The organism is Bartonella sp. WD16.2, assembly GCF_002022505.1.
In the GTDB taxonomy this organism is placed as follows: domain Bacteria; phylum Pseudomonadota; class Alphaproteobacteria; order Rhizobiales; family Rhizobiaceae; genus Bartonella.
This window is the reverse complement of sequence record NZ_CP019781.1, coordinates 865,070-922,740: the sequence shown is the minus strand read 5'-3', so window position 1 is coordinate 922,740 and position 57,671 is coordinate 865,070. Positions and strand designations below refer to the sequence as shown.

Below are 57,671 nucleotides of genomic sequence, written 5' to 3'. Positions count from 1 at the left end.
GGTTCTCCTATAACTCTGAACGTTTAGGACAGGGACGTGAAAATGCAAAGCAATTTTTACACGAACATGCAGAAATAGCGGCAGAGATTGAAGCAACTTTACGTCAAAATGCTGGTTTGCTTGCAATTGAGTTATTAGAAAATGCAAGTTTAGAGAATACAGAAAGCGATGAATCAATTTAATAAAACGCTTATTTAAGTGCAGTTTAGTTTTTTCTGTTTTTATTTGTTAGATTTTTTAAGTGTAAAATCTTTTATTTTCAAATTTCTCTGAAAAAATATTTCTATTTTAATTAAGTTACTCTAAAAGTGACAAAGAGAATGTTTTATTAAAAATGAGTTTTATCTTTGCAGTTTTGTACTGTATTGTGCGAGTGTAAATATGAATAGCGTTAACAAGATCCGGTCAACATTTCTGGATTATTTTCATCGTAATGGACATAAAGTTCTTTCTTCTAGCCCACTTGTTCCGCGCAATGATCCTACATTAATGTTTACAAATGCAGGAATGGTGCAGTTTAAAAATGTTTTTACCGGACTTGAACAGCTCTCTTGTAGTCGTGCAACAACTGCACAAAAGTGTGTACGTGCGGGTGGCAAGCATAATGATCTTGATAATGTTGGTTATACTGCACGCCACCATACTTTTTTTGAAATGCTTGGTAATTTTTCTTTTAGCGATTATTTCAAAGAAGAAGCAATTTTTTTTGCATGGAACCTTCTAACAAAAGAATTTTGTCTTTCAAAAGATAAGTTGTTGGTTACAGTTTATCATAGTGATGATGTAGCGGCTCAGTTATGGCATAAAATTTCAGGTCTCCCAGATGAAAAAATTATCCGCATTGCAACAAATGATAATTTTTGGATGATGGGAGATACGGGGCCTTGTGGTCCATGTTCAGAGATTTTTTATGATCACGGTGATAAAATTTTTGGAGGACCTCCTGGAAGTACTGATGAAGATGGCGATCGCTTTGTTGAAATTTGGAATCTAGTCTTCATGCAGTATGAGCAAGTGAGCAAAGACGAACGGATTGAATTACCTCATCCTTCCATTGATACTGGGATGGGATTAGAACGTATTGCTGCTGTCTTGCAAGGTGTGCACGATAATTATGATATTGATCTTTTTGCTACATTAATTCGTGAGTCACAAAGGATAACGGGAATTGAGGCAACTGGTGACTTTGTTGTTAGTCATCGTGTTATTGCTGATCATTTGCGTTCCTCTGCATTTTTGATTGCGGATGGTGTTCTGCCTTCTAATGAAGGTCGGGGATATGTTCTACGTCGTATTATGCGTCGTGCTATGCGTTATGCTTATTTTCTTGACTCAGAAGAGTTATTAATGTGGCGTCTTGTACCTGCTTTGATACGCGAAATGGGGCAGGCTTATCCTGAATTAGTGCGTGCTGAATCTTTAATTTCAGAAATTTTAAAGTTGGAAGAAACGCGTTTTCGTAAAACTCTTGAACGGGGTCTTCGTTTGTTAAATGAAGAAAGTATTCATCTTAAAGAAGGTGATTGTTTGAATGGTGAAATTGCTTTTAAACTTTACGATACATATGGTTTTCCACTTGATTTGACGCAAGATGCTCTTCGAAACCGTGGAATATCTGTTGATGTTAATGCTTTTAACAAAGCGATGGAACACCAAAAAGTGGAAGCTCGCGCTAATTGGTCTGGTTCTGGTGAGTCTGTAACGGAAGCGGTTTGGTTTTCTGTTCGTGATCAAGTAGGTACTACAGAATTTTTAGGCTATGAAATAGAAAAAGCAGAAGGTGTTATTACTACCCTTATCTGTGACGGTCAGATTGTTGATAAAGTTTTTTCAGGGCAAAAAGCTATGCTTGTTGTTAATCAGACACCTTTTTATGGCGAATCTGGTGGGCAAATGGGGGATAGCGGTATAATTTCTGGTGAGCATTTTGTTTTTGAAGTACATGATACTCAGAAAAAGGCTAAAGGTGTTTTTGTTCATATTGGTGAAGTTAAAAGTGGCCAAGTAAAAACATGTGATTGTGTGGAATTAACAGTTGATTCTGTTCGTCGTAGAAAAATTCGTGCAAATCATTCTGCTACTCATTTATTACACGAGGCTTTGCGTCGAACATTGGGGGATCATGTTGTACAGAAGGGTTCTTTTGTATCACCTGACCGGTTACGTTTTGATTTTTCTCATCCACGATCAATTTCACTAGAAGAATTAAAAAAAGTAGAAGATTTAGCCAATGAAATTGTGTTGCAAAATAGCAAAGTGACAACGCGCCTTATGACAGTGGATGATGCAATTTCTGAAGGAGCAATAGCATTATTTGGTGAAAAATATGGTGATGAAGTTCGTGTTGTTTCTATGGGGAAAAGGCATGATCAGATAGGAGAAAAGGGCTGTTGGTCAATTGAGCTTTGTGGGGGTACACATGTGTACAGAACAGGTGAAATTGGTTTGATTCATATTGTTTCTGAAAGTTCTGTGGCTGCTGGAGTTCGCCGTATTGAAGCATTAACGAGCACTGCTGCGCGCCTTTACCTCCGTAGTCAAAATGAACGACTTTATGAAATTGCTGCTCTTTTAAAAACTTCCCCTGTTAATGTACAAGAACGTATTCAAACTTTACTAGATGATCGTCGTAAGCTTGAAAAAGAATTAAGTGATACACGCGGGAAAATTGCTCTTAATGGTGGCGCTACAAAGAACAATAAAACAGATATAAAAGTTATTAATGGCATTTCTTTTATAGGACATGTTATTCAAAATATTTTACCAAGAGATCTTAAGACATTAGTGGATTCTGGAAAAAAGAAGATTGGATCTGGTGTTGTAGCTTTTATCGGTATTTCAGAAGATGGCAAAGGAAGTGTTGTTGTTGGCGTAACTAATGATTTGATTGATAGACTGAATGCCGTTGATTTAGTGCGTATTGTATCTGTTACTCTTGGTGGTAAAGGTGGTGGTGGGCGCTCTGATATGGCGCAAGCTGGTGGTCCGGAAGGGGATAAAGCTTGTGACGCTCTTGCAGCATTAGAAGTTTTTCTTGAAAACTTGTGATTTATCTTCGTGTTATTTAAATTTAGGTCTTGTAAGAAGCTAGAAAACTGTAATTTAGATTAAGTTTGCGTTTGAATATATGAAAAAGAAATACTTATTTTACGATGCAATAGACTCACGCAATGGAATCACATTTCCATCTTCTACTTGTATTATTGGTTGATCGTTTGTTAATCCACCGGCTTTTAATAGTTTATAGAAACGGCCACCTTTTTTAGTCAATTCTTGAAAACTACCTTTTTCGATTAAACGACCATGATCTAGAAAAAGTATAAGATCAGCATTACGGATTGTTGAAAGACGATGCGCTATAATAAAAGTTGTACGATTTTGGCTTACACAATCGATAGCGTCTTTAACACGTGCTTCTGTTTCAATATCAAGAGCGCTGGTTGCTTCATCTAGAATGAGAATAGGTGCATTTTTTAAAACAGCACGCGCAATTGCTAATCGCTGTCTTTCTCCACCTGATAATTGAGAGCCTCGTTCACCAACCAATGTATCGTACCGATCGTTTTTATTCAAAATAAAGTCATGAGCAGCAGCTGTTTTTGCAGCCTCATAAAGTTCTTTATCTGTTGCGGTCGTTCTACCTATTGCAATATTATCACGAATGCTACGGTTGAAAAGACCAGCATCTTGAAATACTGTTGCTAGAGCTTTGCGTAAGGATTCACGGTTAACGGAGCGTATATCTATTCCATCAATTTTGATATGTCCAACTGTGGGATCGTATACACGCTGTAACAAATTGATTAATGTTGTTTTTCCAGCACCTGTTGGTCCTACAATGGCGACAGTTTGTCCTGTTTTGACGTCGAATGAAATGTCAAAGACACCTTGAGAAGAATTTGGAAATGCATAGGTTACGTGATGAAATTGAATCGCACCTTTAACATTTTGAAGAGAAGGAAGGTTGTCGGGTTCTTTCATATTAAAAGTTGAGTCTTCCATTTCAAAAAATTCTTGTAATTTTGCTTGTGAGGATACAGCTAAATTAATAAAGCCGCTAATTTGATCAAGACGGCTAATCATTAATTGGGCAAATCCAACGAAAGAGACAACTTCACCTACACTTAGTTGACCTTTTGCAACAAAAAAAGCGCCAAGAAGGAATACACATACTATTGAAATGGTTGAAGCCATTCGATTTAAACCACTAGCAAGTGCCCACCAGTTTAGAACAGGGTTTTGTGCTTTAAGAAGATCACTTGTATACTGATGAAGCTCTGATGTTTCTTCTGCTATTCGGTTATAGCTTTGTACAATGGAAACATTAGAAATTGAATCACTGATATGTTTAAAAACACTATGATGATAACGTTCTACAGCGGCTTGTCCGTCTTTTGTTTTTTGCATCACTAAGCGTGCAATCAGTACATAGATGATGGCAAGAACCATTAAGACTATTGAAAGACGCCAGTTCATATTAAAAGCTATGGGCACTAGAACGAATAATGCGACAAAAGTAGAAAGATGTTGGCGCATAAAATCAAGCCATATAGCTGACATGGAATCTGTAGCGCGCAATAGCGTATGAAGGGCATTGGAAGTTCCACGTTGTTGGTGCCAAATTAATGGCATAGTAATGATACGCTCAAAAGATTCTGTTAAAACGCTTAAACGCCGTCTGTGAACTAAGCGATCCGCGCCACGAGCTACAAGGATGTAAGCAATAATATTGAAAACACCAAAACACACCCAAAGTGTGAGGTTAAAAACGATACCTGATTTGTCTGCAATTGCATCAATGACGTGACCAAACAAGATAGGCTCTGCTATTGTGATAATAGCCAGTATAATATTAGCGGCACAGATTAAAAAAAATGCGCTTTTTTCTCTATCTAAATAAGAAAGAACACGCGCGTATGTTTTTAATAAAAGCACGGGATGGTTATCTCCAATAGCTATTGCAATCACAAAATTAGTATTACAATTCTTTATGTAATGATTTTCTTTGAAGTAATAAAATTTGTACAGCAAAGAAATGCAATTTTGGATACTGATTGTAATGCAATGTGATAAAGTCTAATTCTAAAGGATATAGTTTTTACGTTTATAAAGACGAGAAAAATACGATTGATAAACAAAGAAATTGTATTGCAAGAGGGCCTATTACAGTGGGTGTAGAAATCAAAAAGGTTGAAGAAGATGAAAACGGAATGCGCTTAGATCGTTGGTTTAAGGTGCATTATCCAGGACTTGCGTTTGGGTATCTACAAAAACTGTTACGTTCTGGCCAGATACGCGTTGATGGCAGGCGTGTTAAAACTGATATACGTCTTATTATAGGGCAGTCTATTCGTGTACCGTTTTTGTCTAGTGATAATAAAAGAGACCTTTCTGCAACGGGTAAGACCATTCATGATCAGGACAAATTGAACATTTTGGAAAAAATGCTTCTTTATAAAGATCCAAAATCTTTGTATTAAACAAACCTGCAGGTTTGGCTGTACAAGGTGGCTCTGGTTTGACGTGCCATATTGATGGTATGCTTGAAGTATGGCGTAATAAAAAAGGGGAAAAACCACGGTTAGTTCATCGTCTTGATCGTGAGACATCAGGTGTGCTTATTATTGCTCGATCAAGGGGAGCTGCACAGGCTTTGATTGCTGCTTTTCGAGCACGAGAAACGAGAAAGACTTATTGGGCATTGGTGCGGGGAGTGCCTAAAAAAAAGCAAGATAAAATTTCAACATGGATGGTAAAAGAAATAACTGCACAGGGCGATAAAATGCGTGTTTGTGAACATGGAGAATCAGATTCTAATCACGCAGTTTCTTACTATCGTGTTTTAGATACGCGAGGACGGGTTCTATCTTGGTTAGAAATGGAGCCTTATACCGGTAGAACACATCAGCTACGTGTTCACGCAGCTTATATGAATCATCCAATTATTGGCGATTCAAAATATTTTTTTTCTGACAATAATTGGGAATTACCTGGCGGTATTCAAAATCGCCTTCATCTTCATGCACGCCGTATTCGTATTCCTCATCCCTCAGGAGGCATATTAGATATTATAGCTCCTTTACCGCCTCATATGGTACAAAGTTTTAATCTTTTGGCTTTTAATGAAGACGATGGTGATACAGAGTAATAAGAAAAATTCAGCTTAATTTTATTAATTGTAGTAACGCAAGTTTATTAGAAGTGTTTAATTACTTGCCATTACAAAAAGGAATTTGTGAGGAATTTAATTATCAATTACCAAGTTATGAGAAAAATATCACTGGAGTTTTATTTAGTAAAAGACGATAACAATTTTATATTATAAACTGTCGATAGTGAAATATAAGAAATGATTTGAACTTATAAGCGGGTATTGTTTTTAATCTGTAATAAAATAATATTTAAAGTTTTACTTCATTTAAGAATGAAGATTTAGCAATTTTAATTCAATAGCTGGATATCCTATTTTTTGATGTGATGGTCGGAAAATTATGCTGTATTTTCAATTAGGTATATCAGTTTCATTATTTAATTATTTTGTTTGTAATGCAAACGGTTAATAGTTATCTTCTTAATCATCCCTTTATAATTCTTTTGAGTCTCGTGTAGAGATTGCTATGCAAGTAAAGGAATTACTACGTTAAGAGTTTAATCTTAGATATCGATAGCGAAATCAATTAAAATGAGTACAATTAGTTTTTCTTAAGCTTATCAAATGATATCTAATGTACGAAAAGTGTATGGATTCTATTCTAGAAAATTCAGAAGATTAATTAAGATATTAGAAGTAGAATAATATGCGTAAAATTTTAGATGATTTTAATATACCGTTAAATGAGGATAATCCTGTCTACACAGTACAAAAGCTTTCGTGTCAACCATTGACTAAACGATTTTATAAAGAAGTAAGTATTGCACATAGAGAGGAAGGTTTTTCCATATTATTAGATGGGGCTTCCGTAAAAACACCTGCAAAGCGCTGTCTTCTCATACCAACAGAAGCACTCGCTTCATTAGTAGCACAAGAATTCACTGTGCAGGAAAAGAACATTGATCCAGGAAAAATGCCAATTACACGTCTTGTTAACACTGTTGTTGATGGTATAGCCGACAATATGCAAATTATTTTTGAAGATTTATTGCGTTTTGTTGCATGTGATATGATTTTTTATCGTGCACAAACACCAAAAGAACTTGTAGAACAACAATGTAAACAATGGGATTTTTTACTTGATTGGGCAGAAGAAAAACTTGGTGCACGTTTTAATATAGCAGCAGGACTTATGCATATTGAACAACCATGGGAAGCTATTCAAGCGGTGAGTAATTATTTACGCAAAATAGAATCCCCTTATATACTTGCTGCACTTCATGCAATGACTACTTTAACGGGCTCTGCCCTTATTGCTTTTGCTGTAGCTGAAAAGAGAATTAATTTGGATAATGCTTGGGATATTGCTCATTTAGATGAGAACTGGACGAAGAAACAATGGGGTATTGATGAGGAAGCGGTGATGCGGCGAACTTACAAAAAGGCCGAATTTAATGCAGCGGCTACAATCATTACTGCCTGTGCATAAGTGGAATTTTCTTCTGTTCATACATAAACATGAAATTTTCAATTACGATATTTTTATAATTTTTGTTGAATTGATTTTTATTTTTTCAAGTCCGGGGAAAGCTTCATTAGTTATATTTAAAGCTGTGTTGTCATTGCCGCGAATAAAATACCACTGATTATTTTCGAGAAGGGCAATAATTTCACTTTTAATATAAAATTTTTTTCCATTATTTATTATAATTGCAATTTCTAAAGGCATAATAAAATAAGGAATGCCATTATCGAGTTTTCCTTCACGTTTTTGCGTTTGGTCGATTTTTATATTCTCAATTTTATAATTTTTCGCTAGCTGTTCTATTTGATTTTTTATTATTTGTTGAAATTGTGCTTTATTGATATTCTTTTTAGTCGTTAAACTCTCGATAATTTGGGGAGGAATAGCATTTAAGATAGCATTTGAATCAATTTCTTTAAGTGCTTTATTATAAATAGAAATTTCCTTTTGTAGATTTATCAATTCTTCATTGGTTACTCCATTAGCTTGCACTGTTGATATAATAGAAACAAAGCATAAAAGAATAAAAAAAGATCGATAAATCTGCAACATTAGAAACCTTGATTATTGATTCGAAAGGATTCAATCTCTTTTATAAAGGAAAAATATCTTAGTAAAAGGGTGGTTCATGCTCTTTAGAAAAAACATCACAAAAAATGGAGGCTTCAACCTCCATTTTTAGATTAAGCAGTATGATTTATTCTTTAAACAGAATAATACATATCAAATTCAATAGGATGTGGAGTCATTTCATAACGCAAAACTTCTTGCATTTTCAATTCAATGAAAGAATTGATTTGGTCGTCATCAAAGACATCTCCTGCTTTAAGAAAGCTGCGATCTTTATCAAGAGCTTCAAGTGCTTCACGTAAGCTACCTGAGACTGTAGGAATGTCTTTAAGTTCTTTAGGGGGCAGGTCATAAAGATCTTTATCCATAGCTTGTCCAGGATGAATTTTGTTTTTAATACCGTCAAGACCAGCCATTAAGAGTGCTGCAAACGCTAGATATGGATTTGCTGTTAGATCTGGGAAACGGATTTCCACGCGTTTTGAATTTGGTGAAGAGCTGAATGGAATACGACAAGACGCCGAACGATTGCGTGCAGAATAGGCAAGAAGAACAGGTGCTTCAAACCCAGGAACTAAACGCTTATAGGAATTAGTAGATGGGTTTGTGAAAGCGTTGATTGCTTTTGCATGTTTAATGATACCACCGATAAAAAATAAGCAGGTTTCTGATAATCCGGCATATTCATTTCCTGCAAAGGTTGGTTTTCCATCTTTCCAAATTGATATATGAACATGCATGCCTGAACCATTATCACCAAAAATTGGCTTTGGCATGAAAGTCGCTGTTTTACCATAACTGTTTGCAATTTGATGCACAGCATATTTAAAAATTTGCACTTTATCAGCTTGTCGAACTAATGTATCGTATCGAATACCCAATTCGTGTTGAGCTGCAGCTACTTCATGATGATGTTTTTCAACACTTACACCCATGTCTTTTAGTGCAGTAAGCATTTCAGAACGCATGTCTTGACAAGAGTCGATAGGAGGAACTGGAAAATAACCACATTTCATACGTGGTCGATGCCCAAGATTGCCCATTTCATATTCAGTATCATCATTTGATGGAAGTTCACTTGAATCAAGCTTAAAGCCTGTATTATATGGATCATTTTTATAACGTACGTCGTCAAAAATAAAAAATTCTGCTTCTGGACCTATATTAACTGTATCACCTATACCTAAAGATTTCATATAAGCTTCTGCTCTTTTTGCAATAGAACGCGGATCTCTACTATACAATTCTCCGGAAACAGGATCGAGTACGTCACAAAGTATGACTAAAGTAGACTGAGCAAAAAAGGGATCCATATGAGTTGTTTCTGGATCTGGCATCAATACCATATCGGATTCATTAATTGTTTTCCATCCAGCAATTGAAGAACCATCAAACATAACACCATCGGTGAATGTATCTTCAGTGATTGCGGTAACATCTATTGTGACGTGATGTAATTTACTCCACGGGTCGGTGAAACGTAAATCGACAAAGCGTATGTCATTATCTGCAATCTGTTTAAGTATGTTTGATACGGTTGTCATATGCAATTTCCTTATTGGACTGAGGTAGATAGAAAAAGTAAAATTTTGTAAATATTAAAGAGCATCAATGCCAGATTCACCAGTACGAATACGAATAGCATTATCAATGGATGAAACAAATATTTTTCCATCGCCGCTATGTTTTGTTTGAGCTGCTTTACGTATTGCTTCAATAGTTTGTTCTAGAATTTCGTCTGCAATAACAACTTCAATTTTTACTTTAGGTAGAAAATCAACAACATATTGAGCACCACGGTAAAGTTCTGTATACTCCTCTTGATTGCTAAAACCTTTTGCTTCTGTTACAGTAATTTCCTGTAAACCAACTTTTTGAAGTGCTTCTTTCACTTCATCCAGTTTAAAAGGTTTTATAATAGCTTCAATCTTTTTCATGCTGAAATGATCTCCAACGTTATTTTGTCTTTTTAGGCTACTATACATTATATTGATAAGCACGAGATGTGCCAACAAATAGTTTCTGTACGAAGAAATCAAAAATAATATAATTGTGTGTTTTTTTGGCAAATAATTCCAACAGGACATATGAAGTAAAATGTTATTATATTATAACATAAAAAGGCTTGTGAAGAATAAAAATGATACAATTATAAGTTATAAACCTTATTTATACATCATTACATTATTAGGTGCGTAAATTATTTTACGACTTGTTTTAAGAGTCTAAATTATGCAAAGGTCTGCGTAACAAAAGCTCTTTTAGAAATTTTCCAGTATAGGATTCAGGGATATTTATAATATCTTCAGGGCGGCCAATTGCAACAATTTGACCACCGCCATCTCCACCTTCTGGTCCTAAATCAATAATCCAATCAGCCGTTTTAATGACTTCAAGATTATGCTCAATAACTACAACTGTATTGCCTTGCTCAACGAGTTCATGCAAAACTTCAAGAAGTTTTGCAACATCGTGAAAATGTAAACCCGTTGTTGGTTCGTCTAAAATATAGAGTGTGCGGCCTGTTGTTTTTCGTGAAAGTTCTTTGGCAAGTTTTACGCGCTGGGCTTCACCACCAGAAAGCGTTGTAGCCTGTTGTCCAACTTTGATATAGCCAAGGCCAGTTTTAACAAGAGTCTTCATTGTGTTATGAATGGCAGGGACAGCTTGAAAAAATTTTTCAGCTTTTTCAACTGTCATATCAAGTACGTCAGCAATAGATTTTCCTTTAAATTTTACTTCTAGCGTTTCTCTATTATAGCGTTTTCCTTGGCATATGTCACATGTAACGTAGATGTCAGGTAAAAAGTGCATTTCAATTTTGATAACACCATCGCCTTGGCATGCTTCACAACGTCCCCCTTTGACATTAAATGAAAAACGTCCTGCTTGATAACCACGAGCCTTTGATTCAGGAAGCTCAGCAAACCAATCGCGGATTGCGGTAAAAGCACCTGTATAAGTTGCTGGATTGGAGCGTGGAGTACGCCCAATAGGTGATTGATTAATATCAATGACCTTATCAAGCAATTCTAGTCCTTCGATTTTGGTATAGGTTGCTGGGTTTTGATGACTTCCCATAATGTGGCGTGACGCAGCTTTAAAGAGAGTTTCAATAAGAAATGTTGATTTTCCTCCACCTGAAACACCAGTTACGCAAGTAAAAGTCCCAAGAGGGATATCGACATTAATATTTTTAAGGTTATTACCTTGGGCACCAATTACTTTGAGTACTTTTGACTTTGATATTTTACGTCGCTTAGCGGGCATAGTAACTGCCATTTTTCCTGAAAGATATTGGCCTGTAAGCGAGGATGGATTATTCATAATTTCCTGCGGTGTACCTTGAGCAATAACTTCTCCACCATGAACGCCTGCAGCAGGGCCAATATCCACTACATAATCTGCTGTAAAAATGGCATCTTCATCATGTTCAACAACGATAACTGTATTGCCAAGATCACGTAAATGGCACAACGTTTTTAAAAGGAGTCCATTATCGCGTTGGTGTAGACCAATAGACGGTTCATCTAAAACATAAAGAACACCTGTGAGGCCAGAACCAATTTGAGACGCTAGCCGAATGCGTTGACTTTCTCCGCCTGAAAGTGTTCCTGAATTTCGAGATAAGGTAAGATATTCAAGTCCCACATGATTTAAAAATTCTAAACGTTTACGGATTTCTTTTAAAATACGTGCTGCAATACTACGTTGTTTTTTATTAAGATACTGATCAATATTAGCAAACCAATCATTTGCTTTTAGGATAGAGAGTTCTGATACTTGCCCAATGTGCATTTCGTTAATTTTAACACAGAGTGCTTCTGGTTTTAACCGATGACCATTACAAGCTCGACAAGGTGAAGAAGACATGTAATATTCGATTTCTTTATATGAGCCAGCAGAATCGGTTTCTTTCCATCGCCGTTCCATATTTGGAATAACGCCTTCAAAATATTGGGTTGTTGTGTTAGAGCAGCCTTCATCTTCGTGAATAAGGGGAATTTCTTTTGTTTTTGTACCGTATAAAATAACATGCTGGGCTTCATCTGAAAGTTCACACCATTTATCTGTAAGTTTAAATTCATAGGCTTTGCCTAACGCTTTTAGTATTTGGTTATGGTAAGGTGAGGGTGATTTAAACCAAGGGGCAATGGCTCCAGATTTTAAAGTAAGATTTTCATTGGGTACAATTTTTGCTGGGTCAATTGCTTTTTGAATGCCAAGCCCATCACAAGTGGGACAAGCACCAAAAGGGTTGTTGAATGAAAAAAGGCGTGGCTCGATTTCAGGAATAGAGAATCCGGATATAGGGCAGGCGAATTTTTCTGAAAAAATGAGTCGTTTATGTGTTTCATTTTTTGATTTGTTGGTAGATTCCTTTGAGGTTTCCTTTATTGTCAAAGGTTGATCTGCCATTTCAGCAATCGCAAGTCCGTTTGCAATCTGCAGACAGGTTTCTATACTATCAGCTAAACGAGAAGTAATGTCATGACACACAACAAGGCGATCTACCACTACGTCTATATCATGTTTATATTTTTTATTAAGAGGAGGGATGTCAGGAATTTCGTAGAAATTGCCATCAACTTTGGCACGTTGAAATCCTTTTCTTAAAAGTTCTGCTAGCTCTTTTTTATATTCACCTTTTCTTCCTCGCACTAAAGGTGCCATAATAAAAATCCGCGTACCCTCTGGTAAGGCCATAATTTGGTCAACCATTTGGCTGATTGTCTGATTTTCAATAGGGAGGCCTGTGGCAGGTGAATAAGGGATACCGATACGAGCAAAGAGAAGGCGCATATAATCATAAATTTCAGTTACAGTACCAACTGTTGAACGAGGATTACGGCTAGTGGTTTTTTGTTCGATAGAGATAGCAGGGGACAGACCATCTATTTGATCAACGTTTGGTTTTTGCATCATTTCCAAAAATTGGCGTGCATAGGCAGAAAGGCTTTCAACATAACGACGTTGACCTTCGGCGTAAATTGTATCAAAAGCTAAGGATGATTTACCTGAGCCGGAAAGTCCTGTTATAATAATTAATTTATTGCGAGGAAGGTCAAGATCGATATTTTTAAGGTTATGTTCACGTGCGCCGCGAATAGATATATATTTCTGGTGAGACATGTTGATCCTTGGCGTATGAACAAAAAATTTACACTATTATATGAAATAAGACCTTTCCTTTGAAATTACAATGTGTTCCATTATTATAAGAGAAAGAAGAGTGTAAATTCTTTTGGAAAGAGAAGTAAAAGTACAGCTTTTTTCCTTTATGATGGATATAAGCTAGATGTTTTTATTGTCTTTTACTATAAGAAGGTAGTTTAAATTTTGGAGTTTGTATAATGGCTGGTAGCCTTAATAAAGTTATTTTGATTGGTAATCTTGGTGCTGATCCTGAAATCCGTCGTTTGAATTCTGGTGATCAAGTGGCAAATCTACGTATTGCCACTTCGGAAAGCTGGCGTGACCGTAATACGAATGAACGTAAAGAACGCACCGAGTGGCATAGCATTGTTATTTTTAATGAAAATCTTGTAAAAATTGCGGAGCAATATCTAAAAAAAGGCAGTAAAATTTATATTGAAGGTCAATTGCAAACACGCAAATGGCAAGATCAAAATGGTAATGATCGTTATACGACAGAAATTGTTTTACAAAAATATCGCGGTGAATTACAAATGCTTGAAGGTCGTGGCGCTATGGATGGTGGGGAGAGAATGCACGAAAATCCATTAGGTAGTGATGACTTTGGGGATAGTAGTTTGGATCGAAAAGAAAATTTTAGCCAAAACAATAATTATTTGGAAGGAAATTTTTCACACCAATTGGATGATGACGTTCCATTTTGATAATCTATAAAAGATGTTATTATTGCTTTTTATTTTCAAACAAGAAGGGTAAATTTCTAATTTAAAGTTTATTGTCTTATAAGAAAAGTAAAAAGAAACTTATTTTGTATCATGCAGTTAAACTGATTAGTAAATGTATTAGAAGGTATGTGGCAGGTTATAACATAAGGAGCGCTAAGTTGTGCTCATGTCAAAAAGCATGGTAAGTAGATTGAAGATGAAAGATTATTGTAAAGGCAATGATCTATTTCTTAAAGTCTTTATTTTAGTATTTTTGTTGAGAAGATTGCCTAAGATACGCGGGGAATTTGAAAAGATTGCATTGGGCATTGTTTATTTCATTTTTTAACTCAGGGGAGCGGATTATGTTCATTTCATTTCTGATTCTTCATATAAACAAGTAATATATTAGAAATTATTGTTCAATTCTTACTCTCTTATGGGGAGGGGAGTTAGCATTTTAAAGTATTTTTCGATATAAAAGATCAAAATGATTCTTTTTTGAAAGTATTAGAACTGTGACCGATCTTACTCCACTGACAGAACGTGATGTGCTGACCGGTATTGAGCCAGTTAGTATTATTGAAGAAATGCAACGCTCCTATCTCGATTATGCGATGAGCGTGATTGTATCACGTGCATTACCTGATGTGCGTGATGGATTGAAACCTGTTCATCGTCGTATTCTTCATGCAATGAATGAAATGGGTCTTTCTTTCAACAAATCTTATCGTAAGTCAGCGGGTGTTGTTGGTGAAGTAATGGGGAAATTTCATCCTCACGGTGATGCTTCGATTTATGATGCATTAGTGCGCATGGCGCAGGATTTTTCTTTGCGAAATCCGTTGATTAACGGGCAAGGGAATTTTGGTTCTATTGATGGTGATCCACCTGCAGCGATGCGTTATACAGAGTGTCGTTTAGAGAAAATCTCAGAAGAACTTTTAGCTGATATCGATAAGGATACTGTTGATTTTCAAGATAATTATGATGGACGTGAACGTGAGCCTATGGTTTTACCAGCACGTTTTCCTAACCTTTTGGTAAATGGATCGGGTGGTATTGCTGTAGGAATGGCGACTAATATTCCTCCACATAATCTTGGTGAAGTTGTTGATGGATGTATCGCTTTAATTGATGATCCCAGTATAACGCTAGATGAGATGATTAAAATCATTCCTGGTCCTGATTTTCCTACGGGTGGTATTATTCTTGGCTGTTCGGGTATTCGTTCGGCGTATGAAACGGGGCGGGGTTCAATTATTATGCGTGCTAAAGTCGATATCGAAGAAATTCGTAATAATCGGCAGGCAATTATCGTAAGCGAAATACCTTACCAGATTAATAAAGCTACAATGATTGAAAAGATAGCTGAATTAGTTCGTGATAAACGTATTGATGGAGTTTCTGATTTACGTGATGAATCTGATCGTGATGGGTATCGGGTTGTTATTGAGCTTAAGAGAGAAGCTGTTGCGGATGTTGTTTTAAATCAACTATATCGTTATACGCCACTGCAGGCCTCTTTTGGTTGTAATATGGTTGCGTTGAATGGCGGAAAACCTGAGCAGATGACGTTGCTTGATATACTTCGTGCATTTGTTTCTTTCCGTGAAGAAGTGGTAAGTCGGAGAACAAAATATCTTTTACGTAGAGCGCGTGAGCGTGCACATGTTTTAGTTGGGCTTGCTATTGCTGTTGCTAATATTGATGAAATTATAGCATTAATTCGCAAGGCATCTGATCCACAAATAGCGCGCGCACAATTAATGGAGCGGCGTTGGTTGGCTATTAATATAGCACCTTTAATTAAGCTTATTGATGATCCTCGTCATATTATCCATGAGGATAATACATATCATTTATCAGAAGAACAAGCGCGTGCTATTTTGGAGTTGCGTTTGCAGAGGTTAACAGCACTTGGTCGCGATGAGATTGCTGACGAATTAAATAAAATTGGTGTAGATATTACCGATTATCTTGATATTTTGGCATCGCGTTCACGAATTATGGGTATTGTTAAAGATGAACTAAACGCTCTTCGTGAAGTATTTGCAACTCCTCGGCGCACTGTTTTTGGTTTCGGTAGTGCGGATATGGATAATGAAGATCTGATCGCACCAGAAGAAATGGTGGTGACAGTTAGTCATAGTGGTTATATTAAACGTGTGCCTTTAAATACGTACCGTGCCCAACGTCGTGGGGGTAAGGGGCGTTCTGGTATGGCTACAAAAGATGAGGATTTTGTAACCCGTTTATTTGTAGCTAATACACATACACCGGTTCTTTTCTTTTCGTCACGTGGAATTGTCTATAAAGAGAAAGTTTGGCGTTTACCTATTGGTACGCCGCAATCGCGTGGGCGAGCTTTAATTAATATGCTGCCCTTGCAACAAGGTGAGCGTATAACAACAATTATGCCTTTACCAGATGATGAGGAAGATTGGAGCAAACTTGATGTTATGTTTGCAACAATGCGTGGGACTGTACGTCGCAATAAATTATCAGATTTTGTTCAAGTTAATCGTAATGGTAAAATTGCAATGAAATTTGGTGAAGAAGGAGATGAGATTCTTTCCGTAGAGACCTGTACAGAGTATGATGATGTTGTTCTTACAACAGCGAATGGACAATGTATTCGTTTTCCTGTGAGTGATGTTCGTGTGTTTGTTGGGCGTCATTCAATGGGGGTACGTGGTATCAACATGGGTGATAGTGATAAAGTCATTTCTATGACTGTTTTAAAGCATGTTGAAGCTACGTCGACTGAGCGTTCTGCCTATATTAAACGCGTGATCAGTGAACGGCGTGCAGCTGGTGCAGATGATGAAGATATTGTCATTGGTGATGAAGAGTCAGAAACAACCGTAACAGAATTAACAGATGAACGTTATATGGAGCTTAGTGCCCATGAACAAATGCTCTTAACAGTTAGTGAGTTTGGTTATGGAAAACGGTCTTCCTCTTATGATTTTCGTATTTCAGGACGTGGAGGAAAGGGGATTCGTGCAACCGATCCATCCAAAACAGCTGAAATTGGTAAGTTAGTGGCAGCCTTTCCGGTGGAAGCGCAAGATCAAATTATGCTTGTCTCAGATAAAGGGCAGCTTATTCGTGTTCCTGTTAATGGTATTCGCATAGCTGGTCGTTCGACCAAGGGGGTAACGATCTTTAATACAGCAAAAGGTGAGAAGGTTGTATCAGTTGAGCGTATTTCTGAGCCTGAAGTTAATGCTAGCGAACCAGATATGGAAGAAAGTGAGCAGCATTGCAATGTGGTTGATGCGGACGACGAAGTGTAATTGTGAAAACATTGGAGTAAATGATGACCATTGCTCTTTATGCAGGTTCTTTTGATCCTATTACAAATGGTCACCTTGATGTTTTGCAAGGCAGTTTATTATTGGCCGATGAAGTGGTGGTAGCTATTGGTATACAAAGTGGAAAACAATCACTTTTTAGTTTTGAAGAGCGTGTTGATTTAATTACACAAGTCGGGAAAGACTTATTAAATACAGGTCCTGATCGATTGCGAGTTATTGCATTTGATAATCTTTTAATTAATAAAGCGCGTGAAATTCAAGCTTCGTTTCTTATTCGTGGTTTGCGTGATGGTACTGATCTCGATTACGAAATGCAAATGGCAGGGATGAACAAGATTATGGCTCCTGAATTACAAACTGTTTTTTTACCGGCAAGCGTTTCTAGTCGTCCAATAACTTCTACATTAGTGCGCCAGATTGCTGCTATGGGGGGGACGTTATGCCTTTTGTTCCTCAAAATGTTGCACAAGCTTTGTGTTTGAAATTTAAATCCTTGAAGGAAAAATGATTGTGTATATTAGAATTTTTGCCATTTTAACATGTATTGTTTATCTTTTTTCATTTAATGCTTTAGCAAATGAGCATAATACCCTTGTTTTATCCCTTAAAAATGGTGATGTTGTTATTCGTTTACGTCCTGATCTTGCGCCAAAACATGTCGACAGAATCAAAAAATTAACAGAAGAGGGTGCTTATAATAATGTTGTATTTCATCGTGTTATCCCTGGTTTTATGGCGCAGACAGGCGATGTAAAATTTGGAAAAAAAGATAGTACTGATTTTGATCTTAAGCGCGTTGGTATGGGTGGTTCAAATTATCCTGATTTAGTAGCAGAATTTTCAAAACAGCCATTTAGGCGTGGTACTGTTGGTATGGCACGTTCACAAGATCCTCATTCAGCAAATTCTCAATTCTTCATTTGTTTTGATGATGCTACTTTTTTAAATGAACAGTATACTGTTGTTGGGGAAGTTGTAAAAGGAATGGATGTTGTCGATGAAATTAAGAAGGGCGCTGTCAGTAATAATGGATCTGTAACAAATCCTGATGTTATCAATGCTGCTCATTTGCAACGTGATCAATAAATCAAAGGATAATTATATGGCTGAGATTAAAGACCCAGAAAATACTTTAATTCTTGAAACAACAAAAGGCAATATAGTGATTGAATTGTTTGCTGATTTAGCTCCTGGCCATGTGGTGCGTATTAAAGAGTTAGTGCGTGAAGGTGCTTATGATAATGTTGTTTTTCATCGTGTTATTGATGGTTTTATGGCTCAAACTGGTGATGTGAAGTTTGGGAAAAAAGACGGTCAGAAATTCGATTTATCGCGTGTGGGTATGGGAGGATCGGATAAGCCTGATTTGAAAGCAGAGTTTTCGAATATTTCTCATAAACGTGGTACAGTTTCTATGGCACGCAGCCAAAATCCAAATTCTGCTAATTCGCAGTTTTTTATCTGCTTTGAAGACGCTCCTTGGCTTGATCGTCAATATTCTATATGGGGACAGGTTGTGGAAGGTATGGAAAATGTTGATAAGATCAAGCGTGGTGAACCTGTTGTAGAGCCTGATATGATTATCAAAGCCAAAATTGCTGTGGATACAAAGTAGTATTAGAATATTGTGCAGATAATTTCTGTTTACGGTTTAATTTGGAATTTTATTGAGATTAATGTGAACTGTGTGTTTTTGTGTAAATAAAACTTTTCAATTTTGAATTTTCGAAATAACGGGCCCTATTATTAAAATTGGCTTCTTTACATCAAAATGCACGTTTTCTTTATATATATTCTTCAAAAGCAAATCTTACAAGATTTTTTATGTTTGTAATTTTCTAAGCTTTTTAGTGAAAAGAATACACTTAGTTTTTGTGAAGCAAAATATTATTCCGGTATAGTTGAAGTATTTGTTTTGGTTCTGTTACTCTAATTTATTTGGGTAGATGCTATTTCTATCTTATTTGTTGTGTTTAAAATTGCGTTTAGAGTGTTGAAAAAATATTAAAAAAAGCAGAAATACTAAATTATTTTTATTTATAAAATAAAGTAACAGTTCCGATTATCAGTTTACATTTTAGCGAAAAATTTCAAAATGGGCTTCAAAAATATAAAATGGAGCAGCACTATTTTGTTTTCAATGTAAGAAGATGTGTATTTTATTCTGAATGTGACAGTATGCATAATCATAAAATGGATTCAGAGAAATTGATTATATTCATACCTAAAATTATTTAAGTATTTATGACACTAAAAACATACAAAAATAAAGTTATTGCTATCTAAGTACAACACTTAAGGTTATTTAGAACTGTAGTGGATAAATGTTAATATTTTAAGATATTTAACCCGAACACTACAGATATTTTTTTCGTCAAGCTGTTTTTATTGTGTTGATTGGTAGATAATAAATTCTCATTTATTTCGTTGAATTTTCTTAATGCTGGTTTCGGTGTTTAGTAAAGTAAATTCATTTTATAACACTTATAATAATGCGATCAAAAAAGGAGTTGTGTTTTTTTGTTGCTATAACGATATGAATTTGTTTAATCGAAAAGACGAAAATAATGGTTAAGACGTTTCACTATAGACAAAATTGCTCAAGATGAACAGGCACGTTTGGGTGAAATTATAACAGGACGTGGACGTATTCGCACACCCGCATTCATGCCAGTTGGAACGGTAGGGACCGTTAAGGCTATGTATATGGATCAGCTACGTGATCTTGGGGCAGATGTTATTTTGGGTAATACTTATCATTTAATGTTGCGTCCTGGGGCTGAACGGATTGCACGTTTAGGAGGCTTACATGAATTTGCTCGTTGGCCTGAACCTATTTTAACGGACTCTGGTGGTTTTCAAGTTATGTCGCTTTCAGGGATTTGTAAAATCACAGAGAAATGTGTGATTTTCCGCTCTCATATTAATGGAGCGTATTATGAAATGAGTCCAGAACGTTCTATTGAAATCCAAGGACTGCTTGATTCTGACATTCAAATGCAGCTTGATCAATGTATTGCATTACCTGCAAGTGAGAAAGAAATAGAAGCTGCTATGGAACTTTCATTACGTTGGGCGCAGCGTTGTAAAACAGCTTTTGGTAATCAATCAGATAAAGCTATGTTTGGTATTGTTCAAGGTGGTGATAATATGAAGTTGCGTGAGCGTTCTGTTCAAACCTTGAAAGAGATGGATTTGAAAGGTTATGCTATTGGAGGGCTTGCAGTTGGTGAAACTCAAGATGTTATGATGGCGGTATTAGATGCTACTTGTTCTATTTTGCCAGAGAATAAACACGCTATCTCATAGGAGTGGGCACTCCAGATGATATTTTAAAAAGTGTCGCTCGAGGTATTGATATGTTTGATTGTGTTTTACCAACACGTGCTGGGCGCCATGGCTTAGCTTTTACCCGCTTTGGTAGAATAAATTTGCGCAATGCACGTTATGCAGAAGATTCTCGCCCTCTTGATCCACAGTCGCCTTGTCCCGCTGCACGTGATTATAGTCGTGCCTATTTGCACCATTTAGTCAAATCTAATGAAGCTCTTGGTGGTATGTTGTTAACTTGGAATAATCTTTCTTATTATCAACAGCGTATGCAAGATATTCGTACTTCTATTAAAGCAGGATGTTATGCTGATTTTTGTGCAGAAGCGAATGCTTTATGGGAGCAAAGCAATAAGGCATTAGCACATTAATGTGTGTTTATTTTTGATAGTATTTGACTTATTTTTTATTGTATTAAGTTTATTTTCTCATAAAAAGAGTGTTTCTTAACAATTTTGATTCACTAGAGTAACTTTTTTGAAAAATATAAAACTGCGCTATCATAAAAAAATGAATTGCGCAGTTTTATTGACAACATTTTCTCTGCACTGTCAATTTAACAGAGATTATTGCTCCGATACGCACTACCTGATCCGGAGAAAAACAGTTTGTTTTCTGTTTCTAGATAACTGTTTAAATTAACAATGTTAATTACAGGTTAGTGATTTCTTAAAGAAGTATGAAAATTACATTTTTTATATAAGATGACTTTAGATACGCAACATATATTAGCATGGTGCTGTTGATTATGTTTCAACCAATATTATTAACACTCGTTTTTTGTTTTACTTAATTTGGTGTTACAGTTTGTAAGCAGTTGCTTGTATAATGTTTATTTCAAAATTATGATTATGGTTGATTTAAATGCTGAAAAATAGTGTTTGAAAGCTGTTAATAGTGTACACTTGTTTTAAGATTACGATTATTATTCAAGCTAATACAACTTAGCTTGGATAAGCTTGCGAGGAGGGGTAGGTTGCTTTTATTTTTGTGATTGTCGTTGTTTTATGGGTTTGATACTAAAAGCTATTGAAAATAGATTTGATAGATACTTCAAAGTATCTCTCTTTTGCAATATTCACATTAGAAAATGTGTGTATACTAATACTAAAGTGTCAATATTTTATTCTTATGAAACAGTATCGCTGTTTTGCTATGTTTTGCATTGAAAAGAAGCTACCTGTTTTATTAGAATACAGTTATTTAATTTTGCAAAAACCCTCAAGCTCTCTTTTCACAGAGCTTGAGGACTTTAATTATATTAATTGGCCATTTCTTTTTTTAAATTTGCATCAATTTTATCGAGAAATCCTGTTGTAGAAAGCCATTTTTGTTCTGGTCCGATCAAAAGCGCAAGATCTTTTGTCATAAAACCTTCCTCAACAGTGTGGACACAAACTTTTTCTAATGTAACGGCAAAGTTTTTCAACTTCTCATTGTTATCAAGTTTAGCGCGATGAATCAGACCACGTGTCCATGCAAAAATAGAAGCGATAGAATTTGTTGATGTTTCTTCACCTTTCTGATGCTGACGGTAATGACGTGTTACTGTACCATGCGCGGCTTCTGCTTCAACAATTTTACCGTCTGGTGTCATGAGAACAGAAGTCATAAGACCAAGGGAACCAAAACCTTGAGCAACAATGTCTGATTGAACATCACCATCATAATTTTTACATGCCCAGACATATCCACCTGACCATTTGAGTGCTGAAGCAACCATATCATCAATTAAGCGATGTTCATAATGTAGTTTACGGCTTTCGAATTCAGTTTTAAATTCTGTATCAAATATTTCTTGAAAGATATCTTTGAAACGGCCATCATAGGCTTTTAAAATAGTATTTTTTGTCGAAAGATAGACAGGAACATTTCGTTGTAGGCCGTAATTAAAAGATGCGCGAGCAAAGTCGCGGATTGATTCATCAATATTATACATGGCCATAGCAACCCCCGCGCTTGGGGCATCAAAAACATCATGTTCTATAATCTGGCCATCATCACCGACAAATTTGATGCTTAGTTTCCCTTTACCAGGGAATTTAAAATCAGTTGCTTTATATTGATCACCAAAAGCATGGCGTCCGATAATAATAGGTTTTGTCCAGCTAGGAACAAGGCGTGGGACATTTTTACAGATAATAGGCTCACGAAAAATGACCCCTCCTAAAATGTTACGGATCGTACCATTTGGCGACTTCCACATTTTTTTTAAGTTAAATTCTTTAACACGTGACTCATCAGGAGTAATAGTTGCACATTTTACACCAACTCCATATTGCTTAATAGCATTGGCAGAATCAATAGTAACTTGATCATTGGTTTTATCTCGGTTTTTGATGGAAAGATCATAATATTTGAGATTAATATCGAGATAAGGGTGGATCAGTTTATCTTTTATATGCTTCCAAATAATGTGGGTCATTTCATCGCCGTCGATTTCAACGACAGGATTTTCTACTTTGATCTTTTCCATTAGAAGTCCTTTTTCATTTAAGTAATATTATCTTCTATAGCACTTTCAAGTCTATGATGAAAAGTAAAAATAAGTGATAATAGAAGAGTATTAAATTTCATAAGCAGAGAATTAGTGAATATATCAATAATGTGTTTTGTAATTTTTATTTTTTAAAACAAAATTATAATGAGTAAAAATAGCCTTTATAAAATAATCTTTGTTTTTTTCTGGCTTTATTTTAACATTTATTTGTGTTATATAAAAATCTATAAAAGTATTATTGGAATACATCAGCTCAAATAGGGAGGGGAGAAGAATGGTTTTTATTGATTCATTTCAGTTCAACATAAAAGTTGATGAATATCAAAAACACAGTTTACCTATGGAGCAGCATTTTGACGAAGCACTTCATAACATTATTCAAGCACCATCTGTATCTATTGATACTAAAGATATTTTTCCTTTAAAATTCTATGATGCATTGTCACATATTAAAGAGGTATCTGATAATAGAGTTCAAGTTACCGAAGTTTTGTCTCCTGTAATGGAATCCACTCATTCTGTTGTTTTGTGGGGAGATTTAATTGACGCTGATTCTTCGCAATTTCAGGGGTATGATGATGTTCCAAATGGTCACTTTCAGGTTTATGCCCCTTTGACAATAAGTGATAATCAATTAAAGGATCTTGTACATTCCTTAGCAAAAGAAGGCAAATTGCTTGGAGGATCACAGGCTTTATTTAAAGCTTTAGATCATGATACTGCCAGAATATACAATCAATCGGCAATGGAAAATTTTACTGGAAGATCTGTTGATTGGAAAAAAGGCTATATGTTTGGCACAATGTGGGATCGCCGCATGATTGATGAAAAATTAATTCAACAATTTCAACAAGAAGGTAAGCAGATATTTACTGGCGCTATAGGATCTATACATTTTTCTATTGTGTATTAAATATTTTATAAAACTATTTGATCTATTTATAGCTTTGTTGAAATTTTTACGATAATTTCTTAAATATCGCGTCTTGTAAGTAAATTAATCAAAAAGATTATAAATCTTTTGGGATCATTTTGTTTTCCACTAAGGCTATGATATACTAATTTGGATAAAATCAATACTATAAAAAAGAGCTGTGACTCAAGAATAAACTCACTAATTTTAGCTCGAGGCTAGTTTTTTGAAAGAATGTAGAAGATATTAAAGTTTTTAGCATAAATCTTACGTAGATTTTAATAGTGTAAATGTTTTTTGCATTGCACTTAGGAGTAGTTGCTCGACATTAATAGCTTGAGAAATATCCAGCTCTAAAATTCCTCTCCAAATTTATGAAACCCATTTAAAATGTGTAAGTAACAATGAGCACTTTATATATTGGTATTTGGATATTGTACTCATTGAAAATAACGGAAACTTCTTCGACAAACTATAAACAAAAGCTTTTGGTAATTGAGATTTCAAAAGGTACAGAATACTCTAACTATTTTTTCTCATTTTGAAAATTTACAACATTTCTTTTTATCTAAAGAGATACCCTCCAATTTTGTTTAAACTCTTTTAGTGTAGAGTTTTTTGAGTATCTTCAATTTCTCTTATTTCTAATTTGGGAAGATTACGAACAATTTTCATTGTTTCTAAACTTACAGTAATAACCCGTTGAAACAATTCTAAGGGGTAAGCAGGATTGCCAATAGTCTCCACAGCATAGCGATTAGCATCATTAACAATGCCACTTGCTTTATCAGTTTTTACAATTTGTTTATCCATAACCCATTCAAGAGCAGGTCTACCACTTACTATATAGTCGTAAGCTTCCAATGGGATATTTTGCATAGTAATTTGTGCATTATAAATTACAGTGCTTTTATCAATAGCTCCACGCTTGCCACCAAATTTCATCTTCTCAACACGGTAGAAACTAACCTTGTCATCAATAATCCAAGTGCTTGGATCACCTTGTTTATATGTGACGGGATATGATTCAACCTCTTCATAATTGGTATGCAAATCACCAAGCTTTCGACCAGCTTTAACAAAAGCCCAAAAGTCCTCTACTTTTTTAACCGTTGGAATACGAGGCAATTGTTTGGAAAGATTATGAGCATAACGAGCACGATAATCTTCAGAATGTAATACTCCATAAACGTAAAAGAAGAGATCATCTTTTGAAATTGTTTCATCAGGATAGGCTTCTTTAAAATACGCTAACCCTTCATCAGTTATAGCATCACGTCGTTGTAAGCCAGCTGCCTTGGTTTCCTTTGCATAAGATGCAGTATTTTCATAAACGTACCTTGGAAACACTGACCTTTCCCTAGTGCATCACTATTGGGTAAATCTTTAGTCATCAAAACAGAAAAGTCTACTCTTTCTCCGGCTTCTGAAACTTGTATCATTCTGTTTTCAACAGCCTCTTCCATAGGAAATATGCGTGGTATTTGACATACTCTCTCATTAAGAGAACGATTATAATAAAGCCACTGGCGTGTAAAAGGCTGATAAAGGCTTTGGATAAGAAAACCATCTTCAAATGCTAAAATAGTTCCTCTCACTAGTTTTTGTTTGAGATAACGGCTCCAACTGATTTTTCTAGCATCTGTGTTGACAAAGTCATCTACAGCATTTTCACGTACCTTGCGATTAGAGAGGGAATGCAGCATTAAAACGCTCTACTTCACTATTATAAAAGGTAATCATATTGCTCATATTCTTTACTAAAGCTTCACGACTTGAGTTGTATGCCCAAGCATTACGATTAGTTACAATACCACCGGAAAAAATTTCGAATAACTTTATGCTACTGCCTTTCCTATCTCCTAAAGCGAGTAATTTTTCAAAATCACTGTTGCGTTGATTAAGCCAATCACCATGCTCATCTGGTGTAATCACTTGCCAACCATGTTCACGCTTGATGCCGCCAATACTGCCAAAACGCTGAACTTCAGAAAGTTTCTCTTTTCTCGTGAGATTATTACCAATGTCGTAATAATAAATTTTTCCACGCTCTTGCACTTCTGGATTTTTGATAAGAATTGTTATGGCAATACCTGTCATGCTTCCACTGCCAAAAACATTCTGACCTTCTTGAGCACGTCCTTTACTCATCATATCTTTGCGTTTATCCCCCCGTAAATTAAATACATAAATACTCGAGAACTCTTCACTCAGACATTTTCGTAAGCCATCCATGGAACGTGCATTAATGAAACCTGCATTTGTAACAAAACCAATGACACCACAGTCTTTTATGTGATCACTTGCCCAACGAATTGCACGGATATAACTATCATAAAGCGATCGTAAACAAATTGCTTTAGATTGAGCTATATAAGTTTCATGGATATAATTATCTAATTTAGGATAACTAAGATTCTTCGCATTGTCATTTTCACTCTTTTGCCCGACAGAATAGGGTGGGTTACTAACAATAACACAAATATCTTGTTTTTCCTGACGTGACTGACATTTACTGTTTTGCTTTATTCAAATCACTCATCTGATCTTTTCCCTGCTCATAAAGCTGGAATGTATCGGTTAAGCAAATCCCCTCGAATGGTACATAATCTCCACCCATAATGCTATGGTATGTGGCTTCAATATTAATGCCCGCGATATAGTATGCTAATGGTACTATTTCATTGGCATAAATCTCATGACGGAATTTATATTCCATCTCCTCTTTTTTAATCAGACCAGATTGTAAAAGCCGTGTGATAAAAGTTCCCGTTCCCGTAAACGGGTCCATAATCTCAACACCAGGTGAACCAAGTGTTTTGCCAAATTCAGTTTGTAATACCTCATTGACTGAATTAATAATAAAATCTACAACCTCAATGGGAGTATAGACAATACCTAGTTTTTGAGCAGTGAGTGGAAAAGCACAACGAAAAAACTTTTCATAAATCTCTAAAATCAATTTTTGCTTTTCTTGTGGATCAGTAAGTCCACAGGCCTGTAATTTTACACCAGCGTAAAAGCTCTCAAGATCTTTAGATTCTTGCTCAAAGTTAGCTTCTTTAAGCGCATCAAGCACACGCTGTATAGCACGTGACACAGGATTTTCACGAGTAAACTGGTATTCTTCAAACAACAATTTAAATACAGGAAGCATGATAATATGTTGTGCAAGCATTTCAATCGCATCGCCTTCTGTGGTCGTGTTATTTAAATCATCACGTAATTTTGCTAAAAAACTGTCAAAAGCTTGTCGTACTTCAGTATCTGGCTCTGCTAAAATGCTTGTTAAGCGCGTGATATAATTTTTAACAGTTTCAGCAAAGCGTTCAACTTGCTTTGCATGGCTATTTGACTTCACAGTTTAAGCCTTTTTAGTCGTACGCGTCGAGGATTTAGAAGTTTTTGCTTTTGCAGACTGTTCACTAGATTCTACTGATGTTTGCTCAACATCTTGAGTGTTTACATCTACAGAGACTTCTTGCTCATTAAGCTCTTTTTGAGATTGTTTGTCAGACTCTATAGATGTTTGTGTAATTTGCTCAACGACCTGTGTAACCTCTTGAGTGTTTACATCTATATCTATAGAAACCTCTTGCTCATTAGGTTTAGGTTTTTCATTGACGGTTTGTGATAGCCATTGTTGATAAAGCTTAGCAGCACCTGCGCGTTTGAGACGATCATAAACCTGATAAGAAACCTCAACGAATGGATTACTTTTTGTGGAAGGCTCAAAACGAACGGTGGCTTTGTTGTCACCAAGAACACACATAGGTCTTGTGATGACTACTTGTACTTTTTCCATGGGTTATTCCTTTGGAGAAACTGAGATATAAAAAAACCTCACTCTCAGGAGGAAAGAAGAGTGAGGTTAATAAGTGTATGTCAATAAATAGGAGTGACTAAATTTGAGTTGTTTAATAAAAAACCCTGCATTCACAGGGCTTTCAGAAACTTTAACAACAAGAAAAAATTACATGATTCTGTAATTTTGGGCGCACAAAAACACGTGCAGTAGCGCTATTAAATACTATTTATATCCCCATGTCAACTAAAAAAATCACAATCTGGTATTTTTTATTTCAATCAAACTAAATATGGTATTTGTTAAGTGTAAATGGTCGTAGAAGAAAAGTTGTAAATTTTCTCATTACATCTGATGACTCAAATATTAAGCTCATGACGTGCTGCCGTTGCTAAAAAGGCAGATCGTGTTAAGCCTCTTTCTTGTGCACAATCATCAATTGCACGCAAGAGCCCTCGTTCAATTGATATATTCATACGCACCACTTCTGAATCATTTTCAATAAATGGAACTTGTATTAAAAAAGCTCCTTCCGACAAAGCTATTTTGATAGTTTCTTTCTGTATCACTTCTTCAAATTTTAAAGGAGTTGGCAATTTATCCATTTCTTCGCAATATAATTGAAGAGCTTCTGTTGCATTAGCAATAAGATTTTCTTCCTGATCGGCAGCAGAAAATAGTCCTTTAAAATCAGGAAACTGAACACCAAAAGCAGAATTTTCATCCTTGTGAACAAGAGCAAAAAATCTTTTCATTCTTCTTTTCCTTTTTTTAACCAGCCCGCTTGTTGTGCAATGGAACGCGCTGTACCAATTGGCAAGTCTTTTTTAGGATGGGGAACGATAATTACTTGACCATTTTTTTTAAATTTATGATGAGAACCTTTTACTTTAACAAGTTCAAAGCCGTCACACTTTAATTTTGCAATGATTTTTCGGCTATCTTGTTCCATTTTATATACTCATAATGTGTAAATATATACACATTTTATTAATTTTAAATCTGATGTCAACTCTTTAATTAACGACCGAAGTATTTATGAAGAGCATTCAGAGCGATGCGTAGAGAACTGACAAGATGTTCCAGTGATTGGTCTTCAATAACCAGATGCTCTAATGCATCATGAAGATTATACCGACGATGCAAAACTTGTGCTTCTCTAATAACCTCTTGCATAGCTTTATAGCGATCAGTTGTTACTTCAACCCACTTGTTCCTTTCGCTATCATCAGAAGATGTTGGCATTTCATCATAAATAGCCCCTGGTAATCCTTTCGCACACCGATAATTGTTTCGCACTTGAATATACTGCTGTGATGCATCGTACTGATCTTGATTAATCTTTTTTTCCAATAAATATAACCGCCCTACATAAGTACCCATAAGCGGGTTTTTCGCATCTTGAATACTCGCTCCATAACGCTTGGCACGCATTTCAAGTGTCTGTTGATACAAAGACTTATCAGGCGTTTTTGCACGCGAGATACGTCCATTGAGTTCTTTTATTTGACCGGCTATTCTAGGTCTTCCCCGTTTCTTTCGTTTCTTCATAAGAAAACCTCTGATTAAAACGGGATTCTGTCATTCAAAGTCGTTTCTAAATATTGCTCCTGCCTACTATTCTCCCATGCCACCGCTTGCTCTTGAGTAGCCATGTCAGAATCAGACTTTTGAGCACTATTAAGGATTTTTAACTCACCTTTATATTGCGGTAAGACAATTTCTGTTGTGTAGTGTGTTTGCCCGCTTTTATCTTGCCATTTACGTGTTTGTAATTGACCTTCAATGTAAACTTTGGAACCTTTGCCCAGATACTGAAGCGCAATCTTTGCAAGATGCGGATTAAAAATCACAATAGAATGCCATTCTGTTTTATTTATTCTTTGAGAAGTTGTTTTATCTACATAGCTTTGAGAAGTGCCTATACGAAAATTGGCCACTTCTACTCCAGATGGCATTGTTCTGCTTTCTGGATCGGCACCCAAATAGCCGATTAAAATTACTTTATTAAGCATGTTTTATATCTTTTCTAAGGAAAATAATTGAAATGAAATACGGATATGAAAAGCTATTTTTACTATAGCATAACATAGTCCATTTTTCCAAAGAAAAAACAGCATAAATAATTGAAAATAAACAGTTTATTGGTGATTTTATCAGTGCATAAATGCTGTTTTGTGATATAATTTTACTGACTTGATACCAAGCAATCATAAACCAGCGCATTTGTTAGAATTTGAGTGGTTTTTCAAATTTATCTACATCGATCAGATACAGAAATAATACTATGAAAACAGTAAAAGGTAAGACTCTATTCAAACGGCAAAAACTATTGTTAGCTTTCCTTCAAGAATTTGGAGGACGCCTTTCAAAGACAGATTTTCAAGAGTACTTATTTTTATTTACGCAATGGGAAGAAAAACAAAGTTATGAGTTTGTGCCTTACAAATATGGTTGTTTTTCTTTTCAATCTTATGCTGACAAACGCAAGCTTATAGAATTAGGAATACTTGCCAACGAAAATGATTGGCAGCTTACATCACTGGAAAGTGATTATAGTTCTGATATTGAATTTGCTACACAAGAGAAAATTTCTTCATTTGTTGAAAAATTTAGCAATCTCAAGGGTGATGAACTTATTCGGTATGTCTACAAAAACTATCCATATTTTGCTATCAACAGTTGTATAGCAAATAAGATTATGGAGAAAAAAGACTTAGAAAAAATTGATACATTTCGACCAAAGGATGAGACCTTTTGTTTCTTTACCATTGGATATGAGGGGAAGTCTTTTGAAAATTATCTCAATCGTCTTATCAAAAATAATATCAAAACTTTGTGTGATGTTCGTAAAAATCCGTTAAGTCGCAAATATGGGTTTTCTAAAACACAATTATCTAAAATCGTAAATGCATTGGGTATTGAATATAGGCATATTCCAGAGCTGGGTATTATTTCTGAAAAGCGTCAAGATTTGAAAACGCAAAGAGATTATGAGTGTCTTTTTCAAGACTATAACAATACAACTCTTAAAGATAATTCTTTTGAAATAGAAAAACTATATCAGTTGTTCTTAGACAGAAAACGCATTGCAATTACCTGTTTTGAAGAAAATGTAACCATGTGTCACAGAGGACAAATTGCACTCGCTCTCTCAAAACTACCTCAGTGGATATTTAATATAAAACATATCTGACTAAACAAAATAAATGCTTGATTTACAAAAGTGCATCGTGTATCGTGCCAAGTATCAAAAGGTAAATTATGGCAATCGTTAGTTTTAAGCATAAGGGGTTAAAATTATTCTTTGAAAGAGGGGTATGCAAAGGTATACAACCTGCACATGCTCAAAAACTAGCAAATATTTTGGTGATTTTAGATACAATATCTTCTCCTGAGCAAATGAAGATTAAATCATATCGTCTTCATAAATTGACAGGAGAATTAAAGGATTATTGGTCAATGCGTGTCAATGCAAATTGGCGTGTTACTTTTCGTTTCATTGGAACAGACGTTGAACTTGTTGATTATCAAGACTATCATTGATTTTTGAGGTGTTATTATGATGTACAATCCTCCGCACCCAGGTGGCATTTTAAAAGAAGAATTGCTTGATGAACTAAAATTGACAGTAACAGAAGCTGCAAATCGTCTCGGTGTTGCCCGTTTAACTTTATCGCGCGTTTTAAACTGCAATGCAGCAATCAGCATTAATCTAGCCTTACGGTTAGAAAGGGCCGGTTTAAATGATGCAGAATTTTGGCTTAAACTGCAACAAAAACACGATTTATGGCAAGCACGACAGAGTAACCCGATTCTGCATATTGCGCCTTTTGAACAAACAGATCATCTTTAGAAAAAGCTTAAAGATCCTCTCTCCATCTTGTTAGAAAATTTGATTATTGTGAGCGTACAGTAATTTTAGTTACCTTTTATCAATATAAATTCGAACTTTTTTGTTTGTTTTATTGTTGACTATCGAACTTTTTTATGCGATATAAATTGTATTGAGAATTAAAGAGGGACTAAATGAAACGAGAAGCTCTTGATGCGGGTAAAAGCTCACATTGTTTAGTGACTTTTGGAGATAAGACAACTGTTATCAAATCTGGTGAGTTGACGCCACTTTATGTGAAAATAATAAAAAAGCAGTTAGGAGTGTAAAACAGCTTAAATGCTTTTAATTCTTTGTTTCAAACATGTTTGGTAATAATAGAGAGGTCTAAAATGGAATATATTTATCAAGCAAAATTAGAAGCCGATCCAGATGGCGGTTTTGTAGTAACCTTTCCGGATGTACCTGAGGCAATCACAGCTGGTAAAAATCGTGCTGAAGCGCTAGAACATGCGGTTGAAGCTTTAGGGTTGGCATTGCGTAGTTATACTATGCGTGGATTGCCTTTACCTACACCACAGCGGTATAAAAACTTAGTGGCAGTAACAGTGAATGCATGGAATGCTCTTAAATTGGCAGTGATAGAAGCTTTTAATGAAGCTAATATTACAAAAACAGAATTAGCCAACCGTCTCGGCAAAAAAGAAACAGAAGCACGACGCATTCTTGATCTAAACTATCCGACTAAACTTCAAACATTAGAACAAGCACTGGCCGTTCTTGGTAAACAAGTGATTATCACAATCAAGGATGCAGCTTAACCTCTCCCCACCTTTAAAGATGGGAAGGGGAGTGTGGTTTATTTTTATAGCTGATAAGATACTCCATCCGAACATGGACTATAAGCTTTCAACAAAGGATCCAATGTTCGGGGAAGTTCTGAATCGCCAAAACCTGTAAGAACTGCCAGTATCTTGAGAGTATCTGGAGTTTCTTTTTGAAGCTTTGCAATTAAAGCTTTTTCTATTGTATCCATAGTCTGAACTAGAGCGATACAATCCTCTTCATCACCATTTTCATAACTTTCAAACTAAAGCAAGGATATCCATAAATCACATAAAAAGTCGACACTGTTACTACTCATTGCACACCTCCATGAAATTGTTCTCTTAGGCATGCCAATCCTTTGACTGTGATTTTTGCACTGGAAACGCTCATTTTTGTTCCGTCTGATTTTTGAATGGGGTGGATTACACAATCCATTAATCCTCTATTGATTTTATCCTGACAAGGTAACAAAGGCCCACCCGGAAAGTTACGATAAGCCCACTTATGAAACTGTAAGTGCTTAGTAAAATCTGTGGGACGTACATCTAACATTTTTGCAGCTTCATATAAAGCAAACAGACCGTCAGAGCGTTTTAAACTTTCAAGTGCTTCTGCTTTTGGTTTAAGTGTTTTAACCTCAGTTCTTAAATCCTCCAATTGTGTAATGCTCTCTAAAAGCAGTTGTCTAATTGCGAGAGGATTCTGCAAAGCACTTACGAGGTCTAAAGGCTGTTTTGCTTTTCGTTCGCATTCGATGAAATACTGACGAGCTTGTTTACCTTTCTTGTTGTTCTCAACCATAGAAAGCTCTTTTGCCATATCTAAAGTAATAGCGTAATCCTTAGAAGGACGGCTACCTTGGAGGTTTTCCCCAAAATTGGGGAAAACTATATAATCCTGGTTTTCTACAAAACTATACTTGGTAATACGATCTTTAATCCAATCCGCAAACTTTTTACCGACTTCCAAAAACACATGCAACTCACGTGCGTTGACCGTTTGAACAGTTTCCTGCCCAACAGTCTGTTCTGATATTGTTATGAGAGTATTCATAATGAACTCCTTGGTAATAAACGTTTTTGATTGACACTCAAAAAGAGTGCCGGGTGCTCAAAAACACGGTACCAAGTCCGTCGTTATGCTTTCCCCATAAAGGGTATTGTATTGCATAACTACACCCGACGAGGCCACTATACGCTACACGCATATAATGAGTCAAAGTCTTTAATATGTGCGGAAGACTGATTATTTCGGCAATCAATCCGCTTGGTATTTTAAGGTGTTTTTGAAGCACCTGATTCGCATATACAAATACTTCTGCAACATTGTCAATAGGTAAAAGAAGCTGTCTAATTGTAAGAGGATTCTGCAAAGCACTGACGAGGTCTAAAGGCTGTTTTGCTTTCCGTTCACACTCAATGAAATACTGACGGGCTTGTTTACCCTTTTCATTACGTTCGACCATGGCAAGTTCTTTCGCCATGTCTAAAGTAACATGGTATTCTTTACGATTGTGACCGCCTCTGCCTTTGCTTCCCAAAATTGGGAAGCAAACAAAGTCTTGATTTTCAACGAATTCATATTGATTAATACGTTCAGTAATCCAGTCTGCAAACTTTGATGTAACTTCCAAAAAAGCGTGCAATTCACGTGCATTGACTGTTTGAACAGTTTCCTGATCAATCACTTGTTCTGATATTGTTATGAGAGTGTTCATATTTTTTCACCTACATGTAATTAAGTTTCTTAATGACACTCAAAAAGAGCGCCAGGTGTTAAGAAACACGGCATGTAGTCCGTCGTTATGCTTTTCCCACGAGGGTTTTGTATAGCATAACCACACCCGACAAGACCACTATACGCCACATGCATTAAATATAAAATTGCTAAAGCATCTACTTCATTATCATCTTCAGGCTCATGTCCTTTTGCACGCACAGCCTTAATCATTTCTGTTTTGGGGACATTGCCTCTGCCTGTCATTGCTTTCTTAATCGTAGCAATAGGGATCGTCATAAGGAGTCTGATAGCATTCACACCAAGTGGTTAAGGTTGCTAACAAGCCCCCATACACATGAGCTGCATCTGTACCAATGTGACAGCGCACTTCTTCAAAATACACGGCGTCAATGTGCCCTAGTATCGCCTTGGTTTCTGTAAGCCATCGCTTAAATCTTAAATACCGCATCCCACCGCCTTCAAATCGACGTGTGGGAAAATGGATTGTTCCACTGGCTATCGTGCCATCTTCAGAAGAAATTGCCCAACCTGTTTTCGTACCTAGATCAAGACAAAGAATGGTTTGTGAATGAAAGCTCATGACATTTATTGCCCTATCTGTTGGGCATCACGTTGAGTGGAAGCACTCGTGTCAATCTCTGCGTCATCGCCAAAATGCTTACCGGAACGGATTTTTTGATCGCCAACAACCAAAGCATCGCCAGCAACTTCTGCTTCACCACAAACCTCTCCACAGCAGCAAACGTGTGCTTTACCATGAACCCGCGCATTGTCGTAAATATGTGCGTAACCATAAACCAAGGCATTACCATAAACCTGCGCATCACCATGAACCTGTGCATTACCGAAAACATCTGCATTGCCGGAAATCAAAGCATCACCGTAAACACGGGCATTATCATACACCTCAGGCACAGCCGGAAACCAAAGCATCACCATGCATCCAAGCATTGTCATACACCTTAGCATAACCCCCAACCCAACAATCGCCATAGTGAGAAAGATTGTCTTCTTTTTCTACATAACCACCAAGGTCACCAGCTTTAACATTACCAAAGTTTCTTAAAGCTCTAATTCGATAAAGAGTGTGGGTATACTCCATTCCAAATCTTAATATATGAACTTGCTTACTTTCTTCCGTTAGCTCGTATTTTATCTTCATAATTGTCTCATCAGTTTAGGCAATATACGGTTATGCACGCTATGACAGAGCGTCTAGCGAGTAACTCGATTGAAAAAATGTTTTTGAAAAGTAGCCTTCTTAAAAACTCTGAACGCTAAACTAATGAGATGGCCACGTTTAAATGGAGTACAAGATTAAGCTTGAAGACGTTCTTTCTCTTGAAGATTTTCCTTTTGTTCAAAAGAAATAACTTTCATTGGCGGTAAAACATCAACCGATTGAACTGGTTCTTTTACGTCAGTTTTAGCATTGAGTTGATCGTTTAACATATCAAACCACTCCATTTGTAAATCCACGTTTTTTCTTTTCTGCTGTAATTCCTTACTTTCTTGTTGAATTGACGTGGATAATTTTTTAAGTGTAGCTTGCTCTTCCTTGATAAGTTTGCTTAATTCCGCAAGAGACTCTCCAAACCTCTCTAGCAAATGATCAAATTTTAAATTATGCATTTCCTCTTTTAATGAACGAGTTCTTTCTTGAGCAGAATATTGTCTTGCAAGTTCATCTGTATCGTACTCACAGGGCATTACCTCTATATATTCTTCCATTAATTTGCTTGCATTTTCTATTCTCTTATGACGACTTACTAATCTATAAAATCGGGTATAAATTTCTTTTAACATTTCTTTTGCTTTCATATTCTTTCTTCAATTCAATAGGGCGAATTATCCCGCTGATGCTCATTAATCACGGAACTTTCCAAAAACGTAGATGTTGTTAACTGTGATCCATCTGGTACAGTAAGATTTTTCGCGGAATAAACAGCATCTTTATGGTGTTTTGTCATTGGAAAGTAGATTTTACGAGATTTGTTCTCATATGTATGAAGAAACCAATTTATTGTAACCCAAGATAACCCTTTGGATTGAGACAATTGAATAATTATGTTCCAATATTTTGGAGAAATACTATTACGATCGCGCATTTTACGCGCGGCTTCATAACTACATCCAACTTCTTCTGCGAATTGGCGTATAGATCCCCAGAACTCAATTAAATTTTTAACAGAAAAATTATTAACCATAGCAACAACAGTACATTACGTACAATTTAAAATCAAGATAAAATCGTACACATTGAACAGAAAAAATAGTGGATAATGTACAAATGATTCTTTTACCAAAAGATAGACTTAAAATGGCACGTGAGCGCGCCGGGTATTTAACACCGAGCGAAGCCGCACGTGCTATACCAAGTCTCAATGTTAATACATTAATTAGTAATGAAAATGGAAATCGCGCTATCTCGCGTCAAATGGCTGGACGATATGGAGAGGTATTTAATGTAGATCCTGGATGGATTTTGTATGGCAAGTCTTCTCAAGATAATCCTAGCCTCAGTGAGAGCGTTCCTTTAATTTCGTGGGTTAGTGCTGGAGAATTAAGTGAGCAAGACGGTATAACGGATTTTTTGGATTGTTCTATGATCGAAGCTGTCAATCTTCCAGCGGGTGAGTGGATTGCTTTGCGCGTGGATGGTTCGTCCATGAATAAAATTAGTCCTCCAGATTCTATAATATTTGTAAATATGCGAGATAAGAAACTTGTACCAAATGCTTGTTATGTCATTGCAGATGAAACTGGAAAGGCAACATATAAACGATATAGGCCAAATGATAATCCTCCTTTTCAACCCGCCTCATATGATAAAACAATAAATGCTCCAAAACTCGAAGGTGCTATCTCAATAATAGGTCGTGTACGGCGTACTATTCTTGAAATGTAATACTATAATCATCTTTCATCTACTTAAAATTAAATGCTATCAGTGGAATCGCGGCTGCGTTTTGTTGATTCCTAACAACAAGCCTGAGCATTTTTGACACTCTATATAATAAAGTGATTCTTATAGAGATAAAAAAACACAGATTATTTCCCCTTTTTTATTATTTTTATAAAATAAGTACAAAATGTACTTGACTATATTTGGTACATAATGTACTGACTTATATACACTACAAATAACCATTTGCCAACGTGAATGAGAGGGGATGGAAAATGAATAAACAGCTTTTTGTGAGTGCTGATGAGATCTTGTTGATTGTGTCCACTCACGATGATGATTACTACGCTAAACCTGGACCAATTGATGAAACTGAAATCATGGACATTATGGGCCAGATGGAAACTGTTGTAAGCATTCTTCGCATTGATCTTATGTCAAACCGCTATGATGATATTTCTGAAGAGGTTGCTGAACTTTATGTGCAAAAATACTTAGACGATTATGAGCATTATTATTTTTTAGAGGACGATCCATATCATTTTATAGCTCACAGTTGGGCATACAGTGATGTCTTAGACAAAATTAAGAGAACGGGAGAGTGCAACCCCATTCTACAGTAATTGTTGGCAATAATATTTTCTTCCCAGCACATCTGAAAAAACAATCCCAACACTATGAGGTCTGTAATGGAAATGCCTATCGCTATTTGGAACCATACAATTAATCAAGAAACTGTACAAACAGTCAATGCACGTGAGTTGTATACGTTCTTGGAAGTTAACTTCAATTTTAACGATTAGATAGCTAATCGTATTAAAGAGTACGGTTTCCTAGAAAATAAAGACTTTGTGAGTTTTACTAAAATTTTAGTAAAATCCAAACAAAACGCTCGTCCAAGTACAGAATACTACCTCACCTTAGACATGGCAAAAGAACTTGCTATGATTGAACGTAATGAGAAAGGTAAGCAAGCTCGTCAATATTTCATTGAGTGTGAACGAAAAGCAAAACAAATGAACTCTTCTCAAATTGACTACTCTAATCCTCAGGTCATCTTAGGTGTTTTTACGCACTTAAAAAATGAAAGTGAACGTAAGGATCATATCATTGCTCAATTAACTCCAAAGACAGAAGCACTTAAACCTTTAGAACAATCTGATAATTTGCTTAGTATAAGTGATGTAGCAAAAATATTAGACATGTGCTCTGAAGATTTAGCGAACTATTTGATCAATCGTCGTTGGATTTATTGCCGTACTGATAAAAGTTTGATGCCTTATTACAGTAAAATCAATGAAGGACTGATGGCTTATATACCCGAAACCATTCAAACAATCAGTGGACGAGAAAAGACCGTTCCTAGCGCAAAAATTACATCAAAAGGATTAAAACGCCTGAGTATGATACTTTGCAAACAAATCCACACTCAAGAAGAGATTAACGACTTTGCTAATGCCAAAGTTGCTGATTTTAAAAGAATGACAGCAACAACGCTTTCTTCTCAATACATCTAAAAATTAATCAAAACACACCCTTTTCAACACATGCGTGCTTCACGCCACAGGTGGGGTGTACCCAAAGTTAAGGATAACGATAATGACAACTCCTCTCGTTGCAAAAATGGCGCAACAATATGATTTATCAGAACAAGAATTTCGTGAAGCAATTTTCAAAACATGTATTAGCGGTAATATTTCTAATGCTGAGTTTTTGGTCTTTGTTTATCTTGCCAATGATTATGGATTAAATCCCCTGAGAAAAGAAATATATGCCATCCCTAAAAGAGGCGGCGGTATTATATCGGTTGTCTCTGTTGATGGGTGGCTCAAAGTCATACATTCACATGATAATCTTGATGGAGTGGAACTCCAAGAAAACTTTGATAATGAAGGCAATCTGTTTTCTGTTACATGCGCTATATATTTGAAAGACAAGAAATACCCCTTTAAAATCACAGAATATCTCAAAGAATGTAAGCGAAATACAGAACCTTGGAATCAATGTCCTGCTCGTATGCTGCGTCATAAAGCACTTATACAGTGTGCTCGTTATGCATTCGGTTTATCTGGTATCTACGATAAAGACGAAGCTGAACGTATCAATGAAGCTATTTACCTCAGTGAAGTTAATGATAATCCCCAAAACGAGAGAATATCTGATGAATCACTTGCGCAAATCAAAGAGTTAATGGAACAAACAAAAACAGAAGAGGAAAAAGTACTCTCTTACGCAAAGGTCACAAACTTTGCAGAAATGTCTCATGAGACAGGGCAAATTATTTTAAAGCGTTTGGAAGCAAAACAACACTTACAAATGAATGAAGCACAACAAGCTTTACCTTTACCAACACAACCAAACACACCAATTCAACAAGCTTCAATGGAGGTGTGATATGGAACAAAGAACTGCAGAGTGGTTTCAAGCCCGTTTAGGTAAAGTCACAGCCTCAAACATTAACAGCATCGTCGATAAAACAGCTAAAGGCTTACCAACAAGTAAATATGAAGAGTACAAAATCAAGCTTATTACAGAACGTTTAACTGGTAAAACAGTATCATCTTATGAAACGCCTGCCATGCGATGGGGAAATGAACATGAAGACAGTGCAATTGAAGAATATAGCTTTCTTTACGATACCCCTGTCACACGATGTGGGTTTATTCCCCATCCGACAATTGAAATGGCAGGCGCTAGTCCTGATGGTCTCATTGGAGATGAGGGCCTCATAGAAGTCAAATGTCCTCAAGAAACAACCCATGTCCGTTTTTTGCGAGACGGTAAAATCAAACCTGAATATATTTTACAAATGCAATTCCAAATGGCTTGCACAGGGCGAAAATGGTGTGATTTTGTTAGCTATCACCCTTTGTTTATAGATAAATCACCTCATTTGTGTATCAGGGCTCTACGCATTCCACGCGATGATGAACAGATTGAGCACATCAATAAAGCTGTCGAAACATTTTTAGCAGAAATAGAACAGGATATGCAAATCTTGACAAAAGCTGTTTAAACCCCATAGGGGGCGCTCTTTTCCTTACATCCCTCCCAACCAGCGCCCCCACCCATTTTTCAATCACTTTCAACACACATGCATATCTCATCACAGGTGAGGTGCAATCAAAATTAAGGAAATTCAACATGGCTCATCGCTACCCTACTATAACACAGCCGGCCATTGCTCGCGCTTTACGAGAAGCTAAAAAGCAAGGATGTGAATTAATTGAAATCAAACCAACCGGTGAACTCTTAATCTATCTCAAAGCAATAACAACACCATCAACTAAAGACTGTAATCTCTTTAACATTGATGATTTTCCTCCATTGGAAGATGAGCAAGAAGAATATAATACTCAAAACACTTGCCGTTCTGTTGACGGTATTAAGTTCTAGTCATGCCTAAACCACGGCCTCCCCACCTTGTCAAAGAAATTACGCGCCATGGTAAAACCATATGGTATGTGCGTATCGGGCATGGTCAAAGGTATAGGGTATACGGAACTTATGGAACGCAAGAATTTGTTGACAATTATACACTTGCTCTCAAAGAAGCGCAAAACGGCCTTCCAAGACAAATAAAACGTACTAGACTTATGGAAGGTTCTTTTGATTGGCTGATGCACCAATATTTGCAAAGCATGCAATGGCATAATCAAGCTGAATCAACCAAAAAAGTTAAACAAAGAATCCTAAATAATATTTCTCAACATATTGGTACTTGTTCCTATAAAAGTATAGAAAAACAGCATATTCTTGATGCGGTAGAGAGAAGACGTGAGACTCCTGCCGCTGCAAGGCATTTTTTGACAGCCTTAAATGGTCTTTTCAATTGGGCAGTTGATAATTCTCTTTTGCACAGAAACCCTGCCTTTAATATCAAACCACCCAAATCCTTTAATACAGAGGGTTTTTCTCCATGGTTAGAAGAAGACATCGATAAATATCATCAACGATGGCCTCTTGGAACACATGAACGCGTATGGATTGATGTTCTTCTCTACACAGGCTTACGACGGGGAGATGTTGTGCGCGTCGGTTGGAAGGATGTAACGGATAATATTATTCATTTAAAGACAGAAAAGAGCAAATTCCAAACAGATGTGTTTCTTCCCATTTTACCTGAGTTAGCAAAAACTCTTGAAACGGGTCCTATTGGTGATGAAACATTTATTTGTGGGAAAGGGGGCACGAAACTAACCAAAGAAACCTTTGGTAACTTGTTTAGAGATGCTTGTAATGAAGCGGGAATAAAAAAATCAGCCCATGGTTTGAGAAAATTAGCCGCAACAAGGGCTGCTAATGCAGGTGCTACGGTTTCACAACTTAAGGCAATTTTTGGATGGACTGAAGACGATATGGCATCACTCTATACAAAGACAGCTGATAGAAAACGACTCGCCATAGAAGCAATTAAAAAACTTCAAAAAGGTGCGGGATAGTGTACAAAAAAACTTAATGAAATCAATAAGTACAAATTCCCTTACCTTTGCAATAACTTATTGATTTTATTAATAACTGGTACGCCCAAGGGGAATCGAACCCCTGTTTCCGCCGTGAAAGGGCGATGTCCTAACCGCTAGACGATGGGCGCAAACCAGTGATGAGGCTTATAGAGAGGATCTTTTTACTTCGCAACCCCTATGAATGATTTTTTTACAAAAAACGCATTTTATTGGATTAGCTTAAATAATATATGTTGATGCAATTCGCATTATTTTACAAAACATTAAATGAGGAAATCTATGAAAAATTATAAAGCTGGTAGAAGCCTTGATGTTAGCAACGATAGTAACTGAATGATATTTTTATTATTTCCAATTTCGGTAAATGAGTGAAAATGATAAAGACTCGCAGTGTTTAATAGCTAAAGAACAATTTACCAAAACACAACAACAACTTCTTAATAATGCATATCATATGAAAGCTATTTTTTTAAGACAAAATCGTAGATTCATTAAATTTAATTGAAAAATAAGGGAATGTTGTGTTGTGAAGTTGAAAAAACATTGCATCAGATGTACGGAGCGGAAATCGATAATTATTTAAATACAGTGTTTTATTTTGAGGGTAATTTATTTATCAATTTCAAACTTTCAGATATTTAAACGCGATATATAAACGTTAGATTTATATCAAGGTTTAAAGTGGTGGGTGGAGTTCTTCTTGTTGGATATAGAAAATAACAACTACTTTAATATGTGTGATCTTACTTAAATTCTGCAGTATTTATATGCCTATACAGATTATAGTTTTTAAGTTTATTCTTTAAAAATGCAATTTTTGTGTTCCTCATAATTTTTAAATATTTGATTAAATGAGTGGATATTGTTGTCATTTTAAAAGTAGGAGTATAATAAATACCTAGATATTTATTGTGAATGAGCATGATTTGCATCAAAAGCAAGCGTTATTTCAAATATTTTCAATAAAAATAAGAAATTAGCAGGCAGTTTAAATAGTGGCGAAAGCTTTAAGGGTTGGAATTGGAGGCCTTGAACGGTTGGTACTTCAGTTGTTCGAATTTTACATGAAAAGGCAAATACTTTAACTTATCATTGCGGACGTCCCATAGAAGTTGTTGCTGTTAGTGCGCGTGATAAGAACCGTGATCGTGGAATTGATTTGAGTCATATTAAATGGTTTGATTCACCTGTACAAATGGCTTCTTCTAATGAAATCGATGTTTTTGTTGAATTGATTGGTGGTGAATTGGATGTTGCACTTGCTTCAGTTGAGGCAGCTCTTGAGGCAGGACATCATGTTGTTACTGCCAATAAGGCACTGTTAGCCCGACATGGAATAACACTTGCTACTCATGCAGAAGAAAAAGGCGTTTTTCTTAATTTTGAAGCTGCTGTTGCGGGTGGAATTCTTGTCATCAAGGTGATGAGAGAATCTCTTTCCAGTAACCGTGTATCACGAATTTATGGGATTCTTAATGGGACCTGTAACTATATATTAACACGCATGTTTACAGAAAGTCTCTCATTTAAAGACTGTTTGGCAGATGCACAAAAATTTGGTTATGCTGAAGCGGATCCGATTTTTGATATTGAAGGTCACGATACCGCTCATAAATTAGCTTTATTAACAAGTTTGGCATTTGGAACTGTCATTTCATTAGATGATGTTTATGTTGAGGGAATTAGTAATATTTCGCAAGTTGATATCCGAGCAGCTGATGAATTGGGTTATCATATTAAACTTTTAGGAGTTGCGTTAAAAACTGATACAGGAATTGAGCAACGTGTTCATCCAGCAATGGTACCCACATCATCTGTGATTGCACAAATTTATGTGTGTCACTAATGCGCTTGCTATTCAAAGTGATTTATTAGGTGAGTTACTATTTTCTGGTTCTGGTGCTGGGGGCGCAGCGACAGCTTTAGCGGTTATTGGAGATTTAGCTGACATAGCAAAAGCACATCCTGGTTTTCAATATAGAGCTGTTTTGGGACGGCCAGCATTAGCGCTTACCCCTTATAAAAAAACATGTATTGCTACCCACGCGGGGGATTACTTTATTCGTTTGAGTGTTCATGACCGTGCTGGTGTTTTTGCGATGGTTGCAAAGCATATGGCTGATCATGACATTTCATTGGAGTCAATTGTTCAGAGGTCTTTTGTAGAAGGTCAAATTGGGGGAACAAAAACAATTATTTTAGTCACGCATGAAACAACAGAAACAAACATACAACAGGCGCTTGCGGGAATCGCAAAAGATAGTCATCTTGTTGCAAGATCTCAATTCATTCGTATCGAACGTATGACATAAAACTGTGTAAATTTGTTTTATATGATCCTATTTATTTTTAATAATAAAGGGAAATTGATTATTTTTTGTAGAAGGCTTTCATTTTTACGGGAAAGTTTTATTGTTAATATTTGATAGTGAATGCTAATGTTGTTGGCTAATACTAATCTGGTAGGATTTTTCATATGCCCAAAGTAACTCAAAATATCTTAAATGGACTTGATCGTATTTTAACGCTTGAATTAGTTCGTGTAACTGAATGTGCTGCTGTTGCAGCGGCACGTTTACGAGGGCGTGGTGATGAAAAGGCAGCTGATCAAGCTGCTGTGGATGCAATGCGTCAGGAACTTAATCATCTACCTATTAATGGTACGGTTGTGATTGGTGAAGGTGAACGCGATGAAGCTCCTATGCTTTATATCGGAGAAAAAGTAGGGCTTCGTACTGGGCCAGAAGTTGATATTGCACTTGATCCACTTGAGGGAACTACAATTTGCGCTAAAAATTTAGCTAATTCGCTTGCAGTAATTGCGATTGCTGAAAAAGGTAACTTACTTTATGCTCCGGATGTTTATATGCAAAAAATTGCTATTGGTCCTGGTTATCCGAAGGGTTTGGTTGATATAGATGCTGAGCCTGCAGATAATATTTATGCTCTTGCAAAGGCTAAAGGAGTGGCTGTTGATCAAATTACTGTCTGCATTATGGACCGGCCTCGCCACACAGAATTGGTTAGTAAAGTACGTGCAACTGGTGCAGCGATCCATTTGATTGGTGATGGTGATGTTGCTGGTGTTATTCATACAACTGATCCAGATGAAACAGGTATTGATATTTACATGGGGATTGGTGGAGCACCAGAAGGGGTGTTAGCTGCGGCAGCTTTGCGTTGTATTGGTGGGCAAATGCAAGGGCGTTTAAAACTTGATACAGAAGAAAAAATTGCACGCGCTGCCAAAATGGGAATTAGTGATCCCAATAAAGCTTATACAATGGAGGAAATGGCAAAGGGTGATGTCTTATTTTCTGCAACAGGTGTGACTGATGGCAATATGCTTTCTGGTGTTAAATTTACACGCAATTATATTCAGACAGAAACTATTGTGATGCGCTCATGTACGGGCACGATCCGTAATATCAAGACACAACACAAAACCCAATCAAAATTTAGTTGATTTTTTTATTTTTTAACTGTTGTTTTAAAAAAATAAAAAAAACTTTTTAGAAGCTGTATTCTTATAAAACTTTGAGAATGAATCTTAAAGATATTCTCTAGTTTTTATGGGTTCCTTAAGTGAGTTGAACAGGATGCACCCAGCCATTTTTGTCTTCTATATTTCCTTTTTGAATGCCAATTAGTTGTGCGTGAAGTTTTGCTGTAATGTCGCCAATTGTTTCATTTCCAATGGTAAATTCTCCCCCTTTATATTTAAATCGTCCAATTGATGCGATAACAGCAGCAGTACCACAAGCAAAAGCTTCTTTAAGTTTACCATTTTTAGCGTCTTCTTTTAGAGATTCAAAAGAGTAAGGACGCTCTTCTATTGTTAGATTCATTTGTTGCGCTAACTTCAAAATTGAATCACGCGTTATTCCTGAAAGAATGGTGCCATTTAATGCAGGTGTTACAAGAGTATTATTTGCCATAATAAAGCAAATATTCATACCACCAAGTTCTTCAATCCACTTATGTTCAATCATATCAAGGAACAGCACTTGACTACAATTATTTTTAATTGCGTTATTTTGTGCAAGTAAACCTGCTGCATAATTTCCACTACATTTAGCAGCTCCCGTACCACCTGGACCAGAGCGGCTATATTCTGTTTCAAGCCATACACTAACGGTTTTTTCTCTTGTAAAATATGACTCAACTGGAGATGCTATGATGCAAAAAATATATTCTCGGGAAGGGCGGACTTTTAAGAAGCTTTCATTACCAAACATGAATGGGCGTAAATAGAGGCTAACATTTGGATGATCAAAAACCCATTTTTGATCAATTTTCACTAATTGATTGATAGCATCTAAAAAGATATCCTTTGGTAGCTCAGGCATAGCTAATCGTTTGGCAGATTCTGCAAAACGTTGTGCATTTACATCAGGACGAAATAATAAAATACGTCCATCTTTTGCACGATATGCTTTCAAGCCTTCAAAAATCCCTTGAGCATAGTGCAAAACGGTGCTTGCAGGATTAATCTCTAGAGATTTGTATTGAGAAATAATGGCATTATGCCAACCTTTCTTTTCAGTCCATTGAATAATACCCATATGATCTGTAAAAAATTGACCAAAACCAGGATTTTTTAAAATTTCTTCTCGTTTTTCATTTGATAGAGGTGATGGATGTTTTTCTATTTTAAATGGGAGAGATGATGTAAAAGAAGTCATAAATGAAACCTTCTGAGATTATATTTTATTTCTATATATTTTTACTGAGAAGATAACAAGATATTTCAATTATAATTTATGATTAGCAATTTTTTAGTATCAATGTTTTTATTGCAGATGTAAGATTGTTCTTAAATACTTTTTGACCATATCGTGAGAGTTTTAGTTTAAGAATTTATCGAAAAACTTAAAACTTTTGTAAATATTTATTGTTCTTCTGAAGTAAGAATCTAAATAACCTATATATGTATATCAATTTAAATAGTTAAACACAGGGGGAATAAAGAGAAGAATTTACAATGATTAATTAAACTCATTCATATGTGTAAGAGATGTGTTGAGCTATAAAACAAACAAAAATTAAATAATACGTATTTTACCTTATAAAGGCTTTTGGCTATTCTTGTGTTCATTATTTGTTTGCTTTTGCTTTTGAATTTTTTACAAAATTACAAGAACACGTCTTTATAGGATAATGCTATATATAGAATTGAATTAAGAAAAAAAGTTTGAAAAAATATTAAATGTAACGTCTCTAATATTTTATAAAAGTACATATCGCTATCGTTTTATGATGAAAAAACTTTAGATGAAATAATTTAATCCAATACAATTGAAAAATTAAATATGATGGCTAATGAATTACTACTTCGTATGAGGTCAGTATCTAAAATTAATGAGCAATTAAATTAGCAAAAAAATAAGTAAAACATAGCAACAGTTTTTAAGCTTGTTACTATATTTATTTAGCGTGTGACGAAGCAATTTCCGCCAGAGATTTTGATGTCTTCACAGAGATTTATAGCTTCATTACGATTTTGAGTTTGAATACGGACACGATAATAGGTCCCTTTTTCTGGTATAACAGTGGATTGAATATTAAAAGGACGTTCACCAATAAGAGATCCAAATTTAGATTTTAATTTTCTCAAAGAATTTTCAGCCAATTCAGATGTTGGGTGTGATGCAAGTTGTACATAGTAGTTTTCTGAGTTTTGTGTCGTTACTTGAGTCGATAGATTTGAACGATCACCTCTGTGTGTTTGTGCAGTTAAGTTAGGTTTTACAGATAAAGGCACTGGTATGAATGAATCTTTAGTTTTCTTTTCATCATCAGGAATAGAAGCACTTTCTGCGATAATTGTGTCAATATTTGTTGCGGAACTATCTTCTGTTTGCTTATTGTTGATGTTGGACGATTGCAAAGAAGCTGTAGAATTATCTTGAGGTTGATTAGCAAATTGATTAATTATTTCAGATTGATTAGTGGATGCTTTAGACTGATTTGTGAGCTTTTTATTTGTCTGATGAGCTGAAGTAAGTACCATTGTACCATCTGCTTTTACAATAACAGTTTGAACTTCTCGTGTTGGTACGGTATGGTCGAGCGCTTCTGTAATTGCATCTTCAATATTGGGTTCATCATGAGAAGAAGTATTTTCAAGTACCTTCTCATTTTCGAATGCTTCCTTATTTTCAGGTGCTTTCTCATTTAACGCTGTTAAATTTTCAGGCGTTTCAGAACTGTCAACGAGAGATTGTTGTGTGCTTTCTTGTGTTTCGCCTTTACTGATTTTTTGATTGTAAATATTTAAATTATGAATAACACTATTTTTAGTTTCAGTTGTTTCTGGTTTGACTTTAAAAGGCGTGTTGTCGGCATGAATAATGAGCGGGTTTTTATTTTCACTTGGTGATATAAAAAAGCGAAAATAGCTAAAAGCACTAATTGCAATCAGAATAAAAAGAATAATACCTTTAATAAAGCTTTTTTTAATAAAATTTTTCAAATATGAAGTTGCCAATACATGGGTAGGTAATTCGTCTGCAGATTTATGTTGTGAATTGTTGGCAAGAGGAGGGAAAGATTGTTCTTTGTTTTCAAAAGAAGAATAGTTAACACTCTGTTGCAAGGTGTTTATGGGTGAACTTTCCTCTGGATCTTGCTTAGTGCGATGAGAAATTTCGTTAAGAGAGTCATTTTGTTGCTGCTGTAAAAAATCTTCTGAAAAGATATTTCCTACATTGAATACTTCAGAAAATTCTTTTTGAAGATTATCAGCAGGTACATCATATTTGGGCGCTTCATAAAGAATTTTTGAAGCCATAATTGGTTCAGTTTTTTCTACGATTTCATCTGCAAATTTATAAGTGTCAACCTCTGGAGGAGGATTATCATTGTGAAAATGCCCATCTAGAAAAAAATTTTTTGTTTGTGTGTCATTTAAATTATTTTGATTATTCCAAATTTCACTCGCACTGTTTTGATGAGAAATATCTTCAGTAGTGTTTATATTGTTTTTAGAATATTGGGTTTGCGTATCTTTATATTCTGCAATTTTTGCAGTTTTGTCTTCTTGCTTTAAGAATCCACCATCATAATAATTATTACCCAAATTTTGTTGATTAACCCGCATCTCATAAGGAGAATTTACAGGTGTATGATGACCGCTTTGCTTGTCATTATAGTCTGATTGTGTATTGTTAGTTGTGGGCTGTTGTGCGTTTGTTTGTAAAAAAGCTTCAGTTTCTTCATATGCTTTTTTAGTGATTGTATTTTCATTTTGTTCGTCTACCTCATCAAGAAAAAAATTTTCTAAATTTGTGTTTAAATTATCTGTTTCAAAAAAAGAGTCGATATTAGTTTGTGCCGTTTTATCTTGTAACCCTTCATTCTTCTGAATGGGTAATGGGGAAAGTGCTTCTAAGATTTGTTCTTCATCATTATGGGGAGAATAAGAATGCATTCCTTCAGAAAAAGGACTATTTTTTTCTGAGTGATTATGAGTAAGGGGGGGGGTATTTATTGAAGCTGGATTGTTAACATTTGATTGTGAATTCCATTGCTCGTTTTGATTGTTAAGTGACAATTCACCCAGTGAATTATTTTCAAAATTGTCTTCTAAAAAGGGAAGGTCAAAATCATTATTTTGGAATAGAGTTTGAGGTATTGAGGAATCAGATTCTAACGAAGAGTGAATATGATGAGAATTTTGATTTTTATTTTGTAAGTCTGAATTTAAAATTTGCGTAAACTCTTCCACAGAATCACGCTGGTTGTGATCTTGTTGTTCTTTCTGCAAATTTTTGCGATTATTATCGCTCATAAAGTTTTCTCACATGATAATCTGCGTTTGAATGCAGTAAATTTGTTAATTTAGATTTATTATATTTGGAATTATAAAATTTTTTCTTTCAATCAAAAAAAATACATCTTTCTAAAAGAGGTATACAAAAAATATTTTTAATAAAGAATCCATTTTATAGCTTTGTAGAACTTTTTCAACGCATTTCTGTTGATGCTTTTATTCCGACAATTTGAAGTCCTGATGATAAAATATTCATGACAGCTTGAATCAAACCTAATCTAGCCAAAGATAATTCTTTATCTTTAAGTTTTGTAAAGCGTAAATTAGGATTATCATTACCTTTATTCCAATGTCCGTGGAAGTTTGAAGCAAGATCATAGAGATAAAATGCTAATCGATGCGGCTCTTTATGAATTACAGTTTGCTCAATGATACGTGGATATTCAGCAAGTTTACGTATTAATGATATTTCACTATCATCTATTAACCTGTCAAGATAGGGAATCATTATATTGCTTGAAAGGTTGTCGATATGCATGTTTTCTTGCGCTTGACGAAAGACTGAGTAACAACGTGCACTTGCATATTGCACATAAAAAATAGGATTATCTTTTGATTGTTCTGTTACTTTTGTAAAGTCAAAATCAAGAGGAGCTTCACATTTACGATAAAGCATCATAAAACGCACCGGATCACAACCAACTTCTTCTACAACATCGCGCAGGGTAACAAACGACCCTTCTCTTTTGGACATACGTACAGGTTGACCGTTACGAAAGAGTTTTACTAATTGGCATAAGAAAACGGCCAGTTTGGCTTTATCTCCAGAAATTGCTTTTGCTACTGCTTCTAATCGTTTCACGTATCCGGTGTGATCTGCACCTAGAATATAAATCATCTCGTCAAAATGGCGGTTAAATTTATCACGAAAATAAGCAATGTCAGCGGCAAAATAAGTATAAGAACCATCAGATTTAATCAAAACACGGTCTTGATCATCACCAACATCAGTTGAACGGAACAAAGTTTGCTCATGTGGTTCCCAATCTTCTACGATTTTCCCTTTTGGTGGAGAGAGTGTACCTTTATAGATATAACCATTTAAAGTAAGATCATTGATTGCACTGCGAATGGCTTGCGCATTATCAGCATAAAGCATTCGTTCGGAAAAAAAAACGTCATGATGAATGTTCAAAGCAGATAAATCATCGCGAATCATAGTCATCATTGCGTCAATTGCACGCTCTTTTACTATAGATAAAGCCTCAGATTTATCTATAGTAAGTAATTGGTCACCAAATTCTTGAGCAAGTGATTGTCCTAATGGTATCAGATATTCACCAGGATAAAGCCCTTCTGGAATTTCATTGATTGTTTGCCCAAGCGCTTGGCGGTAGCGCAACAAAACAGAATGCGCTAGTACTTCAACTTGCCCACCGGCATCATTAATGTAATATTCTTTAGTGACATTATAGCCAACAAATTGAAGCAAATTAGAAAGAACATCTCCAATAACGGCACCTCTGCAATGTCCGACGTGCATTGGACCTGTTGGATTTGCAGAAACATACTCAACATTGACTCGTTTACCCTGTCCTATTTGGCTACGACCATAGGCTGTACCTACCTCAATCATTGATTTTAACACGTCTTGCCAGAATAATTTCGTCAGTTTGATATTAATAAATCCAGGACCAGCAACATTAATGCATTCAATAGATTGGTCATTTTTTAGAAGTTCTATAATTTTTTCTGCAAGTATGCGTGGATTAAGTCCAACAAATTTCGCAAGCACCATAGCTGCATTGGTTGACAGATGACCATGCGAAGGATCTCGTGGGGGATCAACAGTAACTTTTGATAAATCTAAAGTTTCTCTATTTTTTCCTTTTATATCAGACAGCTCGATTAATTCTTTAATTTTTTTTTCGAAACTTTTAAAGATGTTCATATTTTAATTCCAATATTGTAGTCGAAATTAATTAAACGAAATCATCTGTATGGTCAAATAGTCGGTGGTATTCACGCAGTGCATAGTGATCGGTCATACCTGATAGAAAGTCAGCAATGAGACGCGCCAATTCCTGATTTGTTAAATGAATTGTCTTGTTGCACCAATTTTCAGGCATAAGTTCTGGATTTTTATAATAACAATCAAATAATTTTTGTATAATGCGTTTTGCTGCATTTCGACGCGTAAAGACTTGGTCATGATAGTAAAGATTTTTAAATAAAAAATCCTTTAACTGTTTTTCTTGAATAGCCATTGTGGGAGAAAAAGTAATAATAGTTTGTCCTGCCTGATGAATGTCGTCTACACTTTCAGGTTTTATGAGTGCTAAGTTTTCTTGTGATTGTTTTATAACATCCTCAACCATGACTGTTATTTGTCTGCGCACCAGTTCATAACCACGCCGAGTTTGGTCAAGCTGTGGATATTCTTGTTCAATATTATGTAATAGTGAAGCAGTGAGCGAAATATTTTCGAATTGATTAATTGTTAGAAAATGTGCACGTAAACCATCATCAATGTCATGAGCATTGTAGGCAATATCATCAGCAATGGCAGCGCATTGTGCTTCTAATCCAGCAAAACAGTCAAGTTCAAGATCTTGTTGTGTATTATATTGCAAAATATCAATAGGGACATTTTTATTGGAAGAATAAGGGCCTAAAAGAGGTCCATTATGTTTCACAAGTCCTTCAAGTGTTTCCCAAGAGAGATTTAGTCCATCAAAGTTTGCGTAACGGTGTTCAAGCTTTGTAACAATACGTAATGCTTGTGCGTTATGATCAAAACTGCCATAAGGTTCCATTGCTTCATTAAGAGCATCTTCTCCTGCATGTCCAAAAGGCGTATGCCCAAAGTCGTGCACAAGAGCAATAGCTTCAGCAAGATCTTCATCGAGATATAATGCACGCGCTAATGTACGTGCGATTTGGGAAACTTCGATCGAATGGGTAAGGCGAGTACGATAATGATCACTTTCATCGGCAATAAACACTTGGGTTTTATGTTTAAGACGTCGAAATGCATTAGAGTGGATAATACGGTCTCTATCTCGTTGAAAAGGTGTACGTGTGGCACTTATAGCTTCATTAAATAATCTACCACGGCTTCTTTGTGGATTTGTGCTATATATTGCTCGAGATTGGTAATTGAAATTGGTATTATTATCCATTGCAAGTTATCCGTTCTCACCTTAAATTTAAAATTAGTTTGTTATTAACAAACTTTTACCTGTTTAGGATACGTTTTCTCAACAGTTTAATGCAAGGGTGTGTAAAAATGAGTGTAAAAATATCAGATTTTGCTGCTAAGCGGATTGCACAGATACTTTCGAGTAAACCTGATAAAATAGCATTACGAATTTCTGTTGAAGGTGGTGGGTGTTCAGGATTTTCGTATAAATATGATTTAGTTTCTGAAAGTAGAAAAGACGATCTCGTTATAAAAAAAGATGGAGCGGTTATATTGATTGATTCACTCTCTCTTCCTTTCATGAGAGGAGCAGAAATTGATTTTGTTGATAATCTCATGGAGCAATCTTTTCAAATTCATAACCCCAATGCTGCCTCGTCATGTGGTTGTGGTGTTAGTTTTTCAATTTAGAATAGTGATTCTCCGACATTGCTTCTTGAAAAGATTTTTACTTTGGTCAACAATGCGGAGATGAGCATATTTACAAAAATATTACGTCATATTTTATGGTTGGCTATAATACCTGTTTTGTTGATTTGGAGTGGTAGTGCTTTTTCTGAGGAAAAAGAGCTTCAAAACTATAAACAAGAGCAAGCAATAACTTCCACTATACACTCTGAAGATCATGAACAGGAAGTTTTACTTTCTCCGGCCAAATTGATACTTAATGCTCGATTAACTCGTAATGGTGAAAATATTACAAAAGGATTAGTATGGCGTATTTATGCACCTATCTTGGGAATTGATAATAAATTACCACTAATCGCGACTTTTGAGGGTGGTAGCGCACATTTTGATTTAGAAGCGGGGAGTTATCTTGTTCATGTGTCATTTGGTCATGCAAGTATGGTAGATCAGGTAAATTTAAAAAATGGGCAAGAGTTCGTCAAAAATTTTAATCTTAATGCTGGTGGTATTATTTTTAATAGTACACTGCTTAATGGTACGGTTAACGAAAAGGAATTATATTTTACTATTTATAAAGATGCAGAGGAAAATGATGATACGGGCGTTATCTTGTCGAATGTGAAACCTCAATCGATTGTACGTTTAAAAACTGGTCATTACCACGTTGTTTCTCATTATGGTTCGGTTAATGCCATAACACGTTCAGATATCCAAGTAGATGCGGGCAAAATTATTGAGGTAACTTTTCAACATCAAGCAGCTCAGATTGTATTAAAGTTGGTTCGTCAAGAAGGAGGAGAGGCGTTGGCAGATACAAGTTGGTCGATTACTAATGAGTCTGGTGATATTGTTTATGAAGCAGTTGGGGCTTATGTTTCATTTGTGTTGGCTGAAGGTGATTATATTGCGATTGCTAAAAATAAAGATCAAATTTATCAAAAGGTTTTTTCAGTAGTTTCTGGTCGAGATGAAGATATAAATGTCATAGCAAATACCCAAAATATACAGAAATTTGATGAAACAATAAATTGATTATTATTTGTGAATATAAACTATAATTTGAAAATAGGTATAAAATTTTGGTTTTAGAATTTTCAATATTAAGTGTGTTTTTTGCCGGTGCGTTATCTTTTTTATCACCGTGTGTTTTACCGTTAGTTCCTCCTTATTTATGCTATATGGCTGGTATTAGCATTGACGATTTTCGTTCAGAAAAGGAGAATGAAAACGCATCTGTACGCTTGGCACTTTTATCTTCTGTTTTTACTTTTGTGCTTGGGTTTACAACTGTTTTTGTTGCTTTGGGGGCAAGTGCAAGTACAATTGGCAAATTCATTGGTTATTATCGTGATTGGTTTGCTATTGCTGCTGGAATTATTATTATTATTTTTGGTTTGAATTTTTTACATGTTTTTAAAATTAATTTATTATCTCGAGAAGCACGTTTTCAAACACGTAAAATTCCTACTGGGCCTTTGGGGGCTTATGTTGTAGGTTTAGCTTTTGCATTTGGTTGGACACCATGTATTGGCCCAATCTTAGGGCCTATTATAACGCTTGCAGGAACAAAAGAAACTGTGGGAGAGGGGGTTATCCTTTTAGGATTTTATTCATTAGGTCTTGCAGTTCCTTTTGTATTGGCAGCTTTATTTTCAAGCAGCTTTATGAAATTTTTGGGAGCTTTTCGTGTTCATTTAGGAAAAGTTGAAAAAATTATTGGTATTTTTTTGATTATCACAGGTATTTTATTTTTAACGGGCTATATTCAGAATTTTTCATTTTGGCTTTTAGAAAATTATCCTTTACTGAGCAATGTCGAAAATATCAGTTGGGATGATATTTCTCGTTGGTTTGGCTTTTTTCATTAATTTTTGTGTGTTTTATGATTAGAAGTTGTCTTTCTATTGTTCTTGCGGCAGGGGAGGGAACGCGTATGAAGTCGTTTCTCCCCAAGGTACTTCATAAGGTGGCAGGGTTACCACTTATATGCCATGTGGTGAAACAAGTAGAATTGGCAGGTTTTTCACAATTAGCGGTTGTCGTAGGTGCTGGTGGTGAAGATGTTATTAAGGTTGTTCAATCGTGTGTAAAAAATGTCATGATTTTTGAACAAAAAGAGCGTTTAGGAACTGCTCATGCTGTTTTATCTGCTCGACTAGCTTTACAAAAAGGAATAGATGATGTTCTGATTATCTTTGGTGATACTCCTTTGATTGAACATGCTTCATTGACACGGATTCGCGCTCCTCTTGCTATGGGAGCTGATGTTGTTATAGCTGGTTTTTATGCTCCTGATCCAACGGGATATGGCCGTCTTATCAAAAAAGATGGTAAATTTATAGCTATTGTAGAAGAAAAAGATGCAAGTGATGAAGAGAAAAAGAATTCTTTTTGTAACGGCGGAATAATGGCTATTAATGGGAAGCATGCGCTTTCTCTCTTGGATAAAATTAATAACGATAATGCGCAGCAAGAATATTATCTAACAGATATTGTTTCTATCGCATCACGTGAGGGGCTAGATGTTCGAGCCATTGAAGTACCTTTTGATAATGTTATAGGGGTTAATAATTGTTTTGAGCTTTCTGAAGTTGATACTTTATGGCAGAAACGTAAAGCACGTGATTTCATGTTATCTGGTGTGACAATATTGAAGCCAGAAAGTGTTTATTTTTCTTATGATACAGAAATTGAGCCAGGTGTTTTGATTGAGCCAAATGTTTATTTTGGGCCAGGGGTTAAAATACAATCTGGCGCAGTTATTCGCGCATTTAGTTATTTAGAGGGGGCTTTTGTTGGTGCAGATACGCAAATTGGTCCCTATGCACGTTTGCGCCCTGGGACAGAGTTAGCACGATCAGTTAAAATTGGAAATTTTTGTGAAATTAAACAAGCAAAAGTGGGGGAAGCTGCTAAAGTTAATCATTTGAGTTATATTGGTGATGCAGAAATTGGTTCGCATACTAATATCGGAGCGGGTACAATTACGTGTAATTATGATGGTTTTCATAAATATAAAACTATGATTGATGACAATGTTTTTATTGGATCTAATTCAGCACTTATTGCTCCATTAATTATTGGAAAAAATTCCTATATCGCTTCAGGAAGTGTTATCACTGAAGATGTTCCTATAAACAGTTTGGCTTTTGGACGTGCACGACAGGTAATAAAAGAAAATCGTGCAACAAAATTGCGTACACATTTATCAATAGACAAGCAAAAAAAGTAAATATTTCAATTTCTTTTTTTGTTTTATAGTGCTCTAAGTAATTATAATAAAAATTTATCCTTTTTATGATCATAGCATATTCTATTTCATGTGGTCGCCTAAAATTTTGAATGAGGTTAGTCTAATTATTTATTAGGACTGTTATAAACTAGTGATGTAGATTGGAGCTTTCTAATGTGCGGAATTATCGGAATTGTTGGAAATAAACCTGTTGCATCCTATTTAGTTGATGGCTTGAGGCGTCTTGAATACAGAGGTTATGATTCATCTGGTTTAGCAACAGTATCTAATGGGCACTTTTATCGTATTCGAGCTGAAGGTAAGTTGGCTCATTTAGAAGAAAAACTAAAAAACACACCTTTAAAAGGTAACTTAGGGATTGGCCATACGCGTTGGGCTACACATGGCATCCCCGTAGAACGCAATGCTCATCCTCATATGACTGATCGGCTTGCAATTGTGCATAATGGTATTATTGAAAATTTTATAGAATTGCGAAATGAACTCATCGAAGATGGTTATACTTTTGAAACAGAAACCGATACGGAAGTTATTGCTCATTTGATTACCCGTGCGTTAAAAAATGGTCTTTCTCCGCAGGAAGCAACATGCACAAGTTGGAAGAAATTAAAGGGTGCTTTTGCGATTGCTCTTATTTTTGAAGGTGAAGATAATCTGATAATTGCTGTTCGTTCTGGCCCTCCTTTAGCGATTGGCTATGGTAAGGATGAATTTTTTGTAGGGTCAGATGCAATTGCTTTAGCTTCATTTACAAATCGTATAAGCTATATGGAAGATGGGGATTTGGCTGTTCTTACACGTGAAGGGGTAACAATTTATAATGCAGATGGGCAGCAGACGGAACGTCCCATTACAACGTTATGTGATGGAACTTTTTTTGTTTCCAAAGGTAGTCATCGTCATTTTATGCGCAAGGAAATATTTGAACAACCTGATGTTATTTCTCATAATTTAGCGCGTTATCTTGATCTTGGAAATTATAAGGTTCGCTCACTTGAAAATTCAATTGATTGGAAGAATGTTAACCGATTATTATTTGCAAGCTGTGGAACTGCTTATTATTCGACTTTAGTTGCGCGTTATTGGTTTGAAAGTCTTGCTGCTTTAAGTGTTGATAATGACGTGGCTTCTGAATTTCGTTATCGGGAACCACCTATGACAACTGATGTGTTATCGGTATTCGTTTCTCAGTCCGGTGAAACAGCGGATACATTAGCATCTTTACGCTATTGTAGGGATTGTGGTGTAAAAACAGCGACAGTTGTAAATGTTGAGCAATCAACAATGGCAAGGGAAGCTGATTTTGTTTTACCGATATTGGCTGGTCCAGAAATTGGTGTTG

Annotated in this window: 48 protein-coding genes, 1 tRNA gene and 7 pseudogenes (2 of these 56 running past the window's edge); 30 read left to right on the top strand and 26 right to left on the bottom strand. The window is 35.7% G+C overall.

From position 1 onward, the window contains the following. On the top strand, nucleotides 1-182 hold the 3' end of the coding sequence (gene recA, locus BWD162_RS03885) for a recombinase RecA (protein ID WP_078706136.1). Its footprint begins 862 nt before the window's first position; the window shows 182 of its 1,044 coding nt (coding positions 863-1,044); its start codon lies beyond the left edge, outside the window; its stop codon occupies nucleotides 180-182. A gap of 199 nt (nucleotides 183-381) precedes the next feature. After that, complete coding sequence (gene alaS / locus BWD162_RS03880; RefSeq protein WP_078705517.1) at nucleotides 382-3,048, top strand: alanine--tRNA ligase; 2,667 nt, start codon at nucleotides 382-384, stop codon at nucleotides 3,046-3,048. A gap of 99 nt (nucleotides 3,049-3,147) precedes the next feature. Here alaS and BWD162_RS03875 read toward each other — a convergent pair whose 3' ends face one another. Continuing rightward, complete coding sequence (locus BWD162_RS03875; protein ID WP_078706135.1) at nucleotides 3,148-4,935, bottom strand: glucan ABC transporter ATP-binding protein/ permease; 1,788 nt, start codon at nucleotides 4,933-4,935, stop codon at nucleotides 3,148-3,150. 275 nt (nucleotides 4,936-5,210) lie between these two features. Between BWD162_RS03875 and BWD162_RS03870 the strand changes: the two are divergent. Together BWD162_RS03870 and BWD162_RS03865 are read left to right on the top strand one after the other, a co-directional pair. Beyond that, a pseudogene (locus tag BWD162_RS03870) lies at nucleotides 5,211-6,148 on the top strand (RluA family pseudouridine synthase). A 649-nt stretch (nucleotides 6,149-6,797) separates the two neighbouring features. Further along, a complete protein-coding gene (locus BWD162_RS03865) occupies nucleotides 6,798-7,580 on the top strand; it encodes an ATP12 family chaperone protein (protein ID WP_078705516.1) in 783 nt (260 codons plus the stop codon). A gap of 42 nt (nucleotides 7,581-7,622) precedes the next feature. Here the strand turns inward: BWD162_RS03865 and BWD162_RS03860 are convergent, their stop codons facing one another. The 4 genes from BWD162_RS03860 to uvrA form a co-directional block, all read right to left on the bottom strand. Beyond that, complete coding sequence (locus BWD162_RS03860; protein ID WP_078705515.1) at nucleotides 7,623-8,168, bottom strand: hypothetical protein; 546 nt, start codon at nucleotides 8,166-8,168, stop codon at nucleotides 7,623-7,625. A gap of 152 nt (nucleotides 8,169-8,320) precedes the next feature. Further along, nucleotides 8,321-9,730: a type I glutamate--ammonia ligase gene (glnA, locus tag BWD162_RS03855; RefSeq protein ID WP_078705514.1), complete on the bottom strand. Its 1,410-nt coding sequence runs from the start codon at nucleotides 9,728-9,730 to the stop codon at nucleotides 8,321-8,323. A 54-nt stretch (nucleotides 9,731-9,784) separates the two neighbouring features. Further along, complete coding sequence (locus BWD162_RS03850) at nucleotides 9,785-10,123, bottom strand: P-II family nitrogen regulator (RefSeq protein WP_078705513.1); 339 nt, start codon at nucleotides 10,121-10,123, stop codon at nucleotides 9,785-9,787. A 280-nt stretch (nucleotides 10,124-10,403) separates the two neighbouring features. After that, the gene (uvrA, locus tag BWD162_RS03845) at nucleotides 10,404-13,319 is read right to left on the bottom strand and encodes an excinuclease ABC subunit UvrA (protein WP_078705512.1); all 2,916 of its coding nucleotides are present in this window, start codon (nucleotides 13,317-13,319) and stop codon (nucleotides 10,404-10,406) included. A 221-nt stretch (nucleotides 13,320-13,540) separates the two neighbouring features. Here uvrA and ssb (BWD162_RS03840) point away from each other — a divergent pair, with 221 nt between their 5' ends. The 6 genes and pseudogenes from ssb (BWD162_RS03840) to tgt all read left to right on the top strand — a co-directional run bounded on the left by ssb (BWD162_RS03840) (nucleotide 13,541) and on the right by tgt (nucleotide 21,071). Beyond that, complete coding sequence (gene ssb / locus BWD162_RS03840; RefSeq protein WP_078705511.1) at nucleotides 13,541-14,047, top strand: single-stranded DNA-binding protein; 507 nt, start codon at nucleotides 13,541-13,543, stop codon at nucleotides 14,045-14,047. A 518-nt stretch (nucleotides 14,048-14,565) separates the two neighbouring features. After that, nucleotides 14,566-17,349, top strand: a complete 2,784-nt coding sequence (gene gyrA, locus BWD162_RS03835; protein WP_078705510.1) for a DNA gyrase subunit A — start codon at nucleotides 14,566-14,568, stop codon at nucleotides 17,347-17,349. Between the two features lie 23 nt (nucleotides 17,350-17,372). Next, a pseudogene (gene coaD / locus BWD162_RS03830) lies at nucleotides 17,373-17,878 on the top strand (pantetheine-phosphate adenylyltransferase). Between the two features lie 2 nt (nucleotides 17,879-17,880). Beyond that, nucleotides 17,881-18,456, top strand: coding sequence for a peptidylprolyl isomerase (locus BWD162_RS03825; protein ID WP_078706134.1), 576 nt, complete (start codon nucleotides 17,881-17,883; stop codon nucleotides 18,454-18,456). Nucleotides 18,457-18,472: 16 nt separating this feature from the next. Continuing rightward, nucleotides 18,473-18,985, top strand: coding sequence for a peptidylprolyl isomerase (locus BWD162_RS03820; protein ID WP_078705509.1), 513 nt, complete (start codon nucleotides 18,473-18,475; stop codon nucleotides 18,983-18,985). 952 nt (nucleotides 18,986-19,937) lie between these two features. Then, nucleotides 19,938-21,071 (top strand): annotated as a pseudogene (tgt, locus tag BWD162_RS03815) (tRNA guanosine(34) transglycosylase Tgt). Nucleotides 21,072-21,961: 890 nt separating this feature from the next. Here the strand turns inward: tgt and BWD162_RS03810 are convergent. Next, nucleotides 21,962-23,176: an NADP-dependent isocitrate dehydrogenase gene (locus BWD162_RS03810; RefSeq protein ID WP_078705508.1), complete on the bottom strand. Its 1,215-nt coding sequence runs from the start codon at nucleotides 23,174-23,176 to the stop codon at nucleotides 21,962-21,964. Nucleotides 23,177-23,474: 298 nt separating this feature from the next. Between BWD162_RS03810 and BWD162_RS03805 the strand changes: the two genes are divergently transcribed. Next, a complete protein-coding gene (locus BWD162_RS03805) occupies nucleotides 23,475-24,113 on the top strand; it encodes a hypothetical protein (RefSeq protein ID WP_236824095.1) in 639 nt (212 codons plus the stop codon). 603 nt (nucleotides 24,114-24,716) lie between these two features. On the opposite strand, the pseudogene BWD162_RS08155 reads toward BWD162_RS03805, so the two are convergent. The 8 genes and pseudogenes from BWD162_RS08155 to ssb (BWD162_RS03775) form a co-directional block, all read right to left on the bottom strand. After that, nucleotides 24,717-25,819, bottom strand: a pseudogene (locus BWD162_RS08155) (type ISP restriction/modification enzyme). After that, nucleotides 25,800-26,267 (bottom strand): type ISP restriction/modification enzyme, encoded by a 468-nt coding sequence (locus tag BWD162_RS08150; protein ID WP_335617772.1) that lies wholly within the window; start codon nucleotides 26,265-26,267, stop codon nucleotides 25,800-25,802. Before BWD162_RS08150 ends, BWD162_RS08155 begins: the two are co-directional and overlap by 20 nt. 358 nt (nucleotides 26,268-26,625) lie before the next feature. Further along, the gene (locus tag BWD162_RS08145; RefSeq protein ID WP_335617771.1) at nucleotides 26,626-27,474 is read right to left on the bottom strand and encodes an N-6 DNA methylase; all 849 of its coding nucleotides are present in this window, start codon (nucleotides 27,472-27,474) and stop codon (nucleotides 26,626-26,628) included. 3 nt (nucleotides 27,475-27,477) lie between these two features. After that, entirely contained in the window at nucleotides 27,478-27,918 is a 441-nt protein-coding gene (locus BWD162_RS03795) for a hypothetical protein (protein WP_078705507.1), read from the bottom strand. 359 nt (nucleotides 27,919-28,277) lie between these two features. Further along, entirely contained in the window at nucleotides 28,278-28,673 is a 396-nt protein-coding gene (locus BWD162_RS03790; RefSeq protein ID WP_078705506.1) for a type II toxin-antitoxin system HicB family antitoxin, read from the bottom strand. Further along, nucleotides 28,670-28,870 (bottom strand): type II toxin-antitoxin system HicA family toxin, encoded by a 201-nt coding sequence (locus BWD162_RS03785; protein WP_010703152.1) that lies wholly within the window; start codon nucleotides 28,868-28,870, stop codon nucleotides 28,670-28,672. Before BWD162_RS03785 ends, BWD162_RS03790 begins: the two co-directional genes overlap by 4 nt. Before the next feature lie 68 nt (nucleotides 28,871-28,938). Then, nucleotides 28,939-29,469 carry a hypothetical protein gene (locus BWD162_RS03780; protein ID WP_078705505.1) on the bottom strand — a complete coding sequence of 177 codons (531 nt, stop codon included), beginning with the start codon at nucleotides 29,467-29,469 and terminating at the stop codon, nucleotides 28,939-28,941. 14 nt (nucleotides 29,470-29,483) lie between these two features. Continuing rightward, a complete protein-coding gene (gene ssb / locus BWD162_RS03775) occupies nucleotides 29,484-29,933 on the bottom strand; it encodes a single-stranded DNA-binding protein (protein WP_078705504.1) in 450 nt (149 codons plus the stop codon). A 272-nt stretch (nucleotides 29,934-30,205) separates the two neighbouring features. Here ssb (BWD162_RS03775) and BWD162_RS07905 point away from each other — a divergent pair, with 272 nt between their 5' ends. The 5 genes from BWD162_RS07905 (at nucleotide 30,206) to BWD162_RS03755 (ending at nucleotide 32,574) form a co-directional block, all read left to right on the top strand. After that, entirely contained in the window at nucleotides 30,206-31,114 is a 909-nt protein-coding gene (locus BWD162_RS07905; protein ID WP_078705503.1) for a DUF488 domain-containing protein, read from the top strand. Between the two features lie 68 nt (nucleotides 31,115-31,182). Beyond that, nucleotides 31,183-31,464, top strand: coding sequence for a type II toxin-antitoxin system RelE/ParE family toxin (locus BWD162_RS03765; protein WP_078705502.1), 282 nt, complete (start codon nucleotides 31,183-31,185; stop codon nucleotides 31,462-31,464). 16 nt (nucleotides 31,465-31,480) lie between these two features. Next, on the top strand, nucleotides 31,481-31,774 hold the full coding sequence (locus BWD162_RS03760) for a HigA family addiction module antitoxin (protein WP_078705501.1): 294 nt from the start codon (nucleotides 31,481-31,483) through the stop codon (nucleotides 31,772-31,774). 173 nt (nucleotides 31,775-31,947) lie between these two features. Continuing rightward, nucleotides 31,948-32,082 (top strand): hypothetical protein, encoded by a 135-nt coding sequence (locus BWD162_RS08065; RefSeq protein WP_257787958.1) that lies wholly within the window; start codon nucleotides 31,948-31,950, stop codon nucleotides 32,080-32,082. Between the two features lie 63 nt (nucleotides 32,083-32,145). Continuing rightward, nucleotides 32,146-32,574, top strand: coding sequence for a type II toxin-antitoxin system HicB family antitoxin (locus tag BWD162_RS03755; protein WP_078705500.1), 429 nt, complete (start codon nucleotides 32,146-32,148; stop codon nucleotides 32,572-32,574). Nucleotides 32,575-32,618: 44 nt separating this feature from the next. On the opposite strand, the gene BWD162_RS08190 is transcribed toward BWD162_RS03755, so the two are convergent. The 7 genes and pseudogenes from BWD162_RS08190 to BWD162_RS03725 all read right to left on the bottom strand — a co-directional run bounded on the left by BWD162_RS08190 (nucleotide 32,619) and on the right by BWD162_RS03725 (nucleotide 36,142). Then, on the bottom strand, nucleotides 32,619-32,789 hold the full coding sequence (locus tag BWD162_RS08190) for a hypothetical protein (protein ID WP_442855920.1): 171 nt from the start codon (nucleotides 32,787-32,789) through the stop codon (nucleotides 32,619-32,621). Between the two features lie 104 nt (nucleotides 32,790-32,893). Continuing rightward, the gene (locus BWD162_RS03745) at nucleotides 32,894-33,634 is read right to left on the bottom strand and encodes an antA/AntB antirepressor family protein (protein ID WP_078705499.1); all 741 of its coding nucleotides are present in this window, start codon (nucleotides 33,632-33,634) and stop codon (nucleotides 32,894-32,896) included. Between the two features lie 37 nt (nucleotides 33,635-33,671). Continuing rightward, on the bottom strand, nucleotides 33,672-34,298 hold the full coding sequence (locus BWD162_RS03740; RefSeq protein WP_078705498.1) for an antA/AntB antirepressor family protein: 627 nt from the start codon (nucleotides 34,296-34,298) through the stop codon (nucleotides 33,672-33,674). A 152-nt stretch (nucleotides 34,299-34,450) separates the two neighbouring features. Further along, nucleotides 34,451-34,901: pseudogene (locus BWD162_RS03735) on the bottom strand (hypothetical protein); the annotation flags it as partial. A 5-nt stretch (nucleotides 34,902-34,906) separates the two neighbouring features. Beyond that, nucleotides 34,907-35,254 (bottom strand): hypothetical protein, encoded by a 348-nt coding sequence (locus tag BWD162_RS07790; RefSeq protein ID WP_194284845.1) that lies wholly within the window; start codon nucleotides 35,252-35,254, stop codon nucleotides 34,907-34,909. Next, on the bottom strand, nucleotides 35,229-35,483 hold the full coding sequence (locus BWD162_RS07785) for a hypothetical protein (RefSeq protein ID WP_194284844.1): 255 nt from the start codon (nucleotides 35,481-35,483) through the stop codon (nucleotides 35,229-35,231). The genes BWD162_RS07790 and BWD162_RS07785 overlap by 26 nt, the downstream gene beginning before the upstream one ends. 155 nt (nucleotides 35,484-35,638) lie before the next feature. Continuing rightward, nucleotides 35,639-36,142 (bottom strand): hypothetical protein, encoded by a 504-nt coding sequence (locus tag BWD162_RS03725; protein ID WP_078705497.1) that lies wholly within the window; start codon nucleotides 36,140-36,142, stop codon nucleotides 35,639-35,641. A 469-nt stretch (nucleotides 36,143-36,611) separates the two neighbouring features. On the opposite strand from BWD162_RS03725, the gene BWD162_RS03715 reads away from it, so the two are divergent. The 7 genes and pseudogenes from BWD162_RS03715 to BWD162_RS03685 all read left to right on the top strand — a co-directional run bounded on the left by BWD162_RS03715 (nucleotide 36,612) and on the right by BWD162_RS03685 (nucleotide 41,668). After that, complete coding sequence (locus BWD162_RS03715) at nucleotides 36,612-37,229, top strand: LexA family transcriptional regulator (RefSeq protein ID WP_010704151.1); 618 nt, start codon at nucleotides 36,612-36,614, stop codon at nucleotides 37,227-37,229. A gap of 272 nt (nucleotides 37,230-37,501) precedes the next feature. Next, nucleotides 37,502-37,849 (top strand): hypothetical protein, encoded by a 348-nt coding sequence (locus tag BWD162_RS03710; protein WP_078705495.1) that lies wholly within the window; start codon nucleotides 37,502-37,504, stop codon nucleotides 37,847-37,849. A gap of 66 nt (nucleotides 37,850-37,915) precedes the next feature. Further along, nucleotides 37,916-38,626 (top strand): annotated as a pseudogene (locus BWD162_RS03705) (antA/AntB antirepressor family protein); the annotation flags it as partial. Nucleotides 38,627-38,825: 199 nt separating this feature from the next. Further along, a complete protein-coding gene (gene bet / locus BWD162_RS03700) occupies nucleotides 38,826-39,620 on the top strand; it encodes a phage recombination protein Bet (protein ID WP_078705494.1) in 795 nt (264 codons plus the stop codon). 1 nt (nucleotide 39,621) lies between these two features. Beyond that, the gene (locus BWD162_RS03695; RefSeq protein WP_078705493.1) at nucleotides 39,622-40,242 is read left to right on the top strand and encodes a lambda exonuclease family protein; all 621 of its coding nucleotides are present in this window, start codon (nucleotides 39,622-39,624) and stop codon (nucleotides 40,240-40,242) included. 128 nt (nucleotides 40,243-40,370) lie between these two features. Further along, complete coding sequence (locus tag BWD162_RS03690) at nucleotides 40,371-40,622, top strand: hypothetical protein (RefSeq protein WP_078705492.1); 252 nt, start codon at nucleotides 40,371-40,373, stop codon at nucleotides 40,620-40,622. A gap of 2 nt (nucleotides 40,623-40,624) precedes the next feature. Further along, nucleotides 40,625-41,668, top strand: coding sequence for a tyrosine-type recombinase/integrase (locus BWD162_RS03685; RefSeq protein ID WP_078705491.1), 1,044 nt, complete (start codon nucleotides 40,625-40,627; stop codon nucleotides 41,666-41,668). A gap of 77 nt (nucleotides 41,669-41,745) precedes the next feature. On the opposite strand, the gene BWD162_RS03680 is transcribed toward BWD162_RS03685, so the two are convergent. Then, nucleotides 41,746-41,820: transfer RNA gene (locus BWD162_RS03680), tRNA-Glu, on the bottom strand. 867 nt (nucleotides 41,821-42,687) lie between these two features. On the opposite strand from BWD162_RS03680, the pseudogene BWD162_RS03675 reads away from it, so the two are divergent. Then, a pseudogene (locus BWD162_RS03675) lies at nucleotides 42,688-44,004 on the top strand (homoserine dehydrogenase). 164 nt (nucleotides 44,005-44,168) lie between these two features. Next, nucleotides 44,169-45,158, top strand: a complete 990-nt coding sequence (gene glpX, locus BWD162_RS03670; protein WP_078705490.1) for a class II fructose-bisphosphatase — start codon at nucleotides 44,169-44,171, stop codon at nucleotides 45,156-45,158. 115 nt (nucleotides 45,159-45,273) lie between these two features. Here the strand turns inward: glpX and BWD162_RS03665 are convergent, their stop codons facing one another. The 4 genes from BWD162_RS03665 to BWD162_RS03650 all read right to left on the bottom strand — a co-directional run bounded on the left by BWD162_RS03665 (nucleotide 45,274) and on the right by BWD162_RS03650 (nucleotide 52,648). Then, entirely contained in the window at nucleotides 45,274-46,377 is a 1,104-nt protein-coding gene (locus tag BWD162_RS03665; protein ID WP_078705489.1) for a branched-chain amino acid aminotransferase, read from the bottom strand. A gap of 746 nt (nucleotides 46,378-47,123) precedes the next feature. After that, on the bottom strand, nucleotides 47,124-49,484 hold the full coding sequence (locus BWD162_RS03660) for an SPOR domain-containing protein (protein ID WP_078705488.1): 2,361 nt from the start codon (nucleotides 49,482-49,484) through the stop codon (nucleotides 47,124-47,126). Nucleotides 49,485-49,659: 175 nt separating this feature from the next. Next, entirely contained in the window at nucleotides 49,660-51,417 is a 1,758-nt protein-coding gene (argS, locus tag BWD162_RS03655; RefSeq protein WP_078705487.1) for an arginine--tRNA ligase, read from the bottom strand. A gap of 31 nt (nucleotides 51,418-51,448) precedes the next feature. Beyond that, nucleotides 51,449-52,648: a deoxyguanosinetriphosphate triphosphohydrolase gene (locus BWD162_RS03650; RefSeq protein ID WP_078705486.1), complete on the bottom strand. Its 1,200-nt coding sequence runs from the start codon at nucleotides 52,646-52,648 to the stop codon at nucleotides 51,449-51,451. A gap of 107 nt (nucleotides 52,649-52,755) precedes the next feature. Here BWD162_RS03650 and BWD162_RS03645 point away from each other — a divergent pair, with 107 nt between their 5' ends. The 5 genes from BWD162_RS03645 to glmS form a co-directional block, all read left to right on the top strand. Continuing rightward, the gene (locus tag BWD162_RS03645) at nucleotides 52,756-53,079 is read left to right on the top strand and encodes a HesB/IscA family protein (RefSeq protein ID WP_078705485.1); all 324 of its coding nucleotides are present in this window, start codon (nucleotides 52,756-52,758) and stop codon (nucleotides 53,077-53,079) included. Between the two features lie 60 nt (nucleotides 53,080-53,139). Then, a complete protein-coding gene (locus BWD162_RS03640; protein WP_236824131.1) occupies nucleotides 53,140-54,108 on the top strand; it encodes a carboxypeptidase regulatory-like domain-containing protein in 969 nt (322 codons plus the stop codon). 47 nt (nucleotides 54,109-54,155) lie between these two features. Continuing rightward, complete coding sequence (locus BWD162_RS03635) at nucleotides 54,156-54,944, top strand: cytochrome c biogenesis CcdA family protein (RefSeq protein ID WP_078705483.1); 789 nt, start codon at nucleotides 54,156-54,158, stop codon at nucleotides 54,942-54,944. Between the two features lie 14 nt (nucleotides 54,945-54,958). After that, nucleotides 54,959-56,308 carry a bifunctional UDP-N-acetylglucosamine diphosphorylase/glucosamine-1-phosphate N-acetyltransferase GlmU gene (gene glmU / locus BWD162_RS03630; protein WP_078706132.1) on the top strand — a complete coding sequence of 450 codons (1,350 nt, stop codon included), beginning with the start codon at nucleotides 54,959-54,961 and terminating at the stop codon, nucleotides 56,306-56,308. A 174-nt stretch (nucleotides 56,309-56,482) separates the two neighbouring features. Next, nucleotides 56,483-57,671, top strand: the 5' portion of a protein-coding gene (glmS, locus tag BWD162_RS03625; RefSeq protein WP_078705482.1) for a glutamine--fructose-6-phosphate transaminase (isomerizing). 635 nt of this gene lie beyond the right edge of the window; 1,189 of the gene's 1,824 nt are visible here — the first part of the coding sequence; it begins with the start codon at nucleotides 56,483-56,485; its stop codon lies beyond the right edge, outside the window.

Bases quoted from the DNA above. Each gene is read 5' to 3' on its own strand.
- bet (WP_078705494.1), top strand. From the start codon at position 38,826: ATGACAACTCCTCTCGTTGCAAAAATGGCGCAACAATATGATTTATCA.
- BWD162_RS03865 (WP_078705516.1), top strand. From the start codon at position 6,798: ATGCGTAAAATTTTAGATGATTTTAATATACCGTTAAATGAGGATAAT.
- BWD162_RS08190 (WP_442855920.1), bottom strand. From the start codon at position 32,789: ATGGATACAATAGAAAAAGCTTTAATTGCAAAGCTTCAAAAAGAAACT.
- BWD162_RS03645 (WP_078705485.1), top strand. From the start codon at position 52,756: ATGAGTGTAAAAATATCAGATTTTGCTGCTAAGCGGATTGCACAGATA.
- BWD162_RS03650 (WP_078705486.1), bottom strand. From the start codon at position 52,648: ATGGATAATAATACCAATTTCAATTACCAATCTCGAGCAATATATAGC.
- ssb (WP_078705511.1), top strand. From the start codon at position 13,541: ATGGCTGGTAGCCTTAATAAAGTTATTTTGATTGGTAATCTTGGTGCT.
- BWD162_RS03765 (WP_078705502.1), top strand. From the start codon at position 31,183: ATGGCAATCGTTAGTTTTAAGCATAAGGGGTTAAAATTATTCTTTGAA.
- glnA (WP_078705514.1), bottom strand. From the start codon at position 9,730: ATGACAACCGTATCAAACATACTTAAACAGATTGCAGATAATGACATA.
- BWD162_RS03665 (WP_078705489.1), bottom strand. From the start codon at position 46,377: ATGACTTCTTTTACATCATCTCTCCCATTTAAAATAGAAAAACATCCA.
- BWD162_RS03660 (WP_078705488.1), bottom strand. From the start codon at position 49,484: ATGAGCGATAATAATCGCAAAAATTTGCAGAAAGAACAACAAGATCAC.
- alaS (WP_078705517.1), top strand. From the start codon at position 382: ATGAATAGCGTTAACAAGATCCGGTCAACATTTCTGGATTATTTTCAT.
- BWD162_RS03710 (WP_078705495.1), top strand. From the start codon at position 37,502: ATGAATAAACAGCTTTTTGTGAGTGCTGATGAGATCTTGTTGATTGTG.
- BWD162_RS03695 (WP_078705493.1), top strand. From the start codon at position 39,622: ATGGAACAAAGAACTGCAGAGTGGTTTCAAGCCCGTTTAGGTAAAGTC.
- BWD162_RS08150 (WP_335617772.1), bottom strand. From the start codon at position 26,267: ATGATGAGTAAAGGACGTGCTCAAGAAGGTCAGAATGTTTTTGGCAGT.
- BWD162_RS03640 (WP_236824131.1), top strand. From the start codon at position 53,140: ATGAGCATATTTACAAAAATATTACGTCATATTTTATGGTTGGCTATA.
- argS (WP_078705487.1), bottom strand. From the start codon at position 51,417: ATGAACATCTTTAAAAGTTTCGAAAAAAAAATTAAAGAATTAATCGAG.
- BWD162_RS03755 (WP_078705500.1), top strand. From the start codon at position 32,146: ATGGAATATATTTATCAAGCAAAATTAGAAGCCGATCCAGATGGCGGT.
- glpX (WP_078705490.1), top strand. From the start codon at position 44,169: ATGCCCAAAGTAACTCAAAATATCTTAAATGGACTTGATCGTATTTTA.
- BWD162_RS07785 (WP_194284844.1), bottom strand. From the start codon at position 35,483: ATGAAGATAAAATACGAGCTAACGGAAGAAAGTAAGCAAGTTCATATA.
- BWD162_RS03860 (WP_078705515.1), bottom strand. From the start codon at position 8,168: ATGTTGCAGATTTATCGATCTTTTTTTATTCTTTTATGCTTTGTTTCT.
- uvrA (WP_078705512.1), bottom strand. From the start codon at position 13,319: ATGTCTCACCAGAAATATATATCTATTCGCGGCGCACGTGAACATAAC.
- BWD162_RS03740 (WP_078705498.1), bottom strand. From the start codon at position 34,298: ATGAACACTCTCATAACAATATCAGAACAAGTGATTGATCAGGAAACT.
- BWD162_RS03850 (WP_078705513.1), bottom strand. From the start codon at position 10,123: ATGAAAAAGATTGAAGCTATTATAAAACCTTTTAAACTGGATGAAGTG.
- BWD162_RS03785 (WP_010703152.1), bottom strand. From the start codon at position 28,870: ATGGAACAAGATAGCCGAAAAATCATTGCAAAATTAAAGTGTGACGGC.
- BWD162_RS03760 (WP_078705501.1), top strand. From the start codon at position 31,481: ATGATGTACAATCCTCCGCACCCAGGTGGCATTTTAAAAGAAGAATTG.
- glmU (WP_078706132.1), top strand. From the start codon at position 54,959: ATGATTAGAAGTTGTCTTTCTATTGTTCTTGCGGCAGGGGAGGGAACG.
- BWD162_RS03685 (WP_078705491.1), top strand. From the start codon at position 40,625: ATGCCTAAACCACGGCCTCCCCACCTTGTCAAAGAAATTACGCGCCAT.
- BWD162_RS03820 (WP_078705509.1), top strand. From the start codon at position 18,473: ATGGCTGAGATTAAAGACCCAGAAAATACTTTAATTCTTGAAACAACA.
- BWD162_RS03790 (WP_078705506.1), bottom strand. From the start codon at position 28,673: ATGAAAAGATTTTTTGCTCTTGTTCACAAGGATGAAAATTCTGCTTTT.
- BWD162_RS03805 (WP_236824095.1), top strand. From the start codon at position 23,475: ATGGTTTTTATTGATTCATTTCAGTTCAACATAAAAGTTGATGAATAT.
- ssb (WP_078705504.1), bottom strand. From the start codon at position 29,933: ATGCTTAATAAAGTAATTTTAATCGGCTATTTGGGTGCCGATCCAGAA.
- BWD162_RS03725 (WP_078705497.1), bottom strand. From the start codon at position 36,142: ATGAAAGCAAAAGAAATGTTAAAAGAAATTTATACCCGATTTTATAGA.
- BWD162_RS03715 (WP_010704151.1), top strand. From the start codon at position 36,612: ATGATTCTTTTACCAAAAGATAGACTTAAAATGGCACGTGAGCGCGCC.
- BWD162_RS07905 (WP_078705503.1), top strand. From the start codon at position 30,206: ATGAAAACAGTAAAAGGTAAGACTCTATTCAAACGGCAAAAACTATTG.
- BWD162_RS03795 (WP_078705507.1), bottom strand. From the start codon at position 27,918: ATGGAAAAAGTACAAGTAGTCATCACAAGACCTATGTGTGTTCTTGGT.
- BWD162_RS07790 (WP_194284845.1), bottom strand. From the start codon at position 35,254: ATGCTTTGGTTTCCGGCTGTGCCTGAGGTGTATGATAATGCCCGTGTT.
- BWD162_RS03745 (WP_078705499.1), bottom strand. From the start codon at position 33,634: ATGAATACTCTCATAACAATATCAGAACAGACTGTTGGGCAGGAAACT.
- BWD162_RS03810 (WP_078705508.1), bottom strand. From the start codon at position 23,176: ATGGAAAAGATCAAAGTAGAAAATCCTGTCGTTGAAATCGACGGCGAT.
- BWD162_RS03780 (WP_078705505.1), bottom strand. From the start codon at position 29,469: ATGAAGAAACGAAAGAAACGGGGAAGACCTAGAATAGCCGGTCAAATA.
- BWD162_RS03690 (WP_078705492.1), top strand. From the start codon at position 40,371: ATGGCTCATCGCTACCCTACTATAACACAGCCGGCCATTGCTCGCGCT.
- BWD162_RS08065 (WP_257787958.1), top strand. From the start codon at position 31,948: ATGAAACGAGAAGCTCTTGATGCGGGTAAAAGCTCACATTGTTTAGTG.